Origin of the sequence: Actinomadura sp. DC4 (assembly GCF_030406325.1) — a bacterium.
In the GTDB taxonomy this organism is placed as follows: domain Bacteria; phylum Actinomycetota; class Actinomycetes; order Streptosporangiales; family Streptosporangiaceae; genus Actinoallomurus.
This window is the reverse complement of record NZ_JAUEQY010000027.1, coordinates 1-57,671: the sequence shown is the minus strand read 5'-3', so window position 1 is coordinate 57,671 and position 57,671 is coordinate 1. Positions and strand designations below refer to the sequence as shown.

The window sequence follows — 57,671 nt, the reverse complement described above, 5'->3', positions numbered from 1 at the left end:
CTCCTCCGCCACGGAGCGGACGAACTCCAACGACTCCTCGTCGGAGAGCGCCTCTTCGCCGAGCATGGACTCGAAGGCGTCGGCGCACTCCACGATCTGCGGGTCCTCGCCGGTCACGAGATTCTCCGACTCTCCCCGCCGCTCGAGGTGGAGGACGTCCGGGAGGTCTCCGTCGAACTCCAGCAGCGTGAACGAACCCAGCATCCCCATGTGCGCGCCGGCACTGAAAGGGATCACCCGGAAGCTGACGCGCTCGTCCCGCTCCACGACGTCGACGACGTGCCGCAGCTGATCGGGCATGACCGACGGATCCTTCTTGATCCCGACATGCCGCCGGATCGCCGCCTCGTCGACGACGTAGTACTGGCGCGGAGGGTTGGCGCGCTTGGCGAGCTCGACCTGGCGTTCCATGCGCAGCTTGACCACCGGGGCGACCCGCATGGGGTCCACGCTGCCAGAGGTGAGCACCTCGGCGTACTCCAGCGTCTGGAGCAGGCCGGGAATGACCGCCCCCTGAAACTGGCGGACGAACGCCGCCCCGGCCTCGTACCCGACGAAACTCAGGTACGGCACGGAGATCTCGCCTCTGTACTTGGACCACCAGGCCGCCTCGCGTGCACCTCGGTTGAGCGTGTGAAGGCGTTCGCGCTGGTCCGCCGAGGTGACCTCGTAGTGCGTGAGCAGCGCGTCAAGGTCGGTTTTTGTGATCGCACTGCGTCCGCCCTCGACCCGGATCAGCTTCGACGGGGACCACTCCAGCTCTCTCGCGACCATCTCCTGGGTCAGCCGCTTCTCCTTGCGTAGACGCGTCAGATCACTACGGAGTAGGGCACTCTGGACGACTGGTCCCTGGTCGGTGGCCATGATAATTCCTTACACTCCGTAGTCAAAGCGGTCAAGATGATTCCCAGCGAAATGCGTCATGGCATTCTAGTGGATACCATCGGTCCACAGAACAGCCCTCGCCGGGGCGTCGGCGCGTTCGGCGAGCCCTGCCCGACAGGTCGCAGGTGGACAGGTGGCCGACGGCCGGTTCCCCCTGTGCTCGCTCGCGTAAAACATCTAATGTGCAAGGTGTCATAGTGCACCATCTCGTGCTAGCACGTTACGAAGTACCATGTTAGGCTCAAATATTCCTGACCGAGAGTCACCGAAGCCGGGGTGGGGCGGCAAGACGGGGCGGCGCTCTCTTCGGTCAGCGCCTAACTGATTAAAAGCCGTACCGAAATGCGGGAGGCCGTGACGATCGGCACGAGGAAAAGACACTCGCACAACAAAAAACGAGGTCGCCCGACCTTCCCCGGTCACTCGGTCACCAGCCACATGGACCGCGGAAGAAGGGGCGACCCCATCCAGACCGCAGGACGACTAATCCAGGATCTTGCCGCAATGGCGACGGACACTCGGAAGAGTGCTTCTCGCCGGCACGGCTGCGTGCGACGTACGAAAGCGCGGTAACTCGCTCCACGTCTACGCTGACCAGGAAAAACGTCCTGACGGACTCCCCCAAGTCTAGCCGCGAACAGGGTGCGCACCAAGGGGCTATTACCTTTGGACATCCGCGATCACTGAGACCTGCAATAACGCCGTAGATCGGCGTCCGACGCCGCGGCTCGACACGTTTCGAACACTCAGGGGATAAGCGATGCCTAGGCATTACTCCGTTCGAACCAGCAGTAACACTGTCGGCGAAACTTTCGACGCACTGTCTCAGGGGCGTCAGTCGATATTCTCAGCCATCCCGCGTTTTACCGTCGAGCGAAAGCACCGCCCGGGACCGGCCGCCCGGCCGGTTTCCCCGGCCACCACTCTGGGTGGCCTGCTGATCGTCACCGGCGCGCTGCTCGGATGCTGCATCCTGGCGGGTGTCGCCGGCCTGGCCATCGCCGCCGCCGTGATCATCGCCGCCTGCGCCGCCCATGCCGTCGTACGGCTGACGCCGTTCGAGAGCCCGCGCGACGAGGGCACGCCGCCGTCCACCACCACGTCCTTCTGGTCCTCGCTCGACGAGGCCGAGAAGGAGGCGTTCGTGTCGATGGCGCGCGAACGCAGCTTCGCCCGGGGAGCGACTCTGTTCCGCGAGGGGGAGACGGCCGACCACGTCATCCTGATCCGGTCGGGCTGGACCAAGATCTGCGTCGGCGCGGGGCGCGCGAAGTGGCTCATCGCCGAGCGCGGGCCCGGACAGCTGGTCGGCGAGCGTGCGGCGCTGCAGGTGAACCTGCGCTCCGCGAGCGTGATCGCGCTGGAGACCGTACGGGCCTACGTCGTTCGGACCGAGGACTTCGCCGAGTTCGTCGGCGCCTACCCTCGCGTCCTCGACATCGTGGAGGGCCAGGTCTACGAACGGCTCACCACGCCGCAGCACGTTCCGCACCCCGAGCGGCGGGCGCACGAGGGTCCGGCCGGAGCGGGCGGCGAGTCGTTCAACGGGGAGAACTGCACCATCGTCTTCACCGACGTCGCGGGGTTCGGCGCCGAGGTGCGCAACGACGAGGACCGCCGGATCGTCCGGCGGGAGCTGTTCGACATGACCCGCGCCGCGTTCGAGGACGCGGGGATCTCGTGGGAGTCCTGCCACTGGGAGGACCGCGGGGACGGCCTGCTGATCATCGTGCCGCCCCGCATCCCCACGACGGCCGTCCTGGACGGCCTGCCCGGCCGACTCGCCGTGGCGCTGAGGCGCCACAACCGCCGGTCGAGCGAGCCCGTACGTATCCAGCTCCGGCTCGCCGTCCACGTCGGACCGGTGGTCACGGACGTCATGGGGCTCTCCGGTGAGGCGATCATCTGCGCGGCACGGCTGCTCGACGCCCCGGTCCTGAAGCGCACTCTCGCCGAGACGGCGGCGAACCTGGGGGTCATCGTCTCCACGTTCGTCTGGGAGAGCGTCGTCAAGCACGGTGACGCGGACGGATTCCGCCGGGTCCGGGTCGAGGTGAAGGAGTCCAGGCTCGACGCGTGGATGTGTCTGACCGGCCGGGCGCTGACCTCGTGAGAGGAGGCCCGCCGCGGTCCTCGGACCGCGGCGGGCCGCACTCCCCGGACGCGGGCGCGCGGCGGGACCACGGCAGTGCCCAGAGGATCAGGAGGACGACCACGGCCGAGGAGCAGGACCACCAGGCGTGCACGTCGACCCAGCCGTCGTGGCTCAGGCGCATCATGTGGAGGTAGCCGAAGGCGGCCCACAGGCTCATCGCCACCATCGCGGGCCAGGCGCGCCTGGTCGGGCGGGCGATGAGGTACGGCAGTGCCCAGACGAGGTACTGACTGCCGAACCGCGCGGTGACCAGCAAGAACGCCATGAGCAGGGCCATCGTCAGGTCGGCGGGTTCGGCGCGCCGCCACACGTAGCCGGCGGCGAGCAGGCCGAGGACCAGCAGCACGGTGCCGGCCTTGGCGAGCGCCGGGGAGAGGGCCTCGGCGCCGCCGGTGAACCACGGAGTCCAGCCCCAGTCGCCGACGACCGGGCGGGTGGAGAGCAGCTCCTTGGCGGCCGGCGTCAGGAACCGCGGGCTCTCGCCGACGACCAGCGGTGTGGTCAGGAAGAACACGGCGGGGACGGCGACGGCCGGCACCAGCGCGGCGAGCCGGCGGCGGGCCGTGCCGAGCGCGACCAGCACGCCGGGGGCCAGGAGCACGGGCCAGCTCCCCGCCGTGACGGCCAGGCCGAGCAGCAGCCCGGCCGCTCCGGGGCGGTGCCGTCGTGCGGCCAGGAGCGCGGCCACGCCGAAGGCCAGCGCGACCGGCTCGATCTGGCCGTGGATGCCGCTGATCATCAGGGCGAGCGGCGCGCAGGCGTACTGGAAGCGGCGCAGCGCCCGCCGCTCGGGCGCGAGCCGCCCCACCAGTGGGACGAGCACGAGGTCGGCCGTGACCGTGACCAGCCGGCCCATGACGCCCCAGGAGACGCCGAGCAGCTCGCCCAGGCGCAGCGCCCCGGCGAAAAGGTAGGCCATCAGTGGCAGGAAGTGCCAGCCGCCCTCGCGGATGCTCAGCACCGGATCGTGCCCGGTGAGGATGTTCTCCGCGGTCTGCCGGAAGTCGTGGGCGAAGTCGTAGGGCTGTGCCGGGTCGCCGGCCGTCAGCAGGACCAGGGCGAGGCGCAGGACGGCGCCGGTCAGCAGCGCCGTCCTCGCGGACGGTGCCCAGTCGCGCCGTTCGGCGACGACGGCCAGGACCAGGGCGGCGAGGAGGACGAGACCGGTCACGAGTGGTCTCGCGTCGGCCGCCGATCAGTGAAGATCACGAAGTGGAACAGCAGGAACTTGGCGACGAAGAGGAACCCGTACGTGGCGAGGTAGGCCGCGCCGACCAGGGCGGTCGCGACGGTGTGGTCGTCGCTGAGCCGCGGCGCGAGCGCCCCGGCCTCGTGCGTCGCCCAGATCGACAGCAGCAGGCCGGCCACGGCGGTGCCCCAGTACGGCAGGAGCTCCCGGCCGGGGTGGGCGCGCCCGCGGCGCCGCCAGGCCCAGTTACGGTTGAGGAAGTAGTTGACGATCGCGCCGCCGAGCCAGGCCGCCGCCGCCGCGAGCCGCGCGCCGCCGAGGTGCAGGCCGTACACGAGAAGAAGAGTGACCTCACTGACGATCATCGCGAGGACCGACCCGACGAAGTATCGGGCCAGGGTCCGGCCCAGCGGGCCGCGCATCGCATCGGTCGGTGAACGCATCGTCGGTCCAGGTTAGGGGCAGTGAGCACCCGTGGCAGTCTCGCTCAGCCATCACGGCGAAACCTCTCAGGATGCCTGGAGGTCCGGGTGGTGTGGTGGGCGAACGCGAGTTCAACCATGGCCGGACGTGCGAAAAAGCGTGTCCGGAGGCCAACGAGCCGGGCAGACAGGTAGATGACGCATGCGGATCCTCGTCCTTGGCGGTGACGGCTACCTCGGCTGGCCGACCGCGCTCCATCTCTCCCAGCGCGGTCACGAGGTCGCGGTCGCCGACAACTTCGTCCGGCGCCAGTACGACCTGGAGATGGGCGTGGACAGCCTCGTGCCCATCGAGTCGCTGCAGACCCGCGCCGAGGTCTGGCACTCGGTGACCGGCAAGACGATCGAGGTCCACGTCGGCGACCTGACCGACGCCGACTTCACGTACGGGACGCTCCGCGCGTTCCGCCCCGACACGGTCGTGCACTTCGCCGAGCAGCGCGCGGCGCCGTACTCCATGATCGACCGCAAGCACGCGGTGTACACCCAGGTCAACAACGTGACCGGGACACTGAACCTCCTCTACGCCATCGCCGAGATCGACCGGGACATCCACCTGGTCAAGCTCGGCACGATGGGCGAGTACGGCACGCCGAACATCGACATCGAGGAGGGGTGGCTGGAGGTGGAGCACAACGGCCGCCGGGACCGCGTGCTCTACCCCAAGCGGCCGGGCTCCTTCTACCACCTGTCCAAGGTGCACGACAGCCACAACATCGAGTTCGCCTGCCGGATCTGGGGCCTGCGGGCGACCGACCTCAACCAGGGCGTGGTGTACGGGCAGCAGACGCCGGAGACGGTGCTGGACGACCGGCTCGCCACGCGGTTCGACTACGACGCGGTGTTCGGCACGGTCCTCAACCGCTTCGTCATCCAGGCGGTGCTCGGGCACCCGCTGACGGTCTACGGGACCGGCGGGCAGACGCGCGGCATCCTGGACATCCGGGACACCGTACGGTGTGTGCAACTGGCCTGTGAGAACCCGGCCGCGGCCGGGGAGTTCCGGGTCTTCAACCAGATGACGCAGTCGCTGTCGGTCCGCCGGATCGCCGAGACGGTCGCCGAATGCTTTCCGAACGACGTCGAGATCACCCGCCTCGACAACCCGCGGGTCGAGCGCGAGGAGCACTACTACAACGTCACCCACACCGGCCTGGTCGACCTCGGGCTCGTACCCCACCTGCTGTCGGACACCTTGATCACCTCCCTGTTCGACGTCGCCAAGCGGCACGCGCACCGCGTCCGGCCGCGGGCCCTGAGCCCCAGGGTCCACTGGCGCCAGAGCACGAGCCCGGTCCAGCAGAGCTGACCGCCGCTACTTGAAGATGTTCACCGCGCGGGAGATGACCAGGGCGACCGCCACGATCGAGACCGCCGACTGGCAGAGCATCAGCATCTTCGCCCAGCGGCGGAGCGGCATCACGTCCGTGGGGCTGAACGCGGTCGCGTTGGTGAACGACAGGTACAGGTAGTCGAGGAAGGCGGGTTCCCAGTTCGGCGGTGAGAGCTCGGGCGCGGTCATCTGGGTGAACAGGAAGTCCGGATAGGGATTGCCGCCCTTGGCGCGGGCGGCCGGGCCACCGCGGTCCAGCTCCCAGTACCAGAGGGCGAACGTGATGACGTTCGTCCCCCAGATCGTCGCGCCGGTGGCCAACAGCGTGCCCGCGCTGTTCCCGGCGCTGCCGTCGACCAGGTGCCGTACGAGCAGGACCGCCGAGATCGCGTTGCCCAGGCTGATCACGGCGATCATGCTCAGGCTGGTGCTCCGCAGCAGCCTCGACTCCCGGGTGATCCGTACCGGGTTCGCCGCGAACAGCCCGATCAGCAGCGCGACCTCCAACGCGGGCAGCAGCAGGTGCGGCCGGAGGGCGAACTCGCTGGGCAGCACGACCTGCAGCGCGATCGCCGCCAGCACCGCCAGCGACACCGTGAGCCGCTGCTCGCCCTCCGTCGGGCGCAGCCAGGCCGGCAGATGCGTCTCTTCGAACTCGACCGGCAGCCGTGCGTCCGCCGCCAGGACGCGTTCGAGCCGCGTCACCTGGCGGCGGAGCCGCTCGGTGAGATCGAGGTGCTCGTCACCGGTCACGGCGTCAGCGGATCTCGATCAGCAGGTCGCCGCCCTCGACCTGCTGGACCGAGCCGATGGCCAGGCGGGTGACCGTCCCGTCGCGCTGGGCGGTGATGGAGGCCTCCATCTTCATCGCCTCGATCGTGGCGACCGTCTGACCCGCCGACACCGCCGCGCCCTCCTCCACCTGGAGCGTCACGACGCCGGCGAACGGGGCCGCGACGTGGCGGTCGTTGCCGCGCTCGGCCTTCTCGGCGGCCTTGACGTCCGTGGCGACCGACTCGTCGCGTACGCGGACCGGGCGGAGCTGGCCGTTGAGGGTGGTCAGCACCGAGCGGTAGCCGCGTTCGTCGGCCTCCGAGATGGCCTCGAGCTCGATCAGCAGCGAGACGCCGTGTTCGAGGGTCACCGTGTGCTCGGTCTCGGGTTCGAGGCCGTAGAAGAAGTCCTTGGTCGACAGGACCGACGTGTCGCCGTACGTCTCGCGGCGGACGGCGAACTCACGGGCCGGGCCGGGGAACAGCAGGCGGTTCAGCGTGGCGCGGCGCGACGAGGCCAGGCCCTCGCGGTCCTCCGCGGTCAGCGACGCGACCTCGGCCTCCGGCGACCGGCCCTCCAGCGCCCGCGTACGGAACGGCTCCGGCCAGCCGCCGGGCGGGACGCCCAGCTCGCCGCGCAGGAAGCCGATCACCGAGTCCGGCACGTCGAACTTGCCCGGGTCGGACTCGAAGTCGGCGGCCGAGACGCCCGCGCCGACGAGGTGCAGCGCCAGGTCGCCGACGACCTTGGACGACGGCGTGACCTTCACCAGGCGGCCGAGCATGCGGTCGGCGGCGGCGTAGCAGTCCTCGATCAGCTCGAACCGGTCCCCCAGGCCGAGCGCGATGGCCTGCTGGCGCAGGTTCGACAGCTGGCCGCCCGGGATCTCGTGGTGGTAGACGCGCCCGGTCGGCGACGCCAGGCCCGACTCGAACGGCGCGTAGACCTTCCGGACGGCCTCCCAGTACGGCTCCAGGTCGCCGACGGCCTGCAGCGACAGGCCCGTGGCCCGGTCGGTGTGGTCGGTCGCGGCGACCAGCGCGGACAGAGACGGCTGCGACGTCGTCCCGGCCATCGACGCCACCGCCGCGTCGACCGCGTCGACGCCCGCGTAGATGGCGGCGATCAGCGTGGCGAGCTGCCCCCCGGCCGTGTCGTGGGTGTGCAGGTGCACCGGCAGGTCGAACCGCGCGCGCAGCGCGGTCACGAGCGTACGGGCGGCCGGCGGGCGCAGCAGGCCGGCCATGTCCTTGATCGCCAGGACGTGGGCGCCGGCCTCGACGATCTCCTCGGCGAGCCGCAGGTAGTAGTCGAGCGTGTAGAGCGTCTCGGCGGGGTCGGACAGGTCGCCCGTGTAGCAGAGCGCGACCTCGGCGACCGCGGTCCCGGTGGCGCGTACGGCGTCGATGGCCGGGCGCATCTGCGACACGTCGTTCAGCGCGTCGAAGATGCGGAAGATGTCCATCCCGGTGGCCGCGGCCTCGGCGACGAACGCGTCGGTGACCTCCGTGGGGTACGGGGTGTAGCCGACGGTGTTGCGGCCGCGCAGCAGCATCTGCGTGCAGATGTTCGGCACCGCCTCGCGCAGCGCCGCCAGGCGCTCCCACGGGTCTTCGGCGAGGAACCGCAGCGCCACGTCGTACGTCGCGCCGCCCCAGCACTCCAGGCTCAGCAGCTGCGGCGCCGTACGCGCGACGTGGGGCGCGACCGCGGTCAGGTCGCGCGTGCGCACGCGGGTGGCCAGCAGCGACTGGTGCGCGTCGCGGAACGTCGTGTCGGTGACGGCGACGGACTCGCGGGCGCGCAGGTCGGCGGCGAACCCCTCCGGCCCGAGGGCGGCGAGGCGCTGCCGCGAACCTTCCGCCGGCGTCTCACCGAGGTTCACGGCGGGCAGCTTGTCGACGGGTTCGACGACCACGGGCCGCGGCCCGTGCGGCCGGTTGACCGTCGTCTCGGCGAGGAAGCGCAGGACACGGCTGCCCCGGTCGGCCGAGGGACGGGCGTGCACGAGGTCCGGGCGCTCGTCGATGAAGCTCGTCGTGATCCGGCCGGCGCGGAAGTCGGGGTCGTCGAGCACCGCGCCGAGGAAGGGCAGGTTGGTGGCCACGCCGCGGATGCGGAACTCGGCGATCGCGCGCCTCGCCCGGCGCGCGGCGTTGGTGAAGTCGTGCCCGTGGCAGGTGAGCTTGACGAGCATCGAGTCGAAGTGCGCCGACACCTCGGCGCCGGTGTGCACGGTGCCGCCGTCGAGGCGCACGCCCGGCCCGCCCGGCGAGCGGTACGCCGAGATGGTGCCCGTGTCGGGGCGGAAGCCGTTGGCCGGGTCCTCGGTCGTGATGCGGCACTGCATCGCCGCGCCGGTCAGGGTGATGACGTCCTGGGTCAGGCGCAGCTCCGGCAGCGTGCGCCCGGCGGCGATACGCAGCTGCGCGATCACCAGGTCGCGGTCGGTGACCTGCTCGGTCACCGTGTGCTCGACCTGGATGCGGGGGTTCATCTCGATGAAGACGTGGTTGCCGCGCTCGTCGACGAGGAACTCCACCGTGCCCGCGTTGACGTAGCCGATGTGCCGGGCGAACGCCACGGCGTCCGCGCAGATCCGATCCCGCAGGTCCGGGTCGAGGTTGGGGGCGGGCGCGATCTCGATGACCTTCTGGTGCCGCCGCTGCATCGAGCAGTCGCGCTCGTACAGGTGGACGACGTTGCCCTCGGCGTCGGCGAGGATCTGCACCTCGATGTGGCGCGGGTTCACCACGGCCTGCTCCAGGAAGACCGTCGCGTCGCCGAACGCCGACTCCGCCTCGCGCATCGCGGCGTCGATCGACTCGCGCAGGTCGCCTGGCTCGGCCACCCGCCGCATGCCGCGTCCGCCGCCTCCGGCGACGGCCTTGACGAACACCGGGAACCCGATGTCGCCGGCGGCGGCGAGCAGCGCGTCGACGTCCGTCGTCGGCTCGGAGGACTTCAGCACCGGGAGGCCGGCCTCGCGCGCCGCGGCGACCGCCCGCGCCTTGTTGCCGGTCAGGTGCAGCACCGAGGCCGGCGGCCCGATGAAGGTGATGCCCGCCTCCGCGCAGGCGGTCGCCAGGCCGGGGTTCTCCGACAGGAAGCCGTAGCCGGGGTAGATCGCGTCGGCGCCGGCCGTACGGGCGGCCTTGACCACCTCGTCAACCGACAGGTAGGCGCGTACGGGACGGCCCGGCTCGCCGATCTGGTACGACTCGTCCGCCTTCGCGCGGTGCAGCGAGTTGCGGTCCTCATAGGGGTAGACGGCGACGGTGGAAATGCCGAGCTCGAACGCCGCGCGAAACGCCCGGATCGCGATCTCACCACGGTTGGCCACCAAGACCTTGCCGAACATCGAGCTCCTCAGGTGGTCGTAATCCGCATCACGTCATGGCATCACCGATTATCCACGGACGCGCGCGGTCACCACGCGGCGGAGACCTACGAGCGGCGGGGTCCGCGTCGTCCGGCCGGGCGGACCGGGACCCGGCGGCGGTTGATCCGGAGCTGGGTCAGGAGCAGCGAGATGCCGACGAGGAGCGCGGCCAGCCAGGCCACCTGTGTCCAGAGCAGCCGGTAGGAGATCGGGTCGAGGCCGAGCGGCGAGGTCCGCGTACGGAGCGAGACCGGGCGTACGGCCGGGAGTTCGTCCGGCGCGACGGCGGGCTGCTGGCTGATCAGCGGGAGCTGCGCCTGGGGCGGGCCGCCGCCCACGGCCGCGCCCGAGCCGGGCAGGCCCGGGATCTGCAGGGACGGGGCCAGGGGTACACCGCCCGCTGCGGCCGCCGCCTCCGCCGCGGCGTCGGCCGCCGACGAGGACACGGTGATCTTGCCGGTGTCGGACCGGGCACCGGCCCGGTCGGCGCTCAGCGAGGCGGTCACCGTGACCGAGCCTGCGCCATGGCTCGCGGGGATGTGGACCACGCTCGTCGCGGAGCGCTCCCCCGCGCTGAGGTCGCCCAGCGAGACGGGACCGCCGACGCTCGCGCTCGACGCCGAGAACCGCACCACCGCGTGGTGCGCGACCGCCCGCAGCGCCCGTACGTGGGCCGTGGCCGTCACCGATCCGCCGGGAGCGGCCCTGCCCGGCGACAGCACCAGCCGGAGCGACAGGGACGGCGCCGACTGCGGCGGCGCCGGCGATGACCGGGGTGGCGGGGGCGTGTCCGGGGGCGGGGTGTCCGGCGGCGGGTCGCTCGGCGGGTCGCCGGCCGGGGCCGAGTTCGACGGGTCGGGCGAGGGATCGTCGCCGGCCGTCGGCGACGGATCGGCGGCCAGGGCCGCCGACGGAAGCGCCACCGGCCCCAAAGTGAGAAGCGTCGCCGTGCCGAGTGCGACAAAGATCGGCTTTCTGTTCGATCTGGACAGCACTCGGTGACCTCCGCATTCCGTACCGCCATTCCTTTCCGGCGGGTACGGATCATGCGAACACGGAAAGCGGCGTCCGATCAAGCAGGGCGCGCAGCGCTATCACCGGTTGCGCAATTCGCGGTGTACCAGGTGTCCCGAATTAGCGTGTCGAATGAATTTCGTGGCCGCGAGAGCCGTCACCGCCGTCCGGAGCGGCCGTCCGGTTCGTCGTAGGCGCCGGGCGACGGCGTCTGTTCGCGCAGCCACAGAGCGCGCAGGGCCACCTCGATCGCGAAGCGCGTGTCCGCGTCGGCGAGGTCGTCGCCGAGGGCGTGCTCGATCTGCCGCATCCGGTAGCGCACGGTCTGCGGGTGCACGCCCAGCTCCTCACCGACCTGCGCGGCGGTGCCACGCGTGCGCAGCCACACGCGCAGGGTCTCGATGAGCCGCTCGCGCTGCCGCTTGGTCAGGTGGTCCACGCAGGCGAGCTGCCGGCGCGCCATCTGGTCGATCAGCGGCGCGTCCGCGAACAGCCAGAGGGTCTCCAGGTGGTTCGCGCAGAGGGTCAGCGGGCCGTCGTCGATGACCTCCTCGTGCACCAGGCCGAGCGCCTGCCGGGCCCAGCGCAGCGAGTCGGGCGCGCGGTCCAGCGCGACGGTCAGCCCGGCCGCGGCCTTGGACTCGGCCACCGCGAGCTCGAGCATCGCGCGGCGGTCGGCCGTCAGCGGGCCGGGCACCAGGAGATAGGGGTCGGTGCCGTCGAGGTCGGTCAGCAGATCATCGTCCAGCAGCGTGCGGACGATCGGCGCGCTCGGCCGCAGCACGACCACGGTGACCTGGTCCGGAAGCACCCAGCGGACCGACGCGGCGTGCTCGGCGAGCAGGTCGCGCGGTGCCCCGTCCACGATCAGCCGCAGGAGCCTGCGGTGGCCGGCCTGCAGCTCGTCGTCGAGCTGCCTCTTGGCCTCCAGATAGCCCCGTACCGACGATGACGCCAGCTCCTCCATGTAGGCGAACAGGGCGTCCGCCAGCACCGAGACGGTCGCCGGGGCGAGGTCGTGCCGCTGGTGCAGGGCCATCACCCGGCGCCAGCCCGTCTGCGCGCCGATCCGGTAGGCGGACTGCAGGGTGTCGAGCTGACGGCCCTCGTACGCCTCGAAGCGGCCGAGCTTGTAACAGATGTCGTCCAGCGGCGCGCTCGGCGAGCTGAGCCACTCGACGAATCCGGCGAGGGCGCGCTCGACCCCGGAGCGAAGCGTCCGGCCGTACGGGCCGTCGATGGGGCGGGCGTAGTCCGGAATGGTGTCGCGGATCTCACCCACGATCTCGTCCACGAGGCTGGGCAGCTCTCGCCGCATGATCGCCATCAGCCGCTCGGCCAGCTCGGGTCGCGACCTGTTCAGGCCGTCCGGTTCGAGCGTTCGAGGCATGCGTCTACCTCCCACCGCCACCGTCGGAGCCGGTGCGTCGCTGGGCGGGGTCGCCCTTATTCATATCGGCCGTCAGGTGGCGCTTCGCCGGTGACCTCGGGCCACGCGCGGAACACTGAGCGGGGGACCCCTGTGTCTGCCGCGAGGACCGTGATCTAGGACAACGTGACCGTAGAGCAGAGAACAGTGTCCGGCAAGGATTTACGCCTATTGCCCGACCCCTCAACACGTTCCGTAAGTGGTCGTATGCTCATTTCGATTTCGGACAGCACGACATTGTTTTTGTGATCCGATGATAAAAGCACTTATGACGCCTGTGAGGACCTTCCGGTACGTCCGCCTCCCGGGCGCGCCGCACGATCTCGCAACCGTTGCGCCCGCAGCACGAGCTCCAGGCCGAACCTCGACTCCGGGTCGGTGAACCGCTCGCCCAGGCTCTCCTTGAGCTGGTTCAGGCGGTAGCGCACGGTCTGCGGGTGCACGTGCAGCCGGTTCCCGACCTCGGCCGCGGTACTCCAGCTCTCGAGCCACACCCGGAGCGTCTCGGTCAGCGCCTTCTGCTTGGCGGCCGGCATCTCCGCGAGCTGGGCGAGCCGCTGCCGCGCGAGCTCGTCGATCAGCTGCGGGTCCGACATCAGCCATAACGTCAGCAGATGGTCCTCGCAGAGCGTCAGCCGGGTGTCGGCGACGATGCCCTCGGCGATCAGGTCGAGGGCGCGCTCGGCCCAGCGGAACGAGTCCGCGACCTCCTCCAACGGCACGGTGACCCCGACGACGATCCGCTCGCGGGGCACCGCGGCCTCGATCATCGAGCGCCGCGCCGCGGTGAACCGGCCGGGCAGCAGCAGCCGGGGGCCGGGACCGTCGAGGTCGGCGAGGACGTCGTCGGACAGCGCCGTACGGACGAGGCGCACGCCGGGGCGCACGACCACCGGGGTCACCTCCGCGGGCACCGTCCAGTCGGCGCGCCCGGCGAGTTCGGTGATCGCCTGCCGTGGTGCGGCCGGGCGTTCCAGGATCAGCCGCAGGAGGCGAAGGCGCAGCTCGGCGAGTTCTTCCGGCGAGTGCGCGCTGGCCTCCAGGTAGCCCTCCACGGAGATCGAGGCGAGCTCGTCCATGTACTCCAGCTGCGCCTCGGCCAGCCCGGCGACGATCTCGGACGGGAGCTCATGACGGGCGCAGATGTTCGTGGTCCGGTGCCAGGCGACCCTGAAGGCCACGCGGAACGCCGCCTGCAGCGCGTTGAGGTTCCGGTCGTGGTGCGCCTCGTTCTGCCCGAGCAGGCGGTAGACGTCGATCAGCCGGCGTGACGACGCGGACGGCTCGGCGATGCGGTCGACGAAGGTGACGATCGCCTGCTCGACGGCGGGCCGCATGACCGGCCCGGACTCGCACTGACACGGCGTCGCGTACTCCGGGACGGCCTCGCTGATCTCGGCGCAGATCTCACCGGCGAGCCCGTCCATCTCGGACCGCAGCAGGCCGGCGAGCTCCCGCCTTCCCGTCTCCTGTTCGAGCCACACCGTCGCTCTTCTCCCTCTGCCCGGCCGGCGGAACGTGATCTGGAACATAGTGAGGCTAACCAGGACGAGCGAGGTTCACACCGCCCGGCGACGACATTTACCCTCTGCACTTGCCCGGCGACATCTCGTGATGCGTGTGACCGTTCTCCCATGTCAAAGGCCATAAAGGCGAGCGCCTTAATCACTTTTCGATAAAGACGGACTCGCCTTTTCGCACACAATGATAACTCGCCGGAAATGTCAATTTCGCTCTTGCTTCGACCGTAACGCCCGCTTAACCTACTCGCAGGTAGTAAACAGTTCCCCGATACCTTAGCACATAAAGATCATCTTCCGCGATCGTTCGATCGCCGCAGACACCGACACCCTTACCGAAATCCCGCTGGCCGCATGCGGGTCTAAGGAGGCTGCCCTTGGAACATCGCCGGACCCATCAATTTGAAGACCATTTCCGCCGGCCGGCTTTACCGCGCACACCGGCCGCAGTCCGTGGAGGAAGAAAGACATGCGTAAACTCGTGGGAAGCTCGGTCCTCGTCGGTGCCGCCGCCGTCGGCGCGATCGTGCTCAGCTCCCAGGCGGCCTTCGCGGCCGGCTGGACCGTCAGCAACTCCAACGCCAGCGGATCCTTCACCGTGGGGCTGAAGTCGGGCACGACCGTCACGTTCAAGGACGTGACCACCAACCAGACCTTCACCTGCAGCGCCTCGACGATCAACGGCACCGCGCCCTCGGGCAGCGGCCTCGCCAACCCCGTCGCCAACATCGGCAGCGGCACGTTCAGCACCTGCACCGGCCCGCTGAGCAGCACCGGGACCGCCTCCATCACCTCGGGCGGCCTCAACGCCGTGTCGTACAACGCGACCACCGGCACGGTCAGCGGCAACATCAGCGGCATCAACGCCACCCTCACGATCAAGAGCATCCTGGGGACCTGCAACGGGACCGTCGCGGGCAACGTCGGCACGGCCAACAACGACACGTTCGCGAACTCCACCGGGACGCTCACCGTCCCCGCGGACGCCGCCCCGCAGCAGCTGAAGATCACCGGCACCACCGGCACCTGCCTGGGCCTGATCAAGGCCAACGACCTCGTCACCTTCGCGGCCACCTATGTGGTCAGCAGCCCCACTCCCCCCGGCCTCAGCATCACGCCCACCCCGTGATCTGACGACCAGCCGCCGAAGCCGGCCGGGTGAACCCCCGGCCGGCTTTCGCGTTCGGACTCAGCATCGGACAATGGGCCGGCCGGGTTTTATAACGCGGTGACAAAAGTGCGGCGCCGGATTGCGCTTAGGACACGACCGCTTGCCCCTCCCACGACACCACAACTACGCTACTCGCCAGTAGAAAACTGCGAGGCGATCTGTCATTCCGGGGCCGACGACTTTTGGATGTGGTCTTCCGATGCTCGGCCTTCACCGCGGGGAAAGGGTTCCGCCGCAGGCTTCGGCATCGCCGACTCGCACGACGGGTGAACGTGGATGAGCATCATGCGCTGGACGCCTCGCACAATCGCACGGGTCGCCGCCGCCGGCGTGGTCCTGATCGCGGTGAGCCTGATCTCCGGCGCCGAGTCCTCCGCCGGTCAGTCCTCGGCCGGTGAGGCCCCGGCCGGCGCGCAGGCCATAGACGCCGCCCTGGCCTACACCTGCCCGTTTCCCGCCGGCGCCCGCCAGGTCACCGTCAAGGTCGCGGGCACCTTTCCCTCCGCCCGCGCGGTCGGCGACCGCCTCTGGCCCCGCCACGTCACGATGACGCCGACCCTGTCGCGCGCCGCGCTCGCCGACCTCACCGGGCTGGACGCGACGTCGGTCACCGCGTCGGCGCGGATGACCGTCACCGTGGCGCAGAAGGGCACCTCCTCCACCAGCGTCTGGTCGAGCCGGACCCCGTCCACGCCGATCCCCGGTTCCGGGGACCTGCCCCTGCCCGGGCCCGCCATGGTGTCGCCGGTCACGGCCGAGGCGACCGGCTCGGCGGCCTTCATCGCGGGCCCCCTCACGTTCGTCCTCACGCCGCACAAGGCGGACGGCGGTGCGACGAACCCGCCGAGCATCCCGCTCAACTGCAGGATCGGACTCGGCCCCGGCGCGATCCTGGCGCACGTGCCGGTCGCCGGGCCGTCCGGCTCCGCCGCCCGCTCTCCCGGCGCGGGCGCCGCCACGGCCCTCCCCCGCACGGCCCGGCAGCCGCTGGACGACGATCCGTGCCTCCTCGTGGAGGACCTCGATCCGGTGCCCGGCGAGGCGTACATGGCGGGCTACTCGAACGTCAAGAAGCTCGACGGCGCGACCCGGCTCGGCGTGGAGAACGGGGAGACCACCGGCCACGTCCTGCTGGAGCTCGCCTACCGCGTCATTCTCAACCTCTGCGCCACCGACAGCAGCTTCGACGTGCTGAGCCGGGGGCTGCTCGACTACCACGGACGGCATCAGCTGCCGCCCACGCAGGCCACCTTCCTGACCTTCGGCTTCATGCCGACCACCGCGACGATGGAGCTGACCGAACCCGAGGGCACCGACGTCGAGGTCGACAGCCACTCGTTCTTCGACGGCACCGATTTCCACGAGGAATCGACGGTCACGTCCCCCTTCTGGGTTCGCATTCACGATGTGCTGGTCAATGGGAAACCGCTCGAGGTGGGCCCGCACTGCCAGACCGTCACACCGGTGGCGGTCACGTTGACCGGAAAGTCCCCGGAGTACACCGTGAACACCGGCGGGCCACTGACCGGCTACGCCACGTTCCCGGCGTTCGGCGGCTGCGGAGTGGGTGAGGATCTCGATCCTCTCTTCACCGCGTCGATCTCCGGTCCGGGCAACTTCATGAAGCTGATCCAGGGCGTTCCCTGCACCCGCCCGCCGGACCAGGACCCCGTCAACTGCGACCCGATCGACCGGCCGCGGCCCCAGCCATGACCGGCATGCTCGCCCGCCGATGAATTCGGCCAGGGAAATTGTCATCCGGTGGCAATAGATTCCGTGCCGGAAGAGCTTCTATTGCCCTTCTCGGCGGGCAAAGTTACCGTACGCGCCAGTAGTGAAATCGGGGGCGGAATTTCGGACCGTCGGTCCGGCCTGGAGAAAGGGACCGAGAAATGAGTCCTTCCCGTAAGCGGGCACGCCTCGTGGCCGCCGGTGCGGTCACCGCACTCGCGACGACGCTCATCCCCGCCGGTTCGGCGTCGGCGGCGACCCTGAAAGGCTCGTGGGCGCCGTTCACGCGCTGCCCGGTGGACGATCCGGCGATGCTGGCCGCGGACGGCGTCTCGGCCACGGACACGTGCCTGGCCTCGCACTCGTCCAGCGGCTCGATCAAGCTGGGCACGACCACCGCGACCACCGGCGCCACCGACCTGCAGGCCGGGGTGCTCTCCGCGTCGACGCTGTCGCTGGTCACGCCCTCCGGGGGCGCTCTCGTGGCCGACCCCGTGAAGATCCCCGGCGGCCTGCTCGGGCTGATGTGCCCGAGCAAGGTGCCGGTGATCACGCAGATCTGCCGGTCCATCAGCGACAACACGCTCAACAACGTCATCGCCACCATCCAGCCGGCCGGCACTCCGTCGGACTTCGACCTGGCCGCCGGGCTCGGCAGCGGCGACCCGATCATCACGCTGCCGGTCAAGATCCACCTGCAGAACCCGTTCCTCGCCTCCACCTGCACGATCGGCTCGAACTCGCACCCGATCCTGCTGAAGCCGAGGAACCTGGCCGTGCCGGCGACGGACTTCGCCCGGTTCGACGGAGACGGGACCCCCGACGCCGACAACGGCGACCTGCTCAGGATCGACACCGGCGGGGCGTCTCAGGGCGATGACTCCTTCGCCGTGCCCGGCGCGACCGGCTGCGGCGGCCTCGGCCTGCTCGACGCCGCGGTCAACCTCAAGACCGGGCTCCCCTCGGCCGCGGGCAACAACAAACTGGTGCTGAACAGCCCGTCGACCTATCTCGGCGGCCTGTACGACCCGACCTCATTCGCGCCCGGCGCCGGGCGGCGGCTGGCCGCCTTCTGGCACTCCGCCGCGAAGTCATAGCCGGTAGGAGCGGTCACGTCCGCCGCCGTACTCATCGGCGGACAAAACCGGAAGCCTTGGTTGTCAATCGATGACAAGACATTTCGTGCGACCTCGGCAATGACACGGAATGTCTTGCTCATCGCTGTTGACGATAAGTATGATACCCGCCAGTAGCAAAGGTAGCGCCCGAACCAATCCGGCGGACCGGAATATGGTCCGGCGCAAATATTCGGGCTCTTCATATCCGGGGGCCGAAGTTGGGAAACATTCCGATGGTTGGCTCTGCGTAATGGGAATTGAAGTCGTGGTCGAAGGACTGACGAAGTCCTTCGGCAAGCAGACCATCTGGCAGGACGTGACGCTCACACTTCCGGCCGGCGAGGTCAGCGTGATGCTGGGGCCCTCGGGTACCGGGAAGACGGTCTTCCTCAAATCGCTCATCGGCCTGCTCAAGCCGGAGCGAGGACGGGTCCTCATCGACGGCGTCGACATGGTCAGCAGCCCCGAGCGGAAACTGCACGAGATCCGCAAGCTGTTCGGCATCGTGTTCCAGGACGGCGCGCTGTTCGGCTCCCTCAACCTGTTCGAGAACATCGCGTTCCCCCTGCGGGAGCACACGAACAAGAACGAGCCGGAGATCCGGCGCATCGTGCTGGAGAAGATGGATCTGGTGGGGCTCGCCGGCACCGAGGGCAAGCTCCCCGGTGAGATCTCCGGCGGCATGCGCAAGCGCGCGGGCCTGGCACGGGCGCTCGTGCTCGACCCGCAGATCATCCTCTGCGACGAGCCGGACTCCGGCCTGGACCCCGTCCGTACGGCCTACCTGTCCCAGCTGCTGATCGACCTGAACGCGCGGATCGACGCGACCATCCTCATCGTCACGCACAACATCCAGGTCGCCTCGACCGTGCCGGACAACATCGGCATGCTGTTCCTCCGCAAGCTGGTCACCTTCGGCCCGCGCGAGGTCCTGCTGACGAGCGAGGAGCCGGTCGTCGCGCAGTTCCTGCAGGGCCGCAAGCACGGCCCGATCGGCATGTCCGAGGAGAAGGACCAGGCCACCATCGCGCTCGAGGCGGCCGACTTCGACGACGAGGGCCTGCCGCCGATCGTGCCCCAGCTCAAGCCGAGCCCCGGCCTGCCCCCGCGTCAGGCGGTCGAGCGCCGCCGGGCCCGCGTCATGGGCATGCTGCACGAGCTGCCGTACGCCGCGCAGCAGGCGATCCTCCAAAGCATCCGGGAGCGCCGGTGACGACCCCGGCGACGAACGTCCCCGGAACCGCGGCGCTCCGTGAGACCGGCAGGCTCTTCGCGCTCGCCGCGGCCGTGCTCGCCGCGATGTTCCGGCGCCCGTTCCAGGGCCGGGAGCTGGTCGAGCAGTTCTGGTTCATCGCCAGCGTGACGATCCTGCCGACCGCGCTCGTGTCCGTGCCGTTCGGCGCGGTGATCGCGCTGCAGGTCGGCTCGCTCACCCAGCAGCTCGGCGCGCAGTCCTTCACCGGCGCGGCCAGCGTTCTCGCCGTCATCCAGCAGGCCAGCCCGCTGATCGTGGCGCTGCTGATCGCCGGCGCGGGCGGCTCGGCGATCTGCGCCGACATCGGCTCCCGTACGATCCGCGAAGAGATCGACGCGATGGTCGTGATGGGCGTCTCGCCCATCCAGCGGCTGGTCGCCCCCCGGGTGCTCGCGGCCATGCTCGTCGCCGTCTTCCTCAACGGCCTGGTCTCGGTCGTCGGCGTGCTCGGCGGCTACTTCTTCAACGTGATCATGCAGGGCGGCACCCCCGGCGCCTACCTCGCCAGCTTCTCCGCCCTCGCCCACCTGCCGGACCTGTACATCAGCGAGTTCAAGGCGCTGCTCTTCGGCTTCATCGCCGGCGCGGTCGCCGCGCACCGCGGGCTCAACCCGCGCGGCGGCCCCAAGGGCGTCGGCGACGCGGTCAACCAGTCGGTCGTCATCGCCTTCCTGCTGCTGTTCTTCGTGAACCTCGTGCTCACGGCCATCTACCTGCAGGTCGTCCCCCCGAAGGGAAGCTGAGCCGTGGCCTTCAAGACGGTTCCCCGCCTCGACCTCGACCGGCGGCTGTCCTGGCTGGACACCCTCGGGGACCAGCTCACGTTCTACGTGCGCGCGCTGCTGTGGACGCCCCGTGCGCTGCGGCGCTACCTGCGGGAGATCCGCCGCCTGCTCGCCGAGGTGACCTTCGGCAGCGGGGCGCTCGGCGTCATCGGCGGCACCATCGGCGTGATGATCGCGATGACGCTGTTCACCGGCACGGTCGTCGGCCTGCAGGGGTACGCCGCGCTCAACCAGATCGGCACGGCCGCCTTCACCGGCTTCGTCTCGGCGTACTTCAACACCCGCGAGATCGCGCCGCTCGTCGCCGGGCTGGCCCTGTCGGCGACCGTCGGCGCCGGGTTCACCGCGCAGCTCGGCGCGATGCGGATCTCCGAGGAGGTCGACGCGCTGGAGGGCATGGGCGTGCCGAGCCTGCCCTACCTCGTCACCACGCGGATCGCGGCGGGCGTGGTCGCCATCGTCCCGCTGTACGGCATCGGCCTGCTCAGCTCCTACGTCTCCTCGCGCGAGATCACGGTGCTGTTCAACGGGCAGTCGGCCGGCACGTACGACCACTACTTCAGCCAGTTCCTGGCCTCGGTGGACGTACTCTGGTCGTTCGGCAAGGTGCTGATCTTCAGCGTGATGGTGATCCTGGCGCACTGCTACTACGGCTACCGCGCCTCGGGTGGTCCCGCCGGGGTCGGCATCGCCGTCGGCCGCGCCGTACGGACCTCGATCGTGCTGATCAGCCTTACCGACTTCTTCCTCAGCCTCGCGATCTGGGGTGCGACGACCACCGTGAAGGTGGCCGGATGATCAGCGTCGAGGACCCGCCCGGGGTCAAGGCACGGCGGCGGCTGACCGGGCTGGCCTTCCTGCTCGTCCTCTGCCTGCTGGTCTGGCTGTCGATCGCGGTCTACCAGAAACGCTTCAGCGACGCCGCCATGGTGACGCTGCGTACGAGCAGCGTCGGCAACGAGATGCATCCGCACGCGGACGTGAAGCTGCGCGGACGGGTCGTCGGCGAGGTCCGCGACATCACCGCCGACGGGTCCGGCGCCCGGCTGCGGCTGGCGCTCCAGCCCGGGGCGATGAAGGACCTCCCGCGGAACGTCACCGCGCAGATGCTGCCGACGACGCTGTTCGGCGAGCGGTACGTCGCCCTCATCCCGCCGCCCGACCCACTGCCGGTGGCGCTCTCCGCCGGCGACGTGATCGGGCAGGACCGCAGCGCCAACGCGATCGAGCTGGAGAAGGTGCTGCAGAACGTCCTTCCGCTGCTGACCGCGGTCAAGCCCGAGAAGCTGTCGGCCACGCTGACCGCGCTCGCCCAGGCGCTGGACGGGCGCGGCGAGGAGCTCGGCCAGACGATGGTGCGTTTCAACGACTACCTCGGCAAGCTGAACCCGCAGCTGCCCGCGCTGAACCGCGACATCGAGGAGCTCGTGCGGGTCACCCGGGAGTACGACCAGGCCGCGCCGGACATCGTGCAGGCGCTCACGGACTTCACCACGACCAGCCGCACCATCGTCGACCAGCGCGAGAACCTCGGCGCGCTGTACGACTCGGTCACCGACTCCTCGAACGACATCGCCGACTTCCTGCGGCGCAACTCCGGCAACATCATCCGGCTGTCCGCCGACAGCCGGCCGACGCTGGAGAAGCTGGCACGCTACTCGCCGTCGTTCCCCTGCACGCTGAAGATGCTGAGTGACTTCGTGCCCACGATGGACCGCGCGCTCGGCAAGGGCACCGACCGGCACGGCCTGCACGTGACCCTGCACGCGGTGCCGTCGCTGGGCAAGTACGTTCCCGGCCGCGACACGCCCGCCTACACCGCCGGCGGCGGGCCGCGCTGCTACTCCGTGCCGTACCGGCCGGGCGCGGGCGGCCTCGGGGTGGCCAACTCCCCCGGCGAGAACGACCTGGTCAACGAGTTGCTGACGCCCACCGCGACATCGCCGTCGAAGACCCTGCCCGACTGGAGCAGCGTGCTGGTCGGCCCGATCTACCGGGGCACGGAGGTGACGGTCAAGTGAGGCGCAAGAGCATCGCCGGGCCGCTGGCCAAGTCGGCCGTGTTCATCGTCGTCACGACGCTGGCCACCGCGGTCCTGGCGCTCAGCATCGCCGGCACCGGCGTCGGCCGCACCGCGGCCTACAACGCCACCTTCACCGACGTGACCGGGCTGAACACCGGGGACAGCGTGCGCATCGCCGGGGTGCGCGTCGGCCAGGTCGAGCACATCGCCGTGACGAACCGGCGGCTGGCCCGGGTGCGGTTCTCGGTGGTGTCGGGCCGCACGCTGCCCGGCTCGGTCACCGCGTCGATCAAGTACCTCAACCTCGTCGGGCAGCGTTACGTCGAGCTCGACCAGGGCGTCGGCGCGGTCGGCGCCTCGCTGCGGCCGGGCGGCACGATCCCGGTGGAGCGGACCGCGCCCGCGCTCAACCTCACCCAGCTCTTCAACGGCTTCCAGCCGCTGTTCCAGGCCCTGTCCCCCAAGGACGTCAACCAGCTCTCCGGGGAGATCATCCAGGTGCTTCAGGGCGAGGGCACGACCGTGGACGACCTCATCGCCACGGTCGGCTCGCTGACGAGCACGCTGGCGGGCAAGGACCAGGTGATCGGCCGGGTGATCGACAACCTGACGACCGTCGTGGAGACCGTCAACTCCCGCGAGGGCCGGTTCGACCAGCTCATCACCACGCTCCAGCAGCTCGTGCACGGGTTCGCCGCCGACCGCAAGCCGATCGGCGAGGCGATCGACGCGCTCTCCGGCCTGACGACCAGCACCGGCGGGCTCCTCGGCCTGGCCCGTGACCCGCTGCGCCGCGACATCCGCGACCTCGGGCGGCTGTCGTCCAACCTCGACCGCGACCAGCCCCTCGTCGAGGGCTTCGTGCGGAGACTGCCCGCCAAGATGAACGCCATCGCGCGCATCGCCTCGTACGGCTCGTGGCTGAACCTCTATCTCTGCCAGGCCACCGTGTCCGGGGTCTCCTGGGACCAGGACGGCCCCGAGCCGCCCGGCCCGCCGCCGACGGGCATCCCGGTCACCGAATCGAGGTGCACATCGTGAAGCCGATCCGCGAACGCAGTCCCGTCGCCGTCGCCGTGGTCGGCCTGGTGATCCTGCTCGGGCTGGGCTCGGCCGCGTACGCCGCCGACGACCTGCCCGTCATCGGCGGCGGCACGACCTACAACGCGGACTTCACCGAGTCGGCGGGCCTGCACTCCGGCAACGAGGTACGGGTCGCCGGGGTGAAGGTCGGCAAGGTCACCGGGGTGTCCCTGGACCGGGGGCGGGTGAAGGTCTCCTTCCGCGTCAAGGACACCTGGGTGGGCGACGCCTCCCGGGCCTCGATCATGATCAAGACGTTGCTCGGCGAGAAGTACCTCGCGGTGGACCCGCTGGGCACCGCCGCGCAGAACCCCTCGCGTCGCATCCCGGTCAGCCGTACGACCTCGCCGTACGACGTGACCCAGGCGTTCAACCAGCTCGGCACCACGTTCGGGGAGCTCGACACCGACAAGCTCGGGCAGAGCCTCCAGACGATCGCCGACACGTTCCGCGACACCGCGCCGAACGTCCGCTCGGCGGTCCAGGGCCTGTCGGCGCTGTCGAAGACGATCTCCTCGCGCGACGCGCGGCTCGCCCGGCTGCTGGCCGGCACCCGCAAGATCACCGCCACCCTGGCCGGGCAGAACGAGAACTTCGAGTCGCTGCTGCGCGACGGCAACCTGCTGCTCGGCGAGATCGGGCGCAGGAGGTATGCCATCCACGAGCTGCTGACCGGCACCCAGCAGCTGTCCACGCAGCTCAGCGGGCTGGTCAAGGACAACCAGGCCCAGCTGGACCCGACGCTGCGCGCGCTGGACCAGGTGACCGGGATGCTGCGGCGCAACCAGGGCAGCCTCGACCACGCGCTCGCGGTGGCCGGGCCGTACTACCGGTTGATCGGCAACACGCTCGGCAACGGCCGCTGGTTCGACAGCTATCTGTGCGGCGTCATACCCAAGGACTATCTGCCGCCGGGCACCCCGCCGGCGACCGGGTGCATGCCGCCGAAGCAGGAGGACGGCCGCTGATGTCCAGACCCACCATCCGGTCCCGGCGCACGATCATGGCGGGCGGGCTCGTCCTGATCCTGATGTTCACCGGCGCGCTGGTCGCGCTCACGTGGCAGAGCGGGACGAGGGTCACCGCGTACTTCGGCCAGGCGGTCGGCGTCTACTCCGGCTCGGACCTGCGCGTCCTCGGCGTCAAAGTGGGCACGGTCGACTCCATTCGCCCCGAGGGCCGGCAGGTGCGGGTCACGATGACGATCGACCACGGCGTGGCCGTGCCGGCCGGCGCGGTCGCCGTCGCCGTGGCGCCGAGCGTCGTCGCCGACCGCTACATCCAGCTCTCTCCCGCCTACACCAGTGGCCCGCGCCTCCGCGACCACGCCGTCATCCCGGCCACGCGCACCGCGACGCCCGTCGAGATCGACCAGCTGTACGCGAGCATCAGCAGGCTCGCCACCGCGCTCGGCCCGAACGGCGCCAACCGCAAGGGCGCGCTGTCGGACGCGCTGGACGCCGGCGCCGCCAACCTGGCCGGCAACGGGAAGGACATCGGCGACCTGATCGACGACTTCGGGCAGGCGACCAAGACCCTGTCCGGCTCGGAGAACGACCTGTTCGCGACCCTGACGAACCTGCAGAAGTTCACCACGATGCTCAAGGCCAACGACGGGCAGGTCCGCCTGGCCGAACAGCAGCTCTCGCAGGTGACCGGTTTCCTGTCCGACGACCGGCAGAACCTCGGCGCCGCGCTCCAGGAGCTCGCCACCGCCCTCGGCGAGATCCAGCGCTTCATCCACGACAACCGGGCGCGGCTGAAGTCGAACGTCACCAAGCTCGCCTCGATCACGCAGATCCTGGTGAACCAGCGGCGGTCCCTGGCCGAGGTGCTGGACACCGCGCCGCTCGCCGCCGACAACGTGCTGAACGCCTACGACCCGGTCAACCAGACCCTCGACGGCCGCGGTGACCTCAACGAGCTGAGTATGGGCGGTCCGCTCACGACCGCCTCGGCGCCGGCCGCCGGCGGCCGGCTCTGCTCCCTCACCGGCGCCGCCAAGAAGCTCGCCTCGCTGTGCGAGAAGTACGCGAAGGGCTCCGCCGGCCTGACACCGGTGCCCTCGTCCCGGCGGCCCTCCCTGCCGCCGCTGCCGCTGCCGCCGGTGGGCGACGTGTACGGGACGGGTGGCCGCTGATGCGCGCCGTGAGGCCGGCGGCCCTGGCCGTCGTCTCGATGACGCTGGCGGGCTGCGGTTCGGGCGGGTTCGGCGGCGTGTACGGCGTGCCGCTGCCGGGCGGCGCCGACCTGGGCGACCACCCGTACAAGGTCACCGCCGAGTTCGCGAACGTCCACGACCTGGTGCCGCAGGCGGCGGTGAAGGTCAACGACGTTGCGGTCGGCCGGGTCTCCACGATCACTCTGCCGCGCAACGGCTGGACCGCGAGCGTCGTCATGCAGGTCAACGGCAAGGTGCACCTGCCCGCCGACGCGTACGCCCAGCTCGCCCAGTCCAGCCTGCTCGGTGAGAAGTACATCCAGCTCAGCGCGCCGGCGGGCGGCGGCCAGGGCACGCTCGCCGACGGCTCGATGATCCCGATGTCGCGGACCAACCGCGACCCGGAGGTCGAGGAGGTGTTCGGCGCCCTGTCCCTGCTGCTGAACGGCGGCGGCATCGCCCAGCTCCGTACGATCACCAGTGAGCTCAACAAGGCGCTCGGCGGCAACGAGCCGCAGATCCGGCAGATGCTGGGCCGCGTCGACACCCTGGTCTCGGACCTCAACGGCCACCGCAAGGACATCACCGACGCCATCGACGGGCTGGACCGGCTCTCGGCCACGCTCGCCTCCCGCAAGCGGCAGATCGGCGTCGTCCTGGACGACCTCGGACCCGGCCTGAAGATCCTGGAGGAGCAGCGCGGCTCGCTGGTCACGATGCTGCGGGCGCTGGAGAACCTCTCCGGCGTCGCGGTCAGCACGATCAACAAGAGCAAGGCCGACATGGTCGCGGACCTGCAGTCGCTCGCGCCGGTCCTGGGCAACCTCGCCGACGCCGGGCGCGACCTGCCGCAGTCGCTGCAGGTGCTGCTGACCTATCCCTTCACCGACGAGGTGCTGAAGGGGATCAAGGGCGACTACCTCAACATCTACCTGTCGGTGACCGCCGTGCCCGGCACGACGGTCATCCCGCCGCTCACACCGCCGGCGGACCTGACCGCCGCCCGCCGCAACCCGAAGGCCGCGCCGATGCCGTTCCCGCTGCCGCCCGTGGGCGGGGTGAGCTCCACGCCGACCGCCGGCACGACGCTTCCCGGCTCGCCGCCTCCGGGCTCCACGGGTTCGCCGCCGGGGTCCACGCCCCCGGGCTCCGCCCCGCCGGCCTCGTCGCCGCCCGGGTCCGTACCGCCCGCCGTCTCACCGACGGCGACGCCGTCCGTCTCCAACGGGGGTGGCTGATGCTCACGCTCGGCACCCGGCTGAAGAACATCGCCTTCCTCATCATCGGCGTGCTCGTCATCGGCTACATCGGGTTCCGCTACGCCGACCTCGGGCGCCTCGTCGGATTGCGCGGCTACTACGTCGTGGGGATGGACCTGCCCGAGACCGGCGGGCTGTTCCCCGGCTCGGACGTGACCTACCGGGGCGTCTCGGTCGGGCGGGTCGGCGCGCTGCACCTGACCGCGACCGGCGTACGGGCCGACCTGCACATCGACGACTCCGCGCCGAGGATCCCGACCGACCTCCAGGCCGTCGTGGCCAACCTGTCGGCGGTCGGCGAGGAGTACGTCGACCTGCGCCCGTCGCGTGGCGGCGGCCCGTACCTCGCCGACGGCGGCACCATCCCGCGCAGCGCCACGCAGGTCCCGCCCCCGGTGACGAACCTGCTCACCAACGTCAACGACCTGGCCTCCTCGGTGCCGCTGAACTCCCTGCGGACCGTGGTGGAGGAGTTCGGCACGGCGTTCCAGGGGCGCGGCGAGGACCTCCAGACGCTGCTGGACAGCGCGAGCGACCTCACGGCCGCCGCCGACGATGCCGCGCCCGAGACGAACCAGCTCATCTTCGACGGGCAGACGGTCCTTCGGACCCAGCGCGAGGAGGGCGACGCGCTGCTGTCCTTCGCACGCGGCGCGCGGCTGCTCGCCGGGCAGCTCGACCGCTCCGACGCGGACCTGCGGCGGCTCATCACCACCGCGCCGGTCGCCGCGAGCGAGATCAGCGGGCTGCTGCGCGACCTGGACCCGAGCCTGAGCGTGCTGCTCGCGAACCTGACCACCACCTCCGACCTCACGCTCACCCGGCAGCGCGGCCTGGAGGAGCTCCTCGTACGCCTGCCGCAGGTGGTCGCGGCGGGCTCGACGGCGATCAACTCTCACGGGGTCGACTTCGGCATGGCGTTGACGTTCTTCTCTCCGCTCCCCTGCACGACGGGGTACGGCGGCACCACCTACCGGAACGGGCTGACGACGACGCCCGGGCCGCCGCTGAACACCGCCGCGGCGTGCCGGATGCCCGCCTCCAGCGGCGTCGACGTACGCGGCTCGGCCAACGCGCCGTACGGCGGCGGGGTGCCGGATCCCATACGGCCGGGCGGTTCCGCCGCCTCGAGCGCGGCGCTGCCCGGGGCGCTCGGCCTGCCCTCGGTGCCGTCCGGCGAGGCGTCCATGCGCGACCTGCTGGGGCTGGGACGGTGAGACGACGGCTGCTCGGCGCAGTCCTGGTGGTGGCGGCCGTGGCCTTCTGCGCGTGGTCCGGCTGGTCGTACCGGCAGAGCACGCACTCCTCGTCCGTACGGTTCGCGCAGGCCCGCGACGACGTGCAGCGGGCCGGGCGGCAGGAGATCGCCACGCTCAACACCCTCGACCCTCGTCAGGGCGACGCCGGGCTGAACCGCTGGCTGGACGCCTCGACCGGGGCGCTGCACGACGAGCTGCGGCGCACCTCGGCACAGAACCGGCAGCAGGCCGCGCAGGCGCACACCTCCGCCGAGGGCACGGTCACCGACCTGGCGGTGACCGAGCTCGACACGCGAGCGGGTACGGCGCAGGTCATCGCGACGGTGCAGGTCAAGCTCGCCACGGCCGGGACGGAACGCAAGCGGTTCACCGCCGTGCTGGCCCGTACCAAGGCGGGCTGGAAACTCACCTCGCTCACCGCGGTGCCGGTCGGCGCGAAGTAAGAAGGAGGCGAACGTGAACGTCACCGGAGAGCCGGAGACCGCCGAGCAGGCACCGGAAGCCGAGAACGCCGAGCCGGACGCACCGGACCCGGAGGCCGAGGAAGGCGCGGAGGCCGCGGAGACGGCAGAGACCTCGGAGGACGGGCCGGTCGAGGAGGACGCGCCCCGGCCGGGCCGGTGGTTCCGGCGGGCGGTGGCGGTCGCCGTGCTGTTCGCGCTGGCCGGCGGGGTGCTGCAGGTGCTGGCGCACCGAGGCCGGCCGGACCGGGCGGGCGACAACCGGGCGCTGGTCGACACCGAGGCGACCTCGGTCGTGATCGGCGACGTCAGCAACGGGCTCAGCAAGATCTTCTCGTACGCGCCGGACAGCACCGCGACCACCGAGCAGGCCGCCGCCGAGATCCTCACCGGGAGCGCCGCGAGTGAGTACCGGACACTGTTCGCGCAGGTCAAGGAGCACGCGGCGGCCGAACACCTGACGGTGACGACCCATGTCGTACGGGCCGGGGTCGTCCGGCTGTCGGGCCGTACCGCGCAACTCCTGGTCTTCCTGGACCAGATCATCGTCCGCAAGGACAAGCCCAAGGGCATGTCCGCGGCGGCGCAACTCTCGGTGTCCGCCCGGCTCGACGGCGGCCACTGGCGGATCGCCGACATCCACGCCAGATAACTCCCCCTTCCGCACGCGAGAGGTGACACAGGTGGCACGGACCACGGCCGCGAAACGGGCCACGGAAGGCGCGGAGACCGAACCCGCCGAAGAGGCGGCCCCCGCCGAGGAGACGGTCACGGACGAGAAGGCCCCGGCCGCCGAGGAGGAGGTACCGGACGAAGAGCCGACCCCCGCCGGGGACACGGTCACGGACGAGAAGACGCCCGCGCCCGAGGACGCGCCGGCCGAGGACGAGGAGGCTCCCGCCGGGGACACGGTGACCGACGAGGAGGACGCGGACGTCACGGCGACGGACCGGCGGCGCCCGAGGTCGCCCCGGATCTCCGATCCGGTGCTGCTGACCGCTGCCGTGCTGGTCGTCCTCGCGGGCGCCTGCGCGGCGTACTTCGGCTGGTCCTGGTACAGCGCGGCGCACGACGACTCGCTGGCCTACTCCCGCACCCGCGACACCGTCCTGCGCGCCGCCGAGCAGGGCGTGCAGAACATGAACACCCTGGACTACCGCAAGGTCGACCAGGGGCTCGCCTCCTGGGAGGCGTCCTCGACCGGCGCCCTGCACCAGGAGCTGGTCCAGGGCCGCGCGCAGTTCACCTCGCAGGTCCAGCTCGCCAAGACGGTCACCACCGCCAAGATCATGGACGCCGCGGTGACCGAGCTGGACGACCGGACCGGCAAGGCCGGTGTGATCGTCGGCGTGCAGATCACGGTCACGCCACCGACCGGCGCGCCCACGACGAAGCAGAGCCGCATGCGGGCCCAGCTCACCCGTACGTCGTCCGGCTGGAAGCTCAGCGCGCTCGGCCAGGCCCCGGTCGGCACCACCGCCAACGGCGGCTGAGCCCGTACTCCCGAGAGGACTCCCCCAATGCCTTCGCTCCGCCTTCCCCAGCGCCTCACCGGCGGCACGCGGGTCCGGCGCCTGCCCGTCATCCTCGGCCTGGCGACCGTGCTGCTCGGCGGCCTGGCGGTGTGGTTCGCCGACGAGGCGGACGCCGTGCGCGGGCGGGCCGGCGCGGCCAACGTCGCGCTGACCGACCCGGCCCGTACGAGCGAGGTCACCGGTCAGGTCACCGACGCGGTCAACGCGCTGTTCTCCTACGACTACGCCGACACCGCGAAGACGCAGCAGGCCGAGGCGACCCTGTTGAGCGGCCGGGCGGTCGGCCAGTACGACGGCATGCTCGCGCAGGTGCGTCAGCAGGCGCCGGCCCAGAAGCTCGTGCTCACCACGACGGTCACCGACAGCGCCGTCGAGATGCTCGAGGGCGACCGGGCCCGGCTGCTCATTTTCGCCGACCAGCGCAACACGCGGACGGGCGGCAAGGACGCGACGTACGCGGCGGCGATGCTCGCCGTCGACGCGGCGCGGCAGCACGGCGCCTGGAAGATCACCAACATCGACACCCTGAACGTCCCGAAGTAACGCTCGTACGCCCCGGGTAGTGGCGCTTCGCGGTGGTTCACTCCAGGATGAGACTCTGTGACGCCGGATGAGCCCACCGAGGCCGAGAGTCTGCTCTGGAAGGCCTTCCCGTCCGGTGGGTGGGCCGACCTGCGTACCGGCGAACCGGACGAGGACGACGTCGACGGCGGGGCCGCGTGGGGCCCGGAGCGTACGGTCGGGGCGAAGACGATCCGGGCGCTCCTGCTCGGCGCGGGCGGCCTGGAGCCGGGACGCCACCCTGCGGTACGGCTGCGCGGGGCGCGGGTGACCGGGCGGCTGGACCTGATGGGGGCCACGGTCGGGTACGCCCTGGTGTGCGAGGACTGTTACTTCGAGGAGCCGCTGCGCTTCGTCGAGTCGACGACCAAGACGGTGCGCGTCGTCGGCAGCCGCCTGCCGTCCTTCAACGGCGCGCGGATGCGGGCGGACGGCATCCTCAACTTCTTCCGCAGCCGGATCACCGAGGGGCTCCGGCTCGACCGGGCGAAGGTCACCGGCGAGGTGACGCTGCGCGGGGCCACGGTGGGAAGCGACCCCGACGGCCTGGCGGTCGCGGCCGACGGGCTCGCCGTGGACGGCAACGTCGAGTGCAACGAGGGCTTCACCGCGGACGGCCTGGTCCGGATACGCGGCGCCCGGCTCACCGGCTCCCTGAACATGGACGACGCGCGTCTGGGCGGCCCGGGGCCGGTCGCCCTCGACGCGCGGAACCTGTCCGTCGACGGCTGGTTCATCGCCCGGCGCGCGGTGGTGGACGGGGAGTTCGGCGTGACCAACGCCCGGATCGCGGGCTGGTTCGACCTGTCCGGCTCCGTCCTGCGCAATCCGGGCCGCACCGCGCTCGGCGGAGGCGGCCTGAGCGTCGGCGGGGGCCTGTGGTGCCACCTCGGCTACACGGCCGAGGGCGAGACGCGCCTGGTCGGCGCGCGGCTCGGCGGCAACCTGACGCTGACGGAGGCGGGCCTGAGCAACCCCGGCGGCACCGCGCTGAACCTGGACCGGGCCGTCCTCGGCGAGCTGGACGCCCCCGGGCTCACCGTGACGGGCGGGCAGGTCCGCCTGGCGGGTACCGAGATCGGCGGCCGGCTGAACCTCGAACGCGCCCGCCTCTCCGACGGCGTGGACGGCACGGCCCTGTTCGCGGACGGGCTGAGCGCCCAGGCGCTGCTGATGGACGAGCTGCGCGCCCGCGGCTCCATGGTGATCCGCACCGCGCGGATCAGCGGGCGGATCTCGCTCGTACGGGCCGAGTTGTCCTCCTCCGACACGGCGCTGCGGCTGTCGCGCACCGAGGTCGGCGCCGACGTGTTCTGCCCGTACATGACCGCCGAGGGCAGGGTGAAGCTGACCGGCGCCCGGATCGAGCGCCACCTGACCCTGCACGAGGCCCGGCTGGTCAACCCGTCAGGCGTCGCCTTCGACGGACGGGCGCTGCGCGCCGGCGAGCTGACCCTGCGGGCCGCGGTCGAGGGCGCGGTCGAGCTGCACCACGCCCGCATCGGCGTGCTGCGCGACGACCCGGACCGCTGGCCGGCCGTGCTGTACCTCGACGGGCTCACCTACGAGGCGCTGGAGCCGAGGCTGCCCGCCGGCCGCAGGCTCGAATGGCTGTCCCGCGACCCGGACGGCTGCCCGCCCCAGCCGTACGAGCAGCTCGCCGACCTCTATGCCCGGATGGGCCAGCCGGTCGAGGGCCGCCGGGTCCTCTACGCCCGGGAGCTGCGCCAGCGTGAGGGTAAGACGACGGTCGGCCGGTTCTGGAGCGCGCTGCAGGACGTCACCGTGGGGTACGGCTACCGGCCCTGGCGGGCGATGCTGTGGCTGGCCCTGCTGCTGGCGCTCGGCAGCGTGCTGTACGGGATCTCGCCGCCGCAGGCGCTGAAGGCCGGCGAGGCGCCGCACTTCAACCCCGTCGTCTACACGCTCGACCTGCTGCTGCCGATCGTCGACCTGGGGCAGCAGAGCGCGTTCAACCCGGCCGGCGCGGAGCAGTGGTTCTCCTACGTCCTCGTCTCGGGCGGCTGGATCCTCGCCACGACCATCGCCGCCGGCATCGCGCGCGTCATCACGCGCCGCTGAGAAATTGTTGTCATGGCTTGTCATTAATGTCGCAAATTACCTGACGACCCGGTCACCTTTGAACGACTGAGGTAATGGCGGAACCCTTTCGTGCCCCCTATCGTGCAACGCGTACGGATGTGACCCCGCGAAGGAGTTCTCTCATGTCTGCACGTTCGTCCATTGGCGCGCTCGCATTGGCCGCCGCAGCGGTGTTCACGCCACTCACGTTGACCTCGGCGCCGGCCTCGGCGTCCGCGCCGGCCGTCGCACACCTGCCGGCGATCACGGGCCCGCAGGTGATGGCCCGTGCCGAGACCTGGCACCCGCACACCCCGCAGCGGATCCCCTACAACCAGGGCGCCTACCACAACGGATACCGCACCGACTGCTCGGGCTACGCGTCGATGGCCCTCGGCCTCCCGGCACCGGGCACCAACACGGTCGGCCTCGCGTCGCGGTCGGTCAGCACGCCGATTCCGCTCAGCGCGCTGGCGACGGGCGACCTTCTCATCGACTCGACGGGTGACAGCAATACCCGTCATGTCGTCATTTTCCAGAGATGGGCCAACCCGAACCATTCCTCGTATTGGGCCTATGAGCAGCGCGGCGGATACGGCACCGACCACCGAATTCTGACGTACGGCCTCAGCGCGAGCAGCCAATTCCACCCCTACCACCCGAGAGTTCTTAACTAACGCCATTTCGGAGGTGACGCGCCGCCTGTGGATCCGGGGCGGCGCGTCACTGCCGTTTAGGGGCGGCGACCGTACGGGTCCGGCGCAGGGCCCTGCTCGACTCCGGCGGTACGCGCGAGGCGGAGGCCGCCGGCGGCGTCATGGCCGAGGACCGGCCGGGCGAGACGGGGCGCGGGCCCGCACGGGGCACCGATCCGCACGGGGCACGCCGCCGTTCCGGGCGGCGGTGGAGCCCGGTCGCGCGGTACCGGCCGGAAGAAAGGCCACGTGGACACCCTCGCCACCGGTCTCGATCCCGTCTGCCGCCGGCCATCTGGATCGTAATGAACGCCGGCACTGGAGACGCGCCGGCACCCTTCCTCAGCGCACTCTCGCATTCGCGTTCGCCCGCCCGTGTTGACGACCCCCCGGGTGATTTCTTATGACAATCCGCATTTTCAGTGGCGTTCTGGCCACTCAGTCGGCGACACGACGCCCGGAAATATCGGCAAACCCCGACAACAGCCGACGTTCCGTAGCAATGGCATCGGCACAGGCCGCCGGCCTGATCGCTCTCAATGGCCGCCCAAGCCGTTCTGACGGGGCCCGGAACCTGGGTTGAAACGGTCGGCCGGTATACGTATCCCCGGCGGGCGCGGCGTTCTCCCGCGTCCAAGCCCGTCACTGCGATGCCGAAACTCACGGCCTGGTCTCGCGTTGACTCACGCGAGACCAGGCCGTCGTTTATGCAGGAGATGCCCCCTGCCGGGAGGTGTTTCCGGCAGTGAGCCGCTTGCGTTTCCGCGCCGGACGGGCCGCCTCTCGTACAGGCGAATGGCCGGCCGGCCATCGCGCGTCGTACGGGCCGCGCGGCCAATTCGGTTTCTCCGAAGGTCGCGGCCCCCGCCCCCCGCGGGCAAAGAGGTGGCCCATCGAGCCCAAGCCGCGGTCGCCGCGGCTCCGTCACTCTCTTTTGGTTCGGTAAATTCGCGTACCGGGCGCTCACTCACCGCCCGGCCCGGCCGTGCGCTCCTCGCGTCGACGCGGGTCGTACGCGCGGATCAGCGGCCGGCCGACTGGAACTTCGGCTGGGGGACTTTCGCACCCGCGTTCTTCGCCCTGCCCGGGTCCTTCGACTCGTATGCCTGCACGATCTCGGCGGGAATCCGGCCACGGTCATTGATCGTGATCCCGTGTTCCTTCGCCCAACCGCGAATGTCGGCCGCCCGCTCCCGGTTGTGCGCCGTACGGCCGCCTCCGCGGCCACCGCGCCCGGCCCGGCGAGCACCGGCCTTACGCCCCTTCTCAACGTACGGTGCGAACACCTTGCGAAGCTTGTCCGCGTTTTTCGCTCTGAGATCGATTTCGTAGGTGATCCCGTCAAGCGAAAAGGTCACCGTCTCGTCGGCCGGCTTGCCGTCGATGTCATCGAGGAGCCGGACGATCGTTTCCTGTGCCATCTGATTGTCTCCTGCACTGTCTTAGGGCCGGTCAGTCATCCGGGTTGGCATCGGGATGAGCGGCTATGAACTTTTCATAGACCTCATCACCGATCTTCCCCCGTGAGCTGACCTCGACGCCTTCCTGCCGGGCCCATTCGCGCACATCACTGTTAGAGTAACCGCGCAGGCGAGGTGCCGTGTCGGCCGGGCGCCGAGCCCGACCGGCCTGCTTCACCCGCTTCGCCTTCTCAAGATACGGCGTGAGCACCTCGATCGCCTCTTGCAGTTTCTTGAAGTTCTCATCACCGAGGTCGATGGTGTAGGTCGTCTCGGCGATCTCGAAATCACGCTTGGAGACGTCCTCTGCGTCATGACCGTCGAAATCATCTACCATGATGACCCTGGTTGCCACTAAGTGTTCCTTTCTCGGGGACGTGCCTGAGCAAGGATAGTATGACGGAACCTCAGCGGCGGGACAGGCATCGGCTCTGGCGTGCCCGAGCCTCTGTTACGGGGGTTCTTACCCGGCTGATACGTTTCAGGAAAGCCGTTTCAGAGTCGGCGAGAATGCCGGATATTCGGCTCGGCTCCCGCGCCCGCCGAGCCGACGCGGCGCGGCGCTGCCTCAGGTCAGGCTTGCGAGGGCGCCGAGCCGCCGGCCGTACCCCCGGTTCCCGGGGCCGTCTGGGGCGAGGGAGCACGTACCGGGGACGGCGGGGCCGCGGTGGACGGACGGGACAGGGACGCCAGGCCTCCCGGGGCCGGTTCGGTGGCGGTCAGCCGGCCGTCCGTCACGCTGGCCGTCTGCGGGCGTACGGGGCGGCCGTCCTGCGGAAAGTAGAACCACACGCAGATCTCGTGGCCGCCGTCCTGGACCGTCATACGGACCTGGCTGATCACGCCCTTCGGGCCGATGTCCCGGCGGACGTGCTGGACGAAGCCGCGTACCGGGCGCATGTCCTGGCCCCGGCCCTCCCCCGCGGCGTAGCGCTGGACCAGCGCCTCGTCGTCGGCCTGGCGTTGGGCGCCCAGGTCGGCCCAGCCGTCGAACGGAGTGTCCTCCACCATCGGCCTCCCGCCGTCGCTCCTAAGGAACACGGCTCCCGGCGACCGCGGAGTTCACCCCAGGACGGCGCGCGTGCCGAGTGCCCGGTGCGCCGCGCTCAGGCTGCCTGCGCTCGGCAGCCGCCGCGTGAGGCCCGTCATCACGGCGATCCGCCGGACGGCACCGCCTGAGGGCAGGACGACGCACAGGCGCATGCGCCGCTCGGCGGCCCGGCGCCGGACGCGCATGATGGCGCCCACTCCCGCGCAGTCGCAGAACCGCGTCGCCGACAGGTCCAGGATCAGCGGGCCCGCGCCGTCGTCGAGCAGCCGCAGCAACTGATCGCGGATCGCGCCCGCGTTGGTCACGTCCACCTCGGCGGGGAAGGCGCAGACGCTGACGCCGGACGTCTCAGTGATCGACAGCGGCAACTGGGGGATCGCGGGCATGCCTCCACCGCCTCACAGCGTCGGGAGCTGACGGACCACGTACGCCCGGAGGGGCGTACTCCTGCCAGGCTCTAACGCCTGACCACGGCGGTCAAGACACAAAAGAACGTCCATCGCGAAGCCCCTGCACAGGAGATTGACCCGTGCGCTAACTCCCGGCTGAACCCGCGCCGATCCGGGCCGCCGTCAGGTGGATCTCCTCGCCGCGCTCGCGGCTCGCCCCCACCAGGAGTTCGAACGCCTCGTCGCGGCCGCACGCCCGGCGCGCCATCAAGACGCCGACCGCCTGGGCCACGGCGGTGCGGCGTGCGAGCGACTCGCGCCACCCACGGGCCATGCCGGACGCGTCGTCCTTGCGTCTCTCCGCCAGTACGGTCGCGGTGACGTCCGCGAACTCCAGAGCCTCCCGGCGGTCGTCGTCGTCGAAGCCGGCGGCCGTACGGGAGTAGAGGTTGAGCGCGCCGTGGCCCGCCGCGCGGGCGTCCACGGGAACTGAGAGCACCGAGCGCATTCCGCAGCCGAGCGCGGCGGCGGGGTACGCGCCCCAGCGGAGCTCTTCGGAGAGGTCGCGGCACTCCACGACCGACTGGCTCCAGAGCGCCTCCACGCACGGGCCGTCGCCGGCCGTGCGCTGGAACTCGTCGTCGAGGGCGGCCAGCTCGGCGGGGAAGGCCGTGGTCAGCGGCACGCCCTCGTACAGCAGGGTGATCCCGCAGCCGTCGACGCCCTCGATGGCGTTACAGATGAGGCGGCTGATCCCGGTGAGAAGGTCGAGAGCCTCCATGTGACAGGGTCCCTTTGCCGAGGATCGGCCCCGGCTGTCTCACAGCGCCGGGAACGGAACGCGATCGGAACTTCCTGCGCTCACGACGAACTCTCGGTGCTCCGATACTACCCGTGAGCTCCGGGTCACTCCGCGTTCTCACGCCAGGCGGCGATCATGGCCAGCGGGTCGGTACGGCCTCCGATCACGTCCCCGGCGACCTGCACGATGAGGACGTCGTGGGCTCGCGCGTGATGGATCAGCACGGAGTACGCCTGCGCCGGGGGCACGCCCATGTGCGCCGCGATGATCCCCTTGACCTGCTCGATGCGCCCGCGGTCGTTGAGGATCTGCTGGATGCGCTCCGTCAGGCGCTCGGCCCGCCGGGCGGGCCGTTCCTGGGCCAGGGCGATCGAGACCAGGCCGCACAGCACCTCGCTGAGCGCGTGGTCCGGCACGCCCCCGCCCGTGTTGAGGCGGAAGAGGATCAGCGCGCCGACGGTCATGCTGTCGAGGGAGATCGGGAGCGCGTGCACCCAGGCGATCCCGGCCCCGCGGGCCGCCGGGGTGAAGCTCGGCCAGCGGCCGTCGGCGAGGTTCAGGTCGACCGTCAGCGCGCGGCCCGAGCCGACCACCTCGACCGCCGGCCCCTCGCGTTCGAGGGCCTGGAAGAACTCGGCGAAGTCGCCTTGCTCGTCCGAGGAGGCCAGGATGCGGTACGCCCCGCGGAAGTCGGCGACGAGAATGCCTGCGGAGGAGACGCCGAGCAGGTCGACACTGCGGCGGGTGAGGAGTTCGAGCGCCTGTGTGACAGGCGCGCCCCCGACCCCGCGTATGAGTTCCGCGAAGACCTCGGAAAGGCTCTCGTCGTGAGTCCGCACACTCATCTCCCCTGAACGACCGGACGCCGTGGTGCGCGGTGCGCTGGCTCAGTCATCGGTCTCACTTTCGTCTAGCCGCAGGCGGCCCAGCACGATCTCGTGGGCGACGGCGGAAATGGACTGCGAATGGACGAAGGCGTACCCCCGCAGGCGAGCGAGCGCGTCGGCCAGGCTCACGCCGAGATGCACCGACACCATGCCGGTGGCCTGGTAGACCTCGGCATGATGGTCGGAGGAGATCGCGTCGTCGATGAAGTCACGGCCGCCGGAGGACTCGGGGGACAGCAGGAGGATCGAGATCACGTCGGCGAGCACGAGGGCGTCGCCGAGTTCGACCGGGGTCATGGGCCCCGGCCCTCCGCGATGGACTTCGAACACACCGATCGAGACGGTTCCCGACCGCAGGGGAAAGGCGAACAGCGCCCGTACGCCCATCTCGACCGCGCCCGAGCCGAACAGCGGCCAGCGCTTGTCGCCCGTGTCGAGGTCGGAGGTGAGGACGGGCGCGCCGTCGACGTAGGACTGGAGACCGGGCCCCTCTCCCAGCGTGGACTGGAGCTCTTCGAGCCGCCGCCCGAGGCCGTTGGTGGCGAAGACCGACACGTAGACGTCACCGGGTGCGACCGTCGCCACCGACACCCCTTCGGCCGAGAGAACCCGCGCCGCGGCGTGGCACGCCACGCCGACGGAGAGCGGCCCCCCGCGCCTGCGGGCCTCGTCCGCCAGGAGTCCCCAGACGCGGACGCTGCGGTTAATGTCCACCGGCCAACCCGGCCATCCTCTGCCCCTGACCCGCTCGACCTGCTCTCGCGGCGACAGCCTATCCAGCGGTGCCACGCGCCGACCCCCGCCGCGGCGGGCTCCTCGGAACAGTCACCACTTGGCCTGGTGTTTATAAACGAGTTGATGGTGATTCACGGCAATGGCCGATGACGCGCCGATGGCCGCTACCGGCCGGTTCGGCGGCGGACGGTAGTCGCGGTCACCTTCGGCCTTGTGTCAGTGAAGGCGTTCCTTATGCTGTCGCCGTGAACGGAGTGAGCGTGGAAGCGGTCCTGTTCGACTTCTCCGGGACGCTGTTCGACGACACGGGGGTGCTCGGCCCGCCGGCTCTCGTCGCCGCCGCGTCCCGGCACGGGGTGTCGCTGGACGAGGCGGCGGCCGGCGAGGTCATCCGCCAGGCGCTCGCGCACGTGGACTCCCCCGAGGGCTTCGCGGCCCGTGAGGGCTGCGACCTGTCCCAGGAGGCGCACCGGACGATCTGGACGAAGCTCATCGCCGAGTCCGGCCTGGGGCCCGAGCTGACCGAGGCGCTGTACGAGTGCCTGACCGACCCTGGCGCGTGGCGGCCCTACCCGGACACGGTGCCGGTGCTGGAGGAGCTGCACGGCAGGAACGTCCCGGTCGGGGTGCTGAGCAACATCGGCTGGGACATCCGGCCGGCGTTCGGCCGGGTGGGCGCGCTGGCCGCGCTGGACGCGGTCGTCCTGTCCTGCGAGCACGGCCTCGCCAAGCCCGACCCCGCCCTGTTCGCGCTGGCATGCGCGCGGCTGGGCACGGAGCCGGGCCGGACCCTCTACGTCGGCGACGACCCGGTGAAGGACGGCGCGGCGGTGCGCGCGGGCCTTCCGGTCTACCTGCTGCCGACCGAACGCGACGCCCGTACGCCCCGCGGCCTCGCCGCCGTCCTCCGCCTCGTCGGCACCCCCTGACCCCCCGCCACAGCCGGCACCCCGACCGGTCCCGGGCCGGCAGGGCCACGTCCGCGAACACCGGGCCGCCCGAGGCGCCCGGCCCCGCCGCCGTACGGCCCGCCGCCGCGCCGCGACCGGAGTGCGCGGATCGCGCGAGCGCGCCGGACGGGTCCGCCGCCCGGCGGATCCCGCGCCGAGCCGGCGCGGGTCCCCGCCTTCGTTCCGTACGCAGGCGTTACGGGCGCACCAGGACCTTGCCGAGGTGGCGGTCCGACGCCAGGCGGCGCAGGGTGTCGGGCAGGCCCGGCAGTGAGACCTCGGCGGTGATCAGGCGTTCCACGCCCAGGCCGTCGGGGGTGTCGGCCAGGACGCGCAACGCGTCGGCGAAGTCCTCGCTCGTCGTGCCGTAGCTGCCTCCCACCCGCACCGGGCGGCCCCGCCACGACGTCTCCCGCACCAGCTCCGCCCGCCGCACCCGGTCCAGGTCGCAGGAAAGGCCCGGCAGCCGGTCGCCGGCGGCCGTGCCGCCGTACAGCATCACGAGCCCGTCCCGGCGTAGGAGGTTAAGCGCGCGTTCGAGGAGTTCGGGCAGGACGAAGCTGGTCGCCACCACGACGACGTCGTGGCCCGGGTCCGCCTCGCCGAGCCGCGCCCCGCCCAGCGACGGGAGCATGTCCCGCGCGCGGAGGAAGTCCAGCCGGTCGGCGTCGCGGTTCGCGATGAGCACCTCGGCGCCGGCCGTCTCGGCCAGGCGGGCGATCAGGACGCCGGCCATCCCCGCGCCGAGCACGCACACCCGTAGGCCGCGCAGGCCGCCGGCGCGCAGGTGGCGGCCGGCCATCGTGAGGCAGTGCGCGGCGCAGGCCAGCGGCTCGGCGAAGACCAGGCGCCGCTCCCCCGTCCCGGCCGGCGCGACCGGGAGGGCCCGTACGAGCGCGCCGGGCGAGCCGCCCGCCCACATCCGGCGGGCGAAGCCGGTCCCGCGGTCCAGCGGGACGTTCGGGTCCAGGCAGACCCGTGATCCGGCCGGCAGCAGCGGCGTCGAGCTGTCCGTCACCACGCCGACCAGCTCATGCCCGAACTGGCTGGGCCCGGGCCGGCGTCCGCCGATCTCCTTGAGGTCGGAGCGGCAGACGCCGACCAGCGCGGGCTCGACCAGGACGGCGTCGGCGGTGTCGGGGCGCCGGGGCGGCCCGTGGGAGAGCCGCGGCCCCGACGGGGTCAGCTCGACGCTCGTCGGCGCGGTCTCCCGCGTCGCCGGTCCGGTCTCCTGGGACCGGGTCAAAGCGTCTCCAGCGCCTCGCCGAAGCGGTCCGCGACCAGGTTCGCGTCCTCGACCGACAGCACCAGCGGCGGGCGCAGCTCGATGACGTTGCCCTGGCCGTGCTCCGACACCCGCGTGATCACCCTCAGGTCGGTCAGCGCCTTGTTGAGGGCGGTGGCGAGCCGGGGCGACGGGCCGCCGTCGGGCTCGACCAGCTCGACGCCGAGCATGAGGCCGACGCCGCGCGCGTCGCCGACGCAGGGGAAGTCGGGCCGCAGCGCGCGGAGGCGGTCCAGGAGCACGGTCCCCGAGGCGCGCACCCCGGCGAGGAACGCCGGCTTCCGCACCTCGTTCAGCGTCGCCACGGCGGCCGCCGCCGACAGCGTGTGGCCGCCGTAGGTGAACCCGTGCATCGAGCGCGGCATGCCGACCAGGCGTTCCTCGGTGAGGATCGCCGCGAGCGGGAAGCCGCTGCCGGTCAGCCCCTTGGACAGTGTCATGACGTGCGGCGTCACAGCGAAGTGGTCGGCGGCGAACAGCTCGCCCGTACGGCCCAGCCCGGTCTGGTTCTCGTCGAAGATCAGGATGATCTCGCGCTCCTCGCAGAACTCCTTGAGCGCCTCCAGGTAGCCCTGCGGCGGCACGACGTTGCCGCCCACCCCGCTGATCGGCTCGATGATCATCGCCGCGACGCTGCCCGAGCTCGCGTACGTGATGAAGTCCTCGATCCGGTCGACGCACCACATGCCGCAGGTGTCCGGAGTCTGCCGGTAGAAGCAGCGGAAGCAGTACGGCCCGGGGACGTGCAGCGCGCCGGGCATCTGCGCCGGGAACGGCGCGCGCATCCGCGACGTGCCGTTGTAGCTGGTGGCGGCCATGCTCTGGCCCACGTGCCCGCGGAAGGGCACGATGACGTCCCGCTTCCCGGTGAGCCACTGTGCGATCTTGATGGCGCCCTCGTTGGCCGTGGAGCCTCCGGAGCTGCGGAGGTTCACGCGGGTGAGCTCGGGCGGGCTCATCTCCACGAGCAGCCGCATCACCTCGTCGGTGGCGGAGGTGCGGAACGACGAGCTGGCGAACACCAGGTCGTCGAGCTGGCCGCGGACCGCGGCCAGCACGGCGGGGTGGTTGTGCCCCAGGACGAGGTTGAACGTGCCGGACACGCAGTCGAGGTACTCATGGTCCTCGGTGTCCCAGACCCGCACTCCCTCGCCGTGGACGAGCTCGGCGTCACCGAGCTCGTAGTAGGCGAACCGCCGGGCGTCGGTGGCGTCCATCACCGTACGTCCAGGCTCGCGAGCTGCTCGGTGACCCACGCCTCCAGCGTCCACGGCCGCGCGGTCTCCCGGCGTGCGCGCGCCGCCTCGGCGCGTTCCTCCGCCGGGGCCAGCAGACCGGCGGCGATCGCGTCGGCCTGCTCCACGAGGTCGTACGGGTTGACCGTACGGCACACCGGGGCGAGGATCTCGGCCGCGCCCGCCATCTCCGAGAGCACGACGTCGGCGTCGCGCTCGTTGACGAGCGGCGCCTCGAAGACACTGAGGTTCTGGCCGTCCACGGTCGAGTTGAACACCAGCAGGTCGGCCCGTTCGAAGCAGCCGAACGTGTGGCCGACCTCGTTGTCGCAGTGCACGCGCACGGTGTCGGGGCCCAGCTCGGCGTTGGCCTCGGCGACGGCCTTCTCCACGCGCCGCTGGTATTCGGCGTTGGCCTCGACGTAGAGCCGGTTGGGGTTCATCCGCACCAGCATCCGCACGTCGCGCAGCCGCTCGTCCCCCTGGACCGCCAGGACGAACGCCTGGACCGCGCGCTCGCCGTTCTTGATCGGGTCGGTACGCCCGGAGTGCACGACGAGCCGCCGGTCGCCGGCCCACTCGGCGATGCCGTCGGGCAGCCGCGCCTCGCGGCGGTGCAGCGTCTCGGGGCTGTAGCCGAGCGGCTGGGTGCGCACGTTCGTGACGTGGCCGTTCCGCCGTACGGTGCCCGCCGCGACGTCGACCTCGGCGTCGGGCAGCAGGTCGGCGACGGAGGCCAGGAAGTTCGCGCTCCAGCGGCGGGCGAAGAAGCCGATCGTGTCGGCGGCGAGCATCCCCTCCAGCACACCGGTCCGCATCGCCCGCGGCAGGATGCGCCAGTAGTCCGCGGACGGCCACGGGATGTGCACGAACAACAGGATCGGCGCGTCCGGGCGCCGCGCCCGCAGCCGCGCCGGCACGCAGACGAGCTGGTAGTCGTGGACGAGGAAGACCGGGTCGGGCTCGTCCGCCGAGCGACGCAGCATCTCGGCGGCGAAGTCCTCGGTGAACTCCCCGAACCGCTCCCAGGCCGCATAGGTCTCCGCGCCGAAGGATGGCCGGGTCCAGCGGTCCCAGCCGTAGTTGTTGCCGGCCCACATCAGCTCGGCGGTCAGGAAGTTCTGGACGACGCGGAAGGTCTCGCGGTCGTGGCGCAGCTGGTGGAGCCGTACGCCGCGCCCCGAGGGCAGCTCGATGCGCATGCCGTCGGGGTTCTCCACGGCGGCCCGGTGGTCGTCGTCGCTGTCCGCGCTGACGATCCAGGCCACGTCCAGGTAGCCGGCCTGTTCGGCGACCACGTTGCCGGTGCCGCCGGGGGCGAGCCACGCGCGCAGCTGGCCGGTGTCCGGCTCAGGGGCGTAGCTGACCACCGCGCGCTTGCTGGCGAGGAAGACGCGCTTGCTCACTCTCATTCCTCCACGGATCGAGGTTCGGGGGCGGCCGTTCCGCCGGCGAGCGCCGCCGCGGCCAGGCGGCGGGTCCCCTCGTCGACGTCCACGGGCCGCAGCCCGGCGAGTTCGGGCAGACTCTCGGCCCGCTCGCTGTGCAGGCAGGCGTTGTCGGGCCGGCAGGCGTACGCGGTCCCGGCCTTGCCGGCCGGGCGGATCCGGGCGTCGTCCAGTCCGAGGCCCTTGGCGATCCGGCCGGCCCACTCGTGGCGGGACAGGCGCTCGGGTCCGCCCAGGTGGAGCACGCCCGTACGCCCGGCGCGCAGCAGCGCGGCGGACCACGCGGCGACGTCGTCCACCAGGACGGGGGTGTTCCAGTGGTCGGCGGGCGCGGCGACCGTACGGCCGGCGCGCAGGTCGCGTACGCAGGTGGTGAAGTAGTTGGGCCGGTGCCCGTCGGGGTCCCAGCCGTAGACGAGGCTGACGCGCAGCGCCAGCGCGGTGCCGGTGTCGAGCAGGGTCCGCTCGCCGGCGAGCTTGGCGCGGCCGTACGCGTTGACGGGCGCGGGCTCGTCGGACTCGCCGTAGCTGTGCCGGTCGCCGGCGAAGACGTTGTCGGTCGAGATCAGCAGGATGTGACGGCCGCCGGCGGCCGCCGCGAGGTTCGCGGCGCCGGCCTCGTGGGCGGCCATCGTCTCCTCGGGGTGCGCCTCGCACCAGGTGATGTCGGAGGGCCCGTGCACGACGACCAGGGCGTCGGGCGCGACGTCGCGTACGGTCTCCCGGCAGGCCCGCGCGTCGCGTACGTCCAGCTCGTGCCACTGCGCAGCCGTACCCGCGGGGCGACGGGAGCAGAGCACCGTCCGGTCGCCGAGCGCGCGCATGCGGGCTCCGATGCGCCCGCCGAGATAGCCGCTGCCGACGATCATCGTCAGCACGGGCCGGCCCCGGAGGATCGCGGCGGCCATTCGTTCTTTGATCTTGATCGGCTACGTCCGGCGATTGCCGTACGTACCGGGGAGAACAGTCGTCTGGCGCCGGTAACCGCGCCTGCCTTCGCATGCATCATCACGTCTTTGGCCGGATATCGTGTTTGATAAACATTTATCCGAGAAGATAAATCTCGCACCGGCCGAGGTGGCGCCTAACCCAGCCTGACCCGTTTAGTTGATCTTGTTAGGGAGACGGATGGCCGAGAAAAGCTACGTCGTTCGCGATCGGATCCCCTTGTCGGCCACCTCGTCCGCCATCGAGGTGAACCTCGAACGGCTGGACACCTACCGCATCCACGTCGTGCCCGACACCGCCGCGGCGGCCGAGGTGCTGCTCGGTGAACTCGACGGCCGCCGGGCCGCGGTCATCACCGACCGGACCGTCGCCGCCCTGCCCGCGTACCGGCTCACCGAGACGCTCGGCGAGCGCGGGCTGCTGCTGGGCAGCAAGATCGTCGACCCGGGCGAGAAGAGCAAGAGCCTCGACACGGCCTACGCTCTCATCGACTGGCTCGCCCAGATCGGCTTCGCGCGGCGCGACGTCGTCGTCGCGCTCGGCGGCGGAATGATCATGGACACCGTCGGCTGGGTCGCGAGCGCCTTCATGCGCGGCGTCCCGTACGTCAACGTTCCCACGACGCTGCTCGCCCAGGTCGACGCCGGCATCGGCGGCAAGGTCGCGGTCGACCACAATGCGGCCAAGAACCTCGTCGGCGCGTTCTACCAGCCACGCGCCGTCATTTCCTGCCTGGAGTTCCTGCAGACCCTCGGCCCGCGGCAGGCGCGCGCCGGTCTGGCCGAGGCTTTGAAAAAGGCGATAATCGCCTCGCCCGAGCTCTTCGAATACATCGAGCGACACGCCGGCGCGCTGGTTCAGTGCCATTCTTCGGCGGTCGGCCCGCTCGTGAGCGCGGCCAGCACGATCAAGACCGAACTCGTCGGCCGCGACCCGTACGAGGTGGACCTGCGCCGCCCGCTCAACTTCGGGCACACCGTCGGTCACGCCGTCGAGACGACCACCGGGTACGGCCCCGTGCTGCACGGCGAGGCGGTCGCGTTCGGCATGGTCATCGCGGTGGACATCGCCCGCGCCCGCGGCCTGCTCGACCCCGCGCTCGCCGACCGCATCGTCGGCCTGATCACCGGTCTCGGCCTGCCGGTACGCCTGGAACAGCTCCGGTCCGTGCCTCCGGTGGAGGACGTGCTCGGCGCGCTGGACAAGATCCGCGAGATCCGGGACGGCAGCCTGCGCTTCGTGCTCCCGGTCGAGCTGGGCACCACGCTGATCGCCGAGGACGTCACCGAGGACGAGGTGCGGGCCGCGCTCCTGCGCAACGTCTCCGCCGACGTCCCGGTGGGGGGCCGGTGACCTCACTCTGGGCGGTGGACGCGGGCGGGAGCACGACGACGGCGATCGTCCCGGGCTCCACCGCCCGGCGGACCTACGGCTCGGTCAACCCCGCCTCGGTCGGCACGGAGGCCGCGGCGCGGACGCTGCGCGCGCTGCTCGGCGACGTCGCCGCGGCGCTCGGCGGCGAGCCGGGTACGGGGTGGATCGCCACCGCGGCCGTCGACCTCGCCGAGGCCGGCGGTGAACCGGACCGGCTGCGCGACCTGGCCCGCGCGGCGGGCGTGCGCGGGCGGCTGCTCGTCTCCAACGACTCCGTGCCGTGGCTGGTCGCGCCGCCGCTCGCGGGGCGCGGCGTGGTGCTGGTCTGCGGCACCGGCTCGGGGTTCATCGCCTCCGACGGCGTGAGCGCCCCGTGCCGGGTCGGCGGGTGTGAGTACCTCGGCAGCGACGAGGGCAGCGCCTTCGCGCTCGGCCTGGCCGGGCTGCGCGCCGCCGTACGTGCCGGCGACGGCCGTGGGCCCGCGACCGCGATCGGGGCCCGGCTCACCGAGCTGACCGCGGGCCGCTCGCCGGCCGAGCTCGCCCGCGAGCTGGCCGCCGAGGCGTTCCCCAAGGCCGCGGTGGCCGCCCTCGCGCCGGCCGTCTGCGACGCCTGGCTGGACGGCGACGCGTGGGCCGCCGAGCTGGTCTCCACGGCGGTCGGCGAGCTCGTCCTCGGCGTACGTGCCGGGCGCGACCGCGCCGGGCTCACCGGCGCGTGGTCCGTGGCCGCCGGCGGCGGCGTGCTGCGCGGCTGCCCGCCGCTGTTCGCCGAGCTCGACCGGCGGCTGCGCGGCGAGCTGTCCGTGGCCGAGGTCGTGCCGGTCACCGAGCCGGTGGCCTCGGTGCACGCGGCGCTGCGCAGCCGCGTACAGGACGGGGAGGTACGGCCTCCGCCCGGCGCCGCGTGGCTGGTCGGCCTGGACCCGCCGCCGCGCGCCGCGCGGTCCCGTCCGCCGGCCCGCCGCGACGACGGCGACCCGCCCATCGCGCTCGGCCTCTGCCTGGCCGCCTGGGGCGGGTCCGGGCTGGTCGACGCCCTCGACCACGCCGCGCGGGTCGGGGCGGACGTGGTCGACCTGCCGACCGACACCACGTCGGGCCTGGTCGACCTGGCGCGCTGGGCGCGCGAGGACGACCACCGCGCCGAGCTGCGCGCGGCCGTCGCGGACGCCCACGTGGACTGCGTGAGCAACAGCAGGGACACCCAGCTGCTGCTCGGGCCGCACGGCCCGCACACCGACCCGGTGCTCTCCGGCACGGCCGCGGCCAAGCGCGAGCACGCGCTGCGCCACGGCCTGGACACCGTACGGCTGGCCGCCGACCTCGGCGCGCGGCACGCACGGCTGATGTTCGGCGTGCCGGACGTCGCGCGCTGGCTCTCGTGGTGGCACAGCGACGTGAGCTGGGCCGACAACATCGCCGCCTGGCGCGAGGAGGCGGCGCCGATCCTGGCGCTGGCCGCCGAGCACGGCGTCACGGTGCTCGTCGAGCCGCACCCCAAGCAGGTCGTCTACGACCGGATCAGCGCACGTCAGCTCCTCGACGCGGCCGGGGACGCGCCGGTCCGGTTGTGCGTGGACCCGGCCAACCTGGCCGCCACCGGGCACGACCCGGTCGAGGCGGTCCGCGGCTGGGGCGACGGCCTCGGCGCGGCGCACGCGAAGGACCTGCAGCGCTGGCACGGCGCGGACGCGCCGCCCGGCGCGGGCTGGTCCCGGTACGGCCCCGGCCCGCCGATCCGCTTCCGCGCCCTGGGTGCCGGCGACCTGCCGTGGCCGCAGATCGTTTCGGCGCTCCTGGACGACAACTTCCGCGGCGTGCTCTACGTCGAACACGAGGACGCCCTGCTGCCTCGGGAGCAGAGCGTCGCCGGCTCCGTACGCCTCCTGCGGGACCTGCTGCCGCAGAGCAGCCCGCAGGGTCGTACGTGGTAGTTATCCTGATCGGAGAGGAACCATGCAGGACGTACGCGCCGCGCTGCTCGCGGGCGGGCTCGGCGAGCGGATGGGCCGGCTGACCGACGAGACGTGCAAGCCGCTCGTGCCGTACGCGGCCTCCTGCCATCTGCTGGACTTCAGCATGGCGAACGCGGTCCGCTCCGGCGTCCCGGAGGTGGTGCTGCTGTCGATGCACCGCGAACGGGACCTGCTCGACTATCTCGCCTCGCACTGGGACGGCAACGGCATCCGGGTCAACTTCGGCCCGCACGACGCGCTGGTGCGCTCCGGCGGCGCGCCGCCGGGCGCTCCCCTGCCGCCGCGGCCGGCCGAGTCGGGCACCGCCGACGCCCTGCTCAACAACGCCGAATACCTGTTCGCGCCGGGCGCGCGCGACGTCCTCGTCCAGCACGCGGACCACGTCTACACCTTCGACTACGGCCCGATGCTCGCGGCGCACCGCCGGGCCGGCGCGGACGTGACGATCGGCGTGCAGCGCATCGAGCGGCGCTTCGTCCGGCTGTTCGGCATGGTCGAGGTCGACGCGGACCTGCGCGTGCGCGCGCTGGTCGAAAAGCCCGCCGAGCCGACCTCGGACCTGGTGTTCACCGCGTTCTGCCTGTTCCGTACCGAGGTGCTGGAGGAAGTGCTCGCCTCGCTCGCCGCGCTCGGCGAGGACGGCTGGCAGCACGACGTCAGCCGCGACGTGCTGCCCCGGATGATCGAGGAGGGACGGCACGTGCTGGCGTACCCGATCTCGGGCTACTGGGCCGACATCGGCACCGTGGAGCGCTACCACCTGGAGCAGATGCGGCTGCTCGACCGGCCGCACCCGCTGCCGCCCGGGGACCTGCCGCGCACGCTGACCGGCGGCCCGCCGCGGTTCGACCCCGATCTGGGCAGCCTGGTCGGCGGCGACGTCGACGTGCCGTCCGGCGCGTCGGTGCGCTCCAGCGTGCTCTTCCCCGGCTGCGTCGTGGAGCCCGGCGCGGAGGTGGAGCGGTCGGTGGTGCTGCCCGACGCCCGTGTCCGGGCCGGCGTGCGCCTGAGCGGCGCGGTGGCGGCGGCCGGTGAGGACGTACGGAGCCCGCGCACCGGCCTGGCCGATCTGGAACCCGTCTGACCTCCCTGGGAGAACATTCTTGCGAACCACGCACTTCAACGTGCTCATCGTCGGCGGCGGTGCGGCGGGATGCGTCCTGGCCAACCGGCTCAGCGAGGACGAGCGCACCAGTGTCGGCCTGGTCGAGGCTGGACCGGACTACGGGCGCTTCGACGTCCGGCGCTGGCCTGCGGAACTGCTCGACGCGCGTGTGCCGGCGCGCGGGCACGACTGGGACGCCGGCGAACCCTGCTGCGCCCGCGCCCGCGTGATCGGCGGGTCCTCGGCGCACAACGGCTGCTGGGCGACGCTGGGCGCGCCGCCGGACTACGACGCGTGGTCGCCGTACTCCCGCGGCACCCTGAACGACCGGACGCTGCGCCCCCACCTGCACGACGCGATGAGGACGCTGCGCGTACGGCCGGCGGAGGCGCACGACCGCACGCCCTGGCACGAGGCGGTCGTCGAGACCGCCGGCCGGCTCGGCCTGCCCTTCCTCGAGGACGTCAACGACGAGACCGGCCACGAGGGCGCCGGCTGGGTGCCGCTCAACGCGGTCGGCTCCGTCCGCTGGCACGCGGGGTTCGCCTACCTCGATCCGGCCCGCGACCGCCCGAACCTCCAGGTGATCGCCGACTCCCACGCCGCGCGGCTGGAGTTCGCCGGCGACCGGGCGACCGGCCTGGTCACCGTCGGGGACGGCGGCGAGCGGCGGCTGAGCGCCGACGTCATCGCGCTGTGCTGCGGGACGTACGGCAACCCGCCGCTGCTGATGCGCAGCGGCGTCGGGCCCGAGCGGGCGCTGCGCGACCTGGGCGCCCCGGTGACGCAGCCGCTCCCCGGAGTCGGGGCGAACCTCATCGACCACGGCTCGCTCGCGCTGGTGCTGGACCCGCTGCCGGGCCTGGCCGCGGCGATGCCGGACGCGGCGGAGTCCTACTTCGCCCAGACCCTGGTCAAGGCGCGCTCCAGCCTGGCCTCCGACGAGTACTGGGACGTCCACATGGTGCCCGCGGCCGGCCCGGCCCTCGACGCGCGGGGCCGCTACACCGGGCCGATGTCGGCCTCGCTCCACGTGTACGTGATGGCGCCCCGCTCGCGCGGCGCCGTACGGGCCGCCTCCCTGGACCCGATGGCACCGCCGCGGATCGACCACGGATTCTTCACCGACCCGGCCGGCCACGACGAGCGCGTGGTCCTGGAGGCCATCGACCTGGCCCACGAGTTCGCCGGGTCCGCCTCGCTGGCCGGGCTCGCCGGGCTGACGCCGTGGGGGGACGGGCGGCGGGCGCACTCGGCCGTGCTCGCCGACGCGAGCGGCTACTGGCACCCGGTCGGGACCTGCGCCATGGGCCCGGAGGCGGACCCGCTGTCCGTGGCGGACGAGCGTGGGCGGGTGCACGGCCTGGCGAACGTCTATGTCGCCGACGCCTCGCTGATGCCGCTGATCCCCCGCGCGAACACCCACCTGACGACGATCGCGGTCGCCGACCGCCTCGGCGGCCTGCTCGCCGGCTCCCTCGGCGGACGGAACGACGCCGCATGAGGGCCGGCCTGCCGTCTCCCGACCCCGCTGGTCATGGGCGGCCACAGCGTGGCGGCGGCCCGCCGCACGGCCGGCCGGCGGACGGGTTCCGCCCGGCCGTCGCCGACCCGGCCCCGCTCTTCGCCGAGTGCCGCCGCGCGGCGCCCGAGGCCCGGCGCGACCCCGGCGAGGTCACGCTCATCGCCGAGGCCGCGCCGCGGAGCTGCGCGATGGGCGTCTCGCTCGTGCTGGTCATCCGCCCCGGGTGCCGGTGGGCGAGCCGACCGCCGCGTTCGCCGACTTCGCCGACCAGGTCCTGGCGCCCATCGCCGCCCTCTGGGGACGTCTCACTGGAGGCTTCCCGGCTCGCCGGACGCGGTCACGGCGTCGACGCGTAGGTCCCACTCCGGCTCCTCCGTGGCGTGGCTCATCGGGCCGCGGACGATCAGGGTCCGGCCGTTCGCCTTCTCGTTCCGCCTGCCCCAGGTCCACATGCGGGCGATGGCGGGCGCGCCGCCGGCGATCATGTACCAGCGGCCGGACGCGCCGTGCCACGAGGCGGTCGCGTACGCGGCGTCCCCGCCGCTCTCGTCGGTCTCGCTCTCCTCGGTCGTCACCGTTCCAGGCGCGTCCGGCGGCTGGTCGACGAAGACGGTCTGGCCCTCCTCGCTCTCGACCGGCAGGTTCTTCGGCGGGTCGGGCTGCCCCGCGCCGTAGGTGAGGACGAGGCTGACGAAGGCGCCGCGATGGCGCCCCTCGGGAAGCGCGCCGTGCCAGAAGGTCTTCGCGTCCACCTGCGCGACGGATCTCGTGTGGAGCGCGGAGAAGTACTCGTCCTCGCAGATCACGTCGCGGGCCAGGCGGGTGTCAAGAGCAGCGGTCTCGGCGCCCGGCGCCTGCCACACGATCCGCGTGGTCGTCACCGGGTTCTCCAGGCCGGCGTAGACGCTGGTGAAGTCGGCGCCGCCGGAGACCGTCGGCCGGGACACGCGGAACAGCGTCCGGCGGCAGCCGGAAGAACCACGGACGTTCGGCACGATGACCACCCCGTCCCGCGTCGTCACGGACCGCCACGCGGGCCGCGTGTCCGCGAGGGTCGCGATCTCCGCGTGCCGGGTGCCGGGGGGAAGCAGGTACGCCTGCCGCGTCCCCTGGTCGAATTCCGGCGGGCCGACGGCGAGCGGGCCCGCGGGCACCAGCGGGGCGGTCTCGACGGTCAGGGACCTGCCGACGCGAGTGCCCTCGGAGTACAGCGCGAAGAGCCCGCCGTCGCTGAGCAGCACCGTACGGGCCGGCCCGACGGTGCCGGCGAACAGCACGACGAGCGTGCCCGGTCCCGGCCGGGGGTGGGGCACCTCGCCGAGGCCGTACAGCGTGACCGAGCCGTACCGGCTCCCGTCCTCGCCGGGGCGGTACGGCACGCCCTCCCACGCGTCGCGCGCGCGGCCGAGCAGCGCGCCGTCGTGCACGCGATCCCCGCGGGCCGGCCACTCGTCGAGGTCGACGGCGTCATCGTCGACGCGGGTGTTCACGCGCAGCCGGGCCCGGTCCTCCGGCAGCCACAGCACCACGCCCGCCGCGGCCACGGCCATCGCCAGCACGCCCGCGAGCACGACCGCCCACCGGCCGCGGGACGGGCGCGACGGCCAGCGCGGGGACAGGGCGACCGTCTCCAGGTCCAGGGCGAGGATCACCGTACGCTGCGCGTCCGGCTCCGCGACGGAGTCGACGGAGCGGACCGCCCGGCGGGCGACGGCGCCGGACTCGGGAACCCGCAGGCGCCGCAGCTCCGCCACCGTCTCATCGAGGGTCAGGCCCTCGACCCGCTGCAGGACGTACGCGACGCGCTCCTCGCGGGACAGCCGCCTGATCGCCTCGGCCATTCCGGCGTCGAGCGTGGCGTCGGCCGGACGCATCGCCGGCCAGCCGCGCGGCCGGTACTCGCCGCCGTGCTTCGTGCGGACGCAGCGTCTCAGCACGCGCCGCCGGAGGCCGTCCCCCTGCTCCCAGGTGGCACGACGCCGGACGACGCGCAGTGCCCGCTCGATCCGATGCGCCGGTTCGAGGTCCCATAAGACCAGGTACGCCAACAGCACCAAGCGATTACAGCCGGCCCCTAAAGACGCTTTGCCGCCGCCTGATTCTGATTTGTCCACAGGAGTCATTCTGGCGCAACGACGTCCGGCCGGCGGACGGGTTTTCGCCCCGCCGCCGGCCGGATCGCCGTGCCGTGGCCGTTCAGTCGCCCTTGCCCTCACCCCGGATGTGGGGCGGCGGCGCCTGGGTGTCGCACGTCAGCGCCCCGGAGACCGGCACGAGGCGTTCGACGGAGCCGGGGTTGCCGTTGACGGCGGCGAGCTGGGCCGGGGACAGGTAGCCGATGAACAGTTGCTTGCCGCGGGGCATGGCGGCGGGGTCGAAGACGAGGTTGACCCTGCCGTCACCCTGGCGCTCGCCGTGCACGACGCGCTCGACTCCGTGACCGCTGCCGCTCGGGCTCAGGTAGCCGTCGTCCTGGGGTCCCCGGCAGAAGACGCCGTCCTTGACCAGGACGGGGAAGCCCGCCGCGCGCAGGGCGCGCTGCAGTCCCGCGTGGTCGGCGAAGTACTTCTCCTTGTCCCAGGTCACCCGCAGCGTGCCGTCGGCCTGGGTGTCCAGGGAGAACGCGGCCGTACGGATGTGAACTCCGCCCGCGCTCACCCCGGGTCCGGGCGGGGCGGTCGAGGGGTGGCTGAGGGCGGGCACGCCGAGCGCGACGCCGGTGACCGCCACGACGCCCGTGGCCGCGAAGGTGAGGTGGCGCCTGCGGCGGCGCGCCCGGCCCGCGCCGACGATCTCGTTGACCGGCGTGTGCATCGTGACGTCCTCCAGGGAGTCCTTCAGCGCGGACGCTACTTCTGTCTCGTGTGTGTTCATGACCCGGCCTCCGGGGTGTCGACGGTGATGAGATGGGCGCGCAGCGTCGTGACGGCCCGCGACAGGTGGGCGGTGACGGTGCCCGGGGCGATACCCAGCACCTTCGCTGTGGTCTGGGTGTCCAGGTCCAGGAAGACCCGGTACACGATCACCTCCCGCTGCCGCTGCGGCAGCCGGCGCAGCGCGGTGAGCAGCGCGGGATCCAGATCGGGGTCGCCGCCGGCCGCGGCGACGTCGTGGCCGTCGTCCAGCGCGACCTCCCGCCGTCGCCGGCGCCACCAGGAGACCCTGGTGTTGAGCGCCGTCCGCACGATCCACGCGGACGGCGCGGGATGACGCCGGACGCTGTGCCACGCCACCCACGCCCGGGTGAACGCCTCGGCGACCAGATCCTCGGCCAGTTGCCGGTCACCGACCCCCGCGACCACCGCCCGCAGGCACGCGTCCCGGCTGGACTCGTAGAACTCCTGGAACTCCCGCTGCTTCACAACCCGTACACGCTTTCGGGCCTGGATCCGCTTACGTGGATTCTCACGTCACAGCGGGCGGATCAGCCCGGTCTGGTAGGCGAGGACGACCGCCTGGACACGGTCGCGGAGGCCGAGCTTGGGCAGGATGCGGCTGACGTGCGTCTTCACCGTCGCCTCCGACAGGCCGAGCGTGGCCGCGATCTCCGCGTTGGAGTGGCCCTTGGCCATCTCGATCAGGACCTCGCGCTCGCGGCCGGTCAGGCGGTCCAGGCGTGCGTCGTCGGCCGTGCCCGGCCGTACGCCGTGCTGTCGCGTGAACGTCTCGATCAGCCGCCGGGTGAGCCGCGGGGCGACGACGCCGTCTCCGGCCGCGACCGTGCGGATGCCCGCGATCAGCTCGGCGGGCTGGACGTTCTTGAGCAGGAAGCCGGCCGCGCCCGCGTGGAGCGCGGCGAACGCGTACTCGTCCAGGTCGAACGTCGTCAGGATCAGCACGCGCGAGGCCGGGTGGTCGCGGGTGATCAGCTCGGTGGCCTCGATGCCGTCCATGCCCGGCATCCGTACGTCCATCAGCACCACGTCCGGAGCGAGCGCGGCCACCTGGCTCACGGCCTCGGCGCCCTCGCCGGCCTCCCCGACGACCGTCATGCCGGGCTGGGCCTCCAGTACGAGCCGGAAGCCCATGCGCAGCAGCGGCTGGTCGTCGACGAGAAGGACGCCGGTCACCGGGTGCCTCCGGATTCGAGACGGGCGTACACGCGCCAGCCGCCGCCCGGCAGCGGCCCGGCCTCGAGCCGGCCGCCGTACACCGCGACGCGTTCGCGCATGCCGGCGAGGCCGTGCCCGGCGCGCTCGGCGGCGGTGGTGACGAGCACGGCGGGGCCGTCGTCGGTGATCTCGATCTCGACTCGCTCGTCGGAGTGTCCGAGCCGTACCCGGGCCGTGGTGCCGGGAACGGTGTGCTTGCGGACGTTGGTGAGCGCCTCCTGGATGACACGGTAGACGGCGAGCTCGGCGCCGGACGTCAGGGCCGGCGGCCGTCCCGTCACGGCGAACTCCACCGGCAGGCCCGCGGCGCGCACCTCCGTGAACAGCGTGTCCAACTGCCCCAGCCCGGGCTGGGGCCGCCGGTCCGGGCCGTCGTCTCGCAGCACGTCCAGGACACGCTGCATCTCCGCGATCGCCTGGCGCCCGATGTCCGACGCCTTGCCGACGGCGTCGGCGGCGCGTTCCGGCGAGGCCGGGAGCGTGTACGCGGCGCCGTCGGTGAGCGCGACCATGACCGAGAGACTGTGCGTGACAATATCGTGGACGTCGCGGGCGATCCTGGCCCGCTCCTCCCCACGACGATCCGGGCCTGCTGGTCGCGTTCGCGTTCGAGCCGGGCCGCGCGGTCCTCCAGCGACGAGAGATAGGCGCGGCGGGTCCGCAGGTTCAGGCCGAGGACCGCGGCGGCCGTGGACATCCCGGACAGCAGCACGAACGCCCGCGCGGCCGCCATCCCGGACGCCCACTGGACGGTGGCCAGCGCGACGCCGGCCTCCATGACGCTTGCGGCCACGAACAGGCGGCGCAGCGAGGAGTGCGCGGCGACCGAGTACAGCGCGATGAGCAGGGCGATGTCCCCGGTCGCGAGGAGAGTTCCGCTGAGCCACTGGACGAACGCCACTCCGGCGACCGCGGCGAAGGCGGTGAACGGGACGCGCCGCCGCCAGGCCAGCGGCGCGTAGATGGCGACCTCCAGCGTCCAGGCGGCCGGCGGGTGCGGCGGCGGATCCTTGAGCAGGTGGATCGCGCCGAAGGCCAGCAGCGCGAGGGCGGACGCGGCGTCGGCCGAGGCCGGATGCCGCGCCGCGAGCGTACGCAGCCCGGAACCCCGGCGCGCGAGAAGAGCACCGGGGCCGGGAACGGGCGAACCGGACATGGGTCTCAGGCGTCCCGGCGTTTGAGGAGGTACGCCGCGACCGCCATCGCGATCACGGTGTAGGAGGCGAAGTACCCGAAGCCGGTCCACGGGCCGAGCGAGCCGGGGTCGGGCTCGTTGGTGAGCAGGGCGCCGCCCGCGTTGCTCGGCAGGTACGGCGTGATGTGCCGGCCCCACGAGGTCAGGTCGAGGACCTCGCCCATGCCCGGCAGCACCAGCAGGATGCCGAAGAGCGCCGCGATGGCGCCCGCGGTGCTGCGGATGATGGTGCCGAGCGCCGTGCCCAGCAGGCCCACGACGGTGAGGTAGAGGCCGACCCCGATGACGATCCGCAGCGCCTGCGGCGAGGACAGCGTGGCCTGGACGTGCCGCGTCGACAGGATCGCCTGGCCGCCGAAGAAGGTCACGAAGGACACGGCCTCCATGAGCACCAGCACGACCGCGCCGAAGACCGCGGCCTTGGCCCACAGGACGGGCAGCCGGCGGGGTACGGAGGCGAGCGTGGCGCGGATCGTCCCGGTGGAGTACTCCCCGGTGATCACCATGACGCCGAGCACGCCGACGGCGAGCTGGGCGACGGCGTACGACCGGAGCGGCACGATCACCGCGAGGCTCGCGGCGTCGTCGATGTGACGCTTGGGGTCGGCGAGCCGGCCGGCGAAACCCCAGCTGAACAGCAGCCCGAGACCGAACGTGGCGGCGGTCGCGGCGAGCAGCGACCAGAAGGTCGAGTGCAGGGTTCTGAGCTTGATCCACTCAGAGTTGAGGACGCGTGCCTGGGTGACGGTGGCGGTGGTCATGCCGCGGGCCTTTCCGATGCGCGGTACTCGACGGAGGCGCCGGTCAGCTCCATGAACGCCTCTTCGAGCGAGGCCTGCTGCGAGGCCAGCTCGAACAGCGTGATGCCGTTGTCGGAGGCGATCTGGCCGATCTTGTCGCTGAGCAGGCCGCTGACCAGCAGCGTCCCCTCCCCGGCGCTCGCCACGGTCACGTCCGGGGCGGCGAGCAGCTCGACGAGCCGCGCCGCCTGCGGCGACCGTACTCTGACCCGCCCGGCCGAGGCGCGCTCGATGAACGCGGTCACCGAGGTGTCCGCGATCAGCCTGCCGCGCCCGATGACGATGAGGTGCTCGGCGGTCAGCGCCATCTCGCTCATCAGGTGCGAGGAGACGAAGACGGTGCGCCCCTCCGCGGCCAGCTCCTTGAGCAGGTTGCGGATCCAGAGGATGCCCTCGGGGTCCAGGCCGTTGACCGGCTCGTCGAGGATCAGCGTCTTGGGGTCGCCCAGCAGCGCGGAGGCGATCCCGAGCCGCTGCCCCATGCCGAGGGAGAAGCCGCCGGCCCGCTTGCGCGCCACGTCGTGCAGGCCGACGAGGTCGATGACCGCCTCGACCCGGCGGCGCGGGATGCCGGTGGTGGCGGCCAGGGCGAGCAGGTGGTCACGGGCGGTCCGGCCCGTGTGGACGGCCTTGGCCTCCAGGAGCGCCCCGACCTCGTGCAGCGGCGCGGGGAGCCCGGCGTACGCGCGTCCGTTCACGGTGACCGAACCGGCGGCGGGCCGGTCGAGGCCGAGGATCATGCGCATCGTGGTCGACTTCCCGGCGCCGTTGGGGCCCAGGAAGCCGGTCACGACGCCGGGTTCGACGGTGAACGTCAGGTCGTCCACGGCGGTCTTGTCGCCGTAGCGTTTCGTCAGGCCCTCGGCCTTGATCATGTCCGTTACCTCGGGGGATGCGGTTCTCGTGCGGCTGTCGAGAAACGCTAGTGTCCTGAGTTGGGAATTCTGTTCAGATATCCGGCGAGGCGTTCGAGGATCTCATCAGCGGTCTTGGTCCATACGTAGGGCCTGGGGTCGGTGTTCCAGGCCGCGATCCAGTCGCGGATGTCC

General features: G+C 71.7%; 52 protein-coding genes and 2 pseudogenes (1 of these 54 running past the window's edge). 27 read left to right on the top strand and 27 right to left on the bottom strand.

Features of this window, described 5'->3' with window-relative positions; translation table 11 throughout:
* Positions 1 to 864, bottom strand: the 5' portion of a protein-coding gene (locus QWU11_RS35150) for a helix-turn-helix transcriptional regulator (RefSeq protein ID WP_290118820.1). The gene continues 9 nt to the left of window position 1, outside the view; 864 of the gene's 873 nt are visible here — the first part of the coding sequence; its start codon is at positions 862 to 864; its stop codon lies beyond the left edge, outside the window.
* Positions 865 to 1,894: 1,030 nt separating this feature from the next.
* Between QWU11_RS35150 and QWU11_RS35145 the strand changes: the two genes are divergently transcribed.
* Positions 1,895 to 2,998 carry a cyclic nucleotide-binding domain-containing protein gene (locus tag QWU11_RS35145; protein ID WP_290118819.1) on the top strand — a complete coding sequence of 368 codons (1,104 nt, stop codon included), beginning with the start codon at positions 1,895 to 1,897 and terminating at the stop codon, positions 2,996 to 2,998.
* Here QWU11_RS35145 and QWU11_RS35140 read toward each other — a convergent pair.
* Entirely contained in the window at positions 2,895 to 4,211 is a 1,317-nt protein-coding gene (locus QWU11_RS35140) for a hypothetical protein (RefSeq protein ID WP_290118818.1), read from the bottom strand. The genes QWU11_RS35145 and QWU11_RS35140 overlap by 104 nt on opposite strands.
* Positions 4,208 to 4,672, bottom strand: coding sequence for a GtrA family protein (locus QWU11_RS35135; RefSeq protein WP_290118817.1), 465 nt, complete (start codon positions 4,670 to 4,672; stop codon positions 4,208 to 4,210). The genes QWU11_RS35140 and QWU11_RS35135 overlap by 4 nt, the downstream gene beginning before the upstream one ends.
* A gap of 181 nt (positions 4,673 to 4,853) precedes the next feature.
* Here QWU11_RS35135 and QWU11_RS35130 point away from each other — a divergent pair, with 181 nt between their 5' ends.
* A complete protein-coding gene (locus QWU11_RS35130; protein WP_290118816.1) occupies positions 4,854 to 6,020 on the top strand; it encodes an NAD-dependent epimerase/dehydratase family protein in 1,167 nt (388 codons plus the stop codon).
* A gap of 6 nt (positions 6,021 to 6,026) precedes the next feature.
* On the opposite strand, the gene QWU11_RS35125 is transcribed toward QWU11_RS35130, so the two are convergent.
* From QWU11_RS35125 to QWU11_RS35105, 5 genes are all read right to left on the bottom strand, one after another.
* Positions 6,027 to 6,797, bottom strand: a complete 771-nt coding sequence (locus tag QWU11_RS35125) for a hypothetical protein (protein WP_290118815.1) — start codon at positions 6,795 to 6,797, stop codon at positions 6,027 to 6,029.
* 4 nt (positions 6,798 to 6,801) lie between these two features.
* On the bottom strand, positions 6,802 to 10,179 hold the full coding sequence (locus QWU11_RS35120; RefSeq protein WP_290118814.1) for a pyruvate carboxylase: 3,378 nt from the start codon (positions 10,177 to 10,179) through the stop codon (positions 6,802 to 6,804).
* Positions 10,180 to 10,265: 86 nt separating this feature from the next.
* Positions 10,266 to 11,123 carry a hypothetical protein gene (locus QWU11_RS35115; protein WP_290118813.1) on the bottom strand — a complete coding sequence of 286 codons (858 nt, stop codon included), beginning with the start codon at positions 11,121 to 11,123 and terminating at the stop codon, positions 10,266 to 10,268.
* Between the two features lie 248 nt (positions 11,124 to 11,371).
* Complete coding sequence (locus QWU11_RS35110) at positions 11,372 to 12,604, bottom strand: helix-turn-helix domain-containing protein (RefSeq protein ID WP_290118812.1); 1,233 nt, start codon at positions 12,602 to 12,604, stop codon at positions 11,372 to 11,374.
* 305 nt (positions 12,605 to 12,909) lie between these two features.
* Positions 12,910 to 14,127, bottom strand: coding sequence for a PucR family transcriptional regulator (locus tag QWU11_RS35105; RefSeq protein WP_290118811.1), 1,218 nt, complete (start codon positions 14,125 to 14,127; stop codon positions 12,910 to 12,912).
* Positions 14,128 to 14,632: 505 nt separating this feature from the next.
* Between QWU11_RS35105 and QWU11_RS35100 the strand changes: the two genes are divergently transcribed.
* The 18 genes from QWU11_RS35100 to QWU11_RS35015 all read left to right on the top strand — a co-directional run bounded on the left by QWU11_RS35100 (position 14,633) and on the right by QWU11_RS35015 (position 33,324).
* Positions 14,633 to 15,292 carry a hypothetical protein gene (locus tag QWU11_RS35100; RefSeq protein ID WP_290118810.1) on the top strand — a complete coding sequence of 220 codons (660 nt, stop codon included), beginning with the start codon at positions 14,633 to 14,635 and terminating at the stop codon, positions 15,290 to 15,292.
* Positions 15,293 to 15,610: 318 nt separating this feature from the next.
* Positions 15,611 to 17,047 carry a DUF6801 domain-containing protein gene (locus tag QWU11_RS35095; RefSeq protein ID WP_290118809.1) on the top strand — a complete coding sequence of 479 codons (1,437 nt, stop codon included), beginning with the start codon at positions 15,611 to 15,613 and terminating at the stop codon, positions 17,045 to 17,047.
* Positions 17,048 to 17,226: 179 nt separating this feature from the next.
* A complete protein-coding gene (locus QWU11_RS35090; protein ID WP_290118808.1) occupies positions 17,227 to 18,162 on the top strand; it encodes a hypothetical protein in 936 nt (311 codons plus the stop codon).
* Between the two features lie 271 nt (positions 18,163 to 18,433).
* Positions 18,434 to 19,396, top strand: coding sequence for an ATP-binding cassette domain-containing protein (locus tag QWU11_RS35085; RefSeq protein WP_290118807.1), 963 nt, complete (start codon positions 18,434 to 18,436; stop codon positions 19,394 to 19,396).
* A gap of 86 nt (positions 19,397 to 19,482) precedes the next feature.
* Positions 19,483 to 20,181: an ABC transporter permease gene (locus QWU11_RS35080; RefSeq protein ID WP_354670928.1), complete on the top strand. Its 699-nt coding sequence runs from the start codon at positions 19,483 to 19,485 to the stop codon at positions 20,179 to 20,181.
* 3 nt (positions 20,182 to 20,184) lie between these two features.
* Positions 20,185 to 21,021 carry an ABC transporter permease gene (locus tag QWU11_RS35075; RefSeq protein WP_290118805.1) on the top strand — a complete coding sequence of 279 codons (837 nt, stop codon included), beginning with the start codon at positions 20,185 to 20,187 and terminating at the stop codon, positions 21,019 to 21,021.
* Positions 21,018 to 22,244: an MCE family protein gene (locus QWU11_RS35070; protein ID WP_290118804.1), complete on the top strand. Its 1,227-nt coding sequence runs from the start codon at positions 21,018 to 21,020 to the stop codon at positions 22,242 to 22,244. Before QWU11_RS35075 ends, QWU11_RS35070 begins: the two co-directional genes overlap by 4 nt.
* On the top strand, positions 22,241 to 23,287 hold the full coding sequence (locus QWU11_RS35065; protein WP_290118803.1) for an MCE family protein: 1,047 nt from the start codon (positions 22,241 to 22,243) through the stop codon (positions 23,285 to 23,287). Before QWU11_RS35070 ends, QWU11_RS35065 begins: the two co-directional genes overlap by 4 nt.
* Positions 23,284 to 24,297: an MCE family protein gene (locus QWU11_RS35060; RefSeq protein WP_290118802.1), complete on the top strand. Its 1,014-nt coding sequence runs from the start codon at positions 23,284 to 23,286 to the stop codon at positions 24,295 to 24,297. The genes QWU11_RS35065 and QWU11_RS35060 overlap by 4 nt, the downstream gene beginning before the upstream one ends.
* Positions 24,297 to 25,469: an MCE family protein gene (locus QWU11_RS35055; protein WP_290118801.1), complete on the top strand. Its 1,173-nt coding sequence runs from the start codon at positions 24,297 to 24,299 to the stop codon at positions 25,467 to 25,469. The genes QWU11_RS35060 and QWU11_RS35055 overlap by 1 nt, the downstream gene beginning before the upstream one ends.
* Positions 25,469 to 26,728, top strand: a complete 1,260-nt coding sequence (locus tag QWU11_RS35050; protein WP_290118800.1) for an MCE family protein — start codon at positions 25,469 to 25,471, stop codon at positions 26,726 to 26,728. The genes QWU11_RS35055 and QWU11_RS35050 overlap by 1 nt, the downstream gene beginning before the upstream one ends.
* Positions 26,728 to 27,966, top strand: coding sequence for an MlaD family protein (locus tag QWU11_RS35045; RefSeq protein WP_290118799.1), 1,239 nt, complete (start codon positions 26,728 to 26,730; stop codon positions 27,964 to 27,966). The genes QWU11_RS35050 and QWU11_RS35045 overlap by 1 nt, the downstream gene beginning before the upstream one ends.
* The gene (locus QWU11_RS35040) at positions 27,963 to 28,451 is read left to right on the top strand and encodes a hypothetical protein (protein WP_290118798.1); all 489 of its coding nucleotides are present in this window, start codon (positions 27,963 to 27,965) and stop codon (positions 28,449 to 28,451) included. Before QWU11_RS35045 ends, QWU11_RS35040 begins: the two co-directional genes overlap by 4 nt.
* A 13-nt stretch (positions 28,452 to 28,464) precedes the next feature.
* Positions 28,465 to 29,121, top strand: a complete 657-nt coding sequence (locus tag QWU11_RS35035) for a hypothetical protein (protein WP_290118797.1) — start codon at positions 28,465 to 28,467, stop codon at positions 29,119 to 29,121.
* Between the two features lie 31 nt (positions 29,122 to 29,152).
* Positions 29,153 to 29,962 carry a hypothetical protein gene (locus tag QWU11_RS35030; protein ID WP_290118796.1) on the top strand — a complete coding sequence of 270 codons (810 nt, stop codon included), beginning with the start codon at positions 29,153 to 29,155 and terminating at the stop codon, positions 29,960 to 29,962.
* Positions 29,963 to 29,989: 27 nt separating this feature from the next.
* Entirely contained in the window at positions 29,990 to 30,547 is a 558-nt protein-coding gene (locus tag QWU11_RS35025; RefSeq protein WP_290118795.1) for a hypothetical protein, read from the top strand.
* A gap of 57 nt (positions 30,548 to 30,604) precedes the next feature.
* Complete coding sequence (locus QWU11_RS35020; protein ID WP_290118794.1) at positions 30,605 to 32,647, top strand: hypothetical protein; 2,043 nt, start codon at positions 30,605 to 30,607, stop codon at positions 32,645 to 32,647.
* Positions 32,648 to 32,790: 143 nt separating this feature from the next.
* Complete coding sequence (locus tag QWU11_RS35015) at positions 32,791 to 33,324, top strand: hypothetical protein (protein ID WP_290118793.1); 534 nt, start codon at positions 32,791 to 32,793, stop codon at positions 33,322 to 33,324.
* A gap of 1,112 nt (positions 33,325 to 34,436) precedes the next feature.
* Here QWU11_RS35015 and QWU11_RS35010 read toward each other — a convergent pair.
* The 7 genes and pseudogenes from QWU11_RS35010 to QWU11_RS34980 all read right to left on the bottom strand — a co-directional run.
* Positions 34,437 to 34,763, bottom strand: a pseudogene (locus QWU11_RS35010) (Lsr2 family protein); the annotation flags it as partial.
* Between the two features lie 31 nt (positions 34,764 to 34,794).
* Positions 34,795 to 35,157, bottom strand: a complete 363-nt coding sequence (locus QWU11_RS35005; protein ID WP_290118792.1) for an Lsr2 family protein — start codon at positions 35,155 to 35,157, stop codon at positions 34,795 to 34,797.
* Between the two features lie 218 nt (positions 35,158 to 35,375).
* Positions 35,376 to 35,813, bottom strand: a complete 438-nt coding sequence (locus QWU11_RS35000; protein ID WP_290118791.1) for a hypothetical protein — start codon at positions 35,811 to 35,813, stop codon at positions 35,376 to 35,378.
* A 51-nt stretch (positions 35,814 to 35,864) separates the two neighbouring features.
* Entirely contained in the window at positions 35,865 to 36,239 is a 375-nt protein-coding gene (locus QWU11_RS34995; protein ID WP_290118790.1) for an STAS domain-containing protein, read from the bottom strand.
* 148 nt (positions 36,240 to 36,387) lie between these two features.
* Positions 36,388 to 37,023, bottom strand: a complete 636-nt coding sequence (locus QWU11_RS34990) for a GAF and ANTAR domain-containing protein (protein ID WP_290118789.1) — start codon at positions 37,021 to 37,023, stop codon at positions 36,388 to 36,390.
* A 125-nt stretch (positions 37,024 to 37,148) separates the two neighbouring features.
* Positions 37,149 to 37,883, bottom strand: coding sequence for a GAF and ANTAR domain-containing protein (locus tag QWU11_RS34985; protein ID WP_290118788.1), 735 nt, complete (start codon positions 37,881 to 37,883; stop codon positions 37,149 to 37,151).
* A 48-nt stretch (positions 37,884 to 37,931) separates the two neighbouring features.
* Complete coding sequence (locus QWU11_RS34980) at positions 37,932 to 38,645, bottom strand: GAF and ANTAR domain-containing protein (protein ID WP_290118787.1); 714 nt, start codon at positions 38,643 to 38,645, stop codon at positions 37,932 to 37,934.
* 266 nt (positions 38,646 to 38,911) lie between these two features.
* Between QWU11_RS34980 and QWU11_RS34975 the strand changes: the two genes are divergently transcribed.
* Positions 38,912 to 39,595 (top strand): HAD-IA family hydrolase, encoded by a 684-nt coding sequence (locus QWU11_RS34975; protein ID WP_290118786.1) that lies wholly within the window; start codon positions 38,912 to 38,914, stop codon positions 39,593 to 39,595.
* 217 nt (positions 39,596 to 39,812) lie between these two features.
* Here QWU11_RS34975 and QWU11_RS34970 read toward each other — a convergent pair whose 3' ends face one another.
* The 4 genes from QWU11_RS34970 to QWU11_RS34955 are packed head-to-tail and all read right to left on the bottom strand — an operon-like array spanning position 39,813 to position 44,492.
* Positions 39,813 to 40,862: an alcohol dehydrogenase catalytic domain-containing protein gene (locus tag QWU11_RS34970; protein ID WP_290118785.1), complete on the bottom strand. Its 1,050-nt coding sequence runs from the start codon at positions 40,860 to 40,862 to the stop codon at positions 39,813 to 39,815.
* Positions 40,859 to 42,118 carry an aspartate aminotransferase family protein gene (locus QWU11_RS34965; protein ID WP_290118784.1) on the bottom strand — a complete coding sequence of 420 codons (1,260 nt, stop codon included), beginning with the start codon at positions 42,116 to 42,118 and terminating at the stop codon, positions 40,859 to 40,861. Before QWU11_RS34965 ends, QWU11_RS34970 begins: the two co-directional genes overlap by 4 nt.
* Positions 42,118 to 43,542, bottom strand: coding sequence for a trehalose-6-phosphate synthase (locus QWU11_RS34960; RefSeq protein WP_290118783.1), 1,425 nt, complete (start codon positions 43,540 to 43,542; stop codon positions 42,118 to 42,120). The genes QWU11_RS34965 and QWU11_RS34960 overlap by 1 nt, the downstream gene beginning before the upstream one ends.
* A gap of 2 nt (positions 43,543 to 43,544) precedes the next feature.
* Positions 43,545 to 44,492: a sugar nucleotide-binding protein gene (locus QWU11_RS34955; RefSeq protein WP_290118782.1), complete on the bottom strand. Its 948-nt coding sequence runs from the start codon at positions 44,490 to 44,492 to the stop codon at positions 43,545 to 43,547.
* A gap of 220 nt (positions 44,493 to 44,712) precedes the next feature.
* Between QWU11_RS34955 and aroB the strand changes: the two genes are divergently transcribed.
* From aroB to QWU11_RS34930, 5 genes are read left to right on the top strand one after another with little or no spacing between them, the layout of a single operon-like run.
* Positions 44,713 to 45,885, top strand: a complete 1,173-nt coding sequence (aroB, locus tag QWU11_RS34950; RefSeq protein ID WP_290118781.1) for a 3-dehydroquinate synthase — start codon at positions 44,713 to 44,715, stop codon at positions 45,883 to 45,885.
* Positions 45,882 to 47,843, top strand: coding sequence for a TIM barrel protein (locus QWU11_RS34945; RefSeq protein WP_290118780.1), 1,962 nt, complete (start codon positions 45,882 to 45,884; stop codon positions 47,841 to 47,843). The genes aroB and QWU11_RS34945 overlap by 4 nt, the downstream gene beginning before the upstream one ends.
* A 22-nt stretch (positions 47,844 to 47,865) precedes the next feature.
* Positions 47,866 to 48,969, top strand: a complete 1,104-nt coding sequence (locus tag QWU11_RS34940; protein WP_290118779.1) for a sugar phosphate nucleotidyltransferase — start codon at positions 47,866 to 47,868, stop codon at positions 48,967 to 48,969.
* A 19-nt stretch (positions 48,970 to 48,988) separates the two neighbouring features.
* Positions 48,989 to 50,494 (top strand): GMC oxidoreductase, encoded by a 1,506-nt coding sequence (locus tag QWU11_RS34935; RefSeq protein ID WP_290118778.1) that lies wholly within the window; start codon positions 48,989 to 48,991, stop codon positions 50,492 to 50,494.
* Positions 50,491 to 50,871 (top strand): hypothetical protein, encoded by a 381-nt coding sequence (locus QWU11_RS34930; RefSeq protein WP_290118777.1) that lies wholly within the window; start codon positions 50,491 to 50,493, stop codon positions 50,869 to 50,871. The genes QWU11_RS34935 and QWU11_RS34930 overlap by 4 nt, the downstream gene beginning before the upstream one ends.
* Here QWU11_RS34930 and QWU11_RS34925 read toward each other — a convergent pair.
* The 5 genes from QWU11_RS34925 to QWU11_RS34905 form a co-directional block, all read right to left on the bottom strand.
* Entirely contained in the window at positions 50,821 to 52,569 is a 1,749-nt protein-coding gene (locus QWU11_RS34925; RefSeq protein WP_290118776.1) for a hypothetical protein, read from the bottom strand. The two genes, QWU11_RS34930 and QWU11_RS34925, sit on opposite strands and share 51 nt — an antisense overlap.
* Before the next feature lie 142 nt (positions 52,570 to 52,711).
* Positions 52,712 to 53,389, bottom strand: coding sequence for a hypothetical protein (locus QWU11_RS34920; RefSeq protein WP_290118775.1), 678 nt, complete (start codon positions 53,387 to 53,389; stop codon positions 52,712 to 52,714).
* The gene (locus tag QWU11_RS34915) at positions 53,386 to 53,877 is read right to left on the bottom strand and encodes a sigma-70 family RNA polymerase sigma factor (RefSeq protein WP_290118774.1); all 492 of its coding nucleotides are present in this window, start codon (positions 53,875 to 53,877) and stop codon (positions 53,386 to 53,388) included. Before QWU11_RS34915 ends, QWU11_RS34920 begins: the two co-directional genes overlap by 4 nt.
* A 48-nt stretch (positions 53,878 to 53,925) precedes the next feature.
* Positions 53,926 to 54,585 (bottom strand): response regulator transcription factor, encoded by a 660-nt coding sequence (locus QWU11_RS34910; protein ID WP_290118773.1) that lies wholly within the window; start codon positions 54,583 to 54,585, stop codon positions 53,926 to 53,928.
* Complete coding sequence (locus QWU11_RS34905; RefSeq protein ID WP_290118772.1) at positions 54,582 to 55,373, bottom strand: histidine kinase; 792 nt, start codon at positions 55,371 to 55,373, stop codon at positions 54,582 to 54,584. The genes QWU11_RS34910 and QWU11_RS34905 overlap by 4 nt, the downstream gene beginning before the upstream one ends.
* On the opposite strand from QWU11_RS34905, the gene QWU11_RS34900 reads away from it, so the two are divergent.
* Positions 55,317 to 55,589: a hypothetical protein gene (locus tag QWU11_RS34900; protein WP_290118900.1), complete on the top strand. Its 273-nt coding sequence runs from the start codon at positions 55,317 to 55,319 to the stop codon at positions 55,587 to 55,589. The two genes, QWU11_RS34905 and QWU11_RS34900, sit on opposite strands and share 57 nt — an antisense overlap.
* A gap of 199 nt (positions 55,590 to 55,788) precedes the next feature.
* Here the strand turns inward: QWU11_RS34900 and QWU11_RS34895 are convergent, their stop codons facing one another.
* From QWU11_RS34895 to QWU11_RS34885, 3 genes and pseudogenes are all read right to left on the bottom strand, one after another.
* A complete protein-coding gene (locus QWU11_RS34895) occupies positions 55,789 to 56,583 on the bottom strand; it encodes an ABC transporter permease subunit (RefSeq protein ID WP_290118771.1) in 795 nt (264 codons plus the stop codon).
* Positions 56,580 to 57,497 carry an ATP-binding cassette domain-containing protein gene (locus tag QWU11_RS34890; protein ID WP_290118770.1) on the bottom strand — a complete coding sequence of 306 codons (918 nt, stop codon included), beginning with the start codon at positions 57,495 to 57,497 and terminating at the stop codon, positions 56,580 to 56,582. The genes QWU11_RS34895 and QWU11_RS34890 overlap by 4 nt, the downstream gene beginning before the upstream one ends.
* A gap of 47 nt (positions 57,498 to 57,544) precedes the next feature.
* Positions 57,545 to 57,671 (bottom strand): annotated as a pseudogene (locus tag QWU11_RS34885) (IS630 family transposase); the annotation flags it as partial.

Bases quoted from the DNA above. Each gene is read 5' to 3' on its own strand.
- QWU11_RS35135 (WP_290118817.1), bottom strand. From the start codon at position 4,672: ATGCGTTCACCGACCGATGCGATGCGCGGCCCGCTGGGCCGGACCCTG.
- QWU11_RS35130 (WP_290118816.1), top strand. From the start codon at position 4,854: ATGCGGATCCTCGTCCTTGGCGGTGACGGCTACCTCGGCTGGCCGACC.
- QWU11_RS35120 (WP_290118814.1), bottom strand. From the start codon at position 10,179: ATGTTCGGCAAGGTCTTGGTGGCCAACCGTGGTGAGATCGCGATCCGG.
- QWU11_RS35110 (WP_290118812.1), bottom strand. From the start codon at position 12,604: ATGCCTCGAACGCTCGAACCGGACGGCCTGAACAGGTCGCGACCCGAG.
- QWU11_RS35100 (WP_290118810.1), top strand. From the start codon at position 14,633: ATGCGTAAACTCGTGGGAAGCTCGGTCCTCGTCGGTGCCGCCGCCGTC.
- QWU11_RS35095 (WP_290118809.1), top strand. From the start codon at position 15,611: ATGAGCATCATGCGCTGGACGCCTCGCACAATCGCACGGGTCGCCGCC.
- QWU11_RS35090 (WP_290118808.1), top strand. From the start codon at position 17,227: ATGAGTCCTTCCCGTAAGCGGGCACGCCTCGTGGCCGCCGGTGCGGTC.
- QWU11_RS35085 (WP_290118807.1), top strand. From the start codon at position 18,434: ATGGGAATTGAAGTCGTGGTCGAAGGACTGACGAAGTCCTTCGGCAAG.
- QWU11_RS35080 (WP_354670928.1), top strand. From the start codon at position 19,483: ATGTTCCGGCGCCCGTTCCAGGGCCGGGAGCTGGTCGAGCAGTTCTGG.
- QWU11_RS35070 (WP_290118804.1), top strand. From the start codon at position 21,018: ATGATCAGCGTCGAGGACCCGCCCGGGGTCAAGGCACGGCGGCGGCTG.
- QWU11_RS35055 (WP_290118801.1), top strand. From the start codon at position 24,297: ATGTCCAGACCCACCATCCGGTCCCGGCGCACGATCATGGCGGGCGGG.
- QWU11_RS35050 (WP_290118800.1), top strand. From the start codon at position 25,469: ATGCGCGCCGTGAGGCCGGCGGCCCTGGCCGTCGTCTCGATGACGCTG.
- QWU11_RS35045 (WP_290118799.1), top strand. From the start codon at position 26,728: ATGCTCACGCTCGGCACCCGGCTGAAGAACATCGCCTTCCTCATCATC.
- QWU11_RS35025 (WP_290118795.1), top strand. From the start codon at position 29,990: ATGCCTTCGCTCCGCCTTCCCCAGCGCCTCACCGGCGGCACGCGGGTC.
- QWU11_RS35015 (WP_290118793.1), top strand. From the start codon at position 32,791: ATGTCTGCACGTTCGTCCATTGGCGCGCTCGCATTGGCCGCCGCAGCG.
- QWU11_RS35000 (WP_290118791.1), bottom strand. From the start codon at position 35,813: ATGGTGGAGGACACTCCGTTCGACGGCTGGGCCGACCTGGGCGCCCAA.
- QWU11_RS34995 (WP_290118790.1), bottom strand. From the start codon at position 36,239: ATGCCCGCGATCCCCCAGTTGCCGCTGTCGATCACTGAGACGTCCGGC.
- QWU11_RS34990 (WP_290118789.1), bottom strand. From the start codon at position 37,023: ATGGAGGCTCTCGACCTTCTCACCGGGATCAGCCGCCTCATCTGTAAC.
- QWU11_RS34965 (WP_290118784.1), bottom strand. From the start codon at position 42,118: ATGGACGCCACCGACGCCCGGCGGTTCGCCTACTACGAGCTCGGTGAC.
- QWU11_RS34955 (WP_290118782.1), bottom strand. From the start codon at position 44,492: ATGGCCGCCGCGATCCTCCGGGGCCGGCCCGTGCTGACGATGATCGTC.
- aroB (WP_290118781.1), top strand. From the start codon at position 44,713: ATGGCCGAGAAAAGCTACGTCGTTCGCGATCGGATCCCCTTGTCGGCC.
- QWU11_RS34940 (WP_290118779.1), top strand. From the start codon at position 47,866: ATGCAGGACGTACGCGCCGCGCTGCTCGCGGGCGGGCTCGGCGAGCGG.
- QWU11_RS34930 (WP_290118777.1), top strand. From the start codon at position 50,491: ATGAGGGCCGGCCTGCCGTCTCCCGACCCCGCTGGTCATGGGCGGCCA.
- QWU11_RS34920 (WP_290118775.1), bottom strand. From the start codon at position 53,389: ATGAACACACACGAGACAGAAGTAGCGTCCGCGCTGAAGGACTCCCTG.
- QWU11_RS34895 (WP_290118771.1), bottom strand. From the start codon at position 56,583: ATGACCACCGCCACCGTCACCCAGGCACGCGTCCTCAACTCTGAGTGG.
- QWU11_RS34890 (WP_290118770.1), bottom strand. From the start codon at position 57,497: ATGATCAAGGCCGAGGGCCTGACGAAACGCTACGGCGACAAGACCGCC.